Genomic DNA, 57,671 nt, shown 5'->3' with positions numbered 1-57,671 from the left:
GGGCACAGGACAAACCAACAAAGGGCAACGCAAACTAGCAACAGAGAGTGCTAATCCAGTCATACGTGAGAGTGCTAGCTACGTAGAGCAATTCCACCTAATCGAGAATTTGGGCGAGCAGCGCTTTAGTTTTAGCCTAGACAACGAACGCTACTTCAACCAAATCACCCCATACGAAGATGAGCACGGGCTCACGTGGTTTATTGGGGTGTCGATCCCTGAAAGCAATCTGCTCGGTGAATTGCCAGAAAATCAAAGAAACAGTTGGTTGCTTGGGCTAGCACTGAGCTGCATTGGGGTCATTGCAGGATTAATTGCCTTTAATCGCGCAACCCAACCCATCACCTCGACAGCGGATGCGGCAAAACGCCTTGCTAAGGGCGATTGGGACGCGAGCATGCCAAAAACAGGGCATATATATGAAACCAGCATGTTGGTCGAGTCATTCAATGAAATGACCAACAACTTAAAGGCTTCGTTTCATGCATTACAGTCTCAACTTACCTATGACTCATTAACCAAGCTATACAGCCGTGAAGGCTTTATTGACGCTGCCAAGAAACACCCCGACAACGAAAAAGGCACACTGTATTTGATTGGTATTGATCGCTTCCGAGACATCAATGACAGCCTAGGTCATTACAATGGCGACCAGCTACTTATCATTGCGGCCGCTCGTTTAAGAGGCACACTGCCATCCGAATACCTACTAGCTCGCACTGGTGGTGATGAGTTTGCCATCTACGCGCCAAACGTAACGCAAAGCGATGATGTTCAGCTGCTGACTAACCGCTTACTTCAAACCTTCGCTTCCCCATTTTCAATGGAATCGGAAAGCGTGGTGATTAAGGTATCGATGGGGATAGTGAATGTCTCTAATCTTCACGACATTACACTCCTGCTACGCAGCAGCAGCATTGCATTGAGCAATGCGAAACAAGACAAAACCAGTGTCTGTATTTATAGCCTTGAAATGGGCAAAGCATCGAGACATCGCACCAAGATGTTAGCGCGGATGAACCGAGCGATTGAGCTTCAACAGTTCGAACCGTTTTATCAGCCTATTATTGATCTGGAATCTGGCTCGACCATAGGAGCAGAAGCTTTAGCTCGCTGGATAACGGATGAAGGGGTGATCTCGCCACTCGAGTTCATTCCTCTCGCGGAAGAGAGCGGGCTCATTGATGATATCGGCAAGCAAATTCTACATAAGTCGTGTCGAGATACTGCCATCGCGATTGAATCAGGAAAGTGGAGCAAGGACTTCTCTATTCACGTTAACCTGTCGGTCGATCAACTGAGTGAAAGTGGCTTTGTGGAACAAGTAAAAGGCACGTTGCGAGACACAAATCTGCCAGCAAGCAACCTGACACTAGAGATCACCGAATCACGCATCGTCGACAACGACCCGACCATCATCGATAACATGCTGACTCTAAAAGCACTAGGGATATCAATTGCGATTGATGACTTTGGTACCGGCTATTCGTCACTGGCTTATTTACACAAACTGCCATTTGATTGCTTAAAGATCGATCGCAGCTTTGTCAGCAAACTTGATAAAGAGAACCTAGATAGCTCCATCGTCGCGGCCATCGTTAACATCACTAAGGGCTTCAAAGTAAGCTTGGTGGCAGAGGGCGTTGAAACACAGCAACAGGCTGAACTTCTCAAGCAGCTGCAGTGCCCGCTTGCTCAAGGCTTCTTATACAGTCGCCCAGTTCCGTTTGACCAATGGCCTACCGACCTCATCAACTCCAAGCAAAGTGCCAAGGTCAAACAAAATACCACTGAGAGTCTCACCTAAACCAGGCAGAAATCGAATGAGTCAGATACAAAAATGCCAGCATGATGCTGGCATTTTTTATTGTTCTATTCTCTATCGAGCGATTAGATAACGCGAGAGAATTGCTGCTGGCGAGCCTTTGCACGTAAGTATTTATCAAAACACATACAGATGTTACGGATCAGCAAACGGCCACGCAAAGTCACGCGGATTTCTTTGTCATCCACTTCAACCAACTCATCATTGATGAAGGTTTGCAGTAGCCCTAAGTCTTCTTTGAAGTAACCATTAAAGTCTACAGAAAACTCAGACTCGATCATGGTTTTATCAAGCTTAAAGTTACAGATAAGCTGTTTAATGACCTCACGACGCACTAGGTCATCACTGTCTAGAGCAACACCTTTCCAAAGTGCATGACGCAGGTCATTCACCTGAGCGTAGTACTTCTTCAGCTCTTTCTGATTTTGTGCGTAAGCATCACCAACCATAGAAATCGCAGAAACACCGAAACCAATTAAGTCAGCTTCACCTTGGGTGGTGTAGCCTTGGAAGTTACGATGCAGAATACCTTCACGCTGTGCTACGGCTAGCTCATCTTCAGGTAGTGCGAAGTGATCCATACCAATGAACTGGTAACCCGCTCCCGTTAGCGTCTCGATGGTATCTTGCAAGATAGCCATTTTCTCTTTCGCTTCAGGTAGATCTTCGTCTTTAATCTTACGCTGCGCCGCAAACAGCTGAGGCATGTGTGCGTAGTTAAATACCGATAAACGGCCCGGCTTCATTTCTAACACTTGCTTCAATGTTTCAGCGAACAAAGCTTGAGTCTGCTTTGGTAGGCCGTAGATCAAATCCAGGTTAGTTGAACGGAAGCCTAGCTCTTTCGCTCGTTTAACCATCGCAATGATGAAATCTTCATCTTGCTCACGGTTAACCAGTTTCTGCACTTCTTTATTGAAGTCTTGCACGCCAATGCTCAGGCGGTTGAAGCCTTCGTTACGCAGGTGGTCAAGTACGTCTAGCTCAATCTCACGCGGGTCAACTTCAATACTGATTTCAGCGTCAGCGGTGAAGTTAAACTCTTCACGCAAAATACTCATCAAACGAGTGATTTGTGTTTTGGTCAAGAACGTTGGCGTACCACCACCGAAGTGCAATTGCGTCACTTCACGGCCATTCAATAAAGAGGCGCGTTGGCGGATTTCATGTTCAATCACATCAAGGTACTCATCCGCTTTATGCGAGTGACGAGTAATGACTTTATTACAACCACAGTAGTAACAAAGCTTGTGGCAGAACGGGATATGCACGTAAAGAGAGAGTGGACGCTCAAGATATTGAGTACACGCCATGTCGTAATCAGCGACGGTAAACGCTTCATGAAACTCCAACGCAGTTGGGTATGAGGTGTAACGAGGTCCCGAATAGTTGTACTTGTTTAAGATCTCTTGATCCCAAACGATTTGCTGATTCGTTGTTACTGGCTTGCTCGACATAGCGGTATTTCCAATTTAGATCCGCGAGAACCTAAGGTCTCTCAAATCATTTTACATACATTAAAATATAGACGGGTTATTTTGCCACACGACCTGTAAGGTCGTTCCAAGACAAAATCAATTTTTTAGACAAAAACTCAGAACTGCTAGCTTGATCACTAACAAAGCGTCGGGATTAACGAGACGCAAAAGGTAAGAAGGCTCATTTAACATTGTCTATTAAAAGATAAGGCGACTTAAAAACAAGATGCATTTAAGATGAAAAGTCTTAAATGCATAGGTATTAAAAGCAGCGCGTCTAAAAACGGAATGTTAAACAAGCCTCTATATTTAAAAGTCTTAGTGACTAGATCATCTGAATGTTGATTTGGTTGTTGAGAGGCTTAACCTTCTCCTGCAACCTTTTCAAATCTTCAATGACCGCATCATTCAAGCGAGTCTCTGCCTTATGGCGCGTGAGATTCTGCTGCATGCGCTCTTTCTTCGTCAGTTCCTGTCTTGCCTCTCCGCGAGCCATATCTTTTACGATATGGTACAGCTCAGAAAGAGCAGGATACTCAGAATCAAAATCGACACACTCATCACCCTGAACATTATCCATAATGATACACACTCGGATACTGATCTCAGGTAAGTCACATTGCCCTTGAATGCCCGCTAAGCACAAAGTATTTACGTTTTCGTAAATCGTCGCGTTGCGTTTTTCAATGGCTAGTGCTTGATGCTGCTTTTGCAACTCCGTCTGCTTCTTCACTTGAAGTAGAAGGTAACCTGCGTAAGAGCCCAAGCCGAGAATGATAATTCCACCAGCAATTGCTAATAAGGTTACGTTCACTGGCTATTAACCTTTAAAGCTGTCTAAATCGAAATCTTCGAATTGAGATAGCAAGTCTTCGTCAGAGCTCGCTTTCTTCTTAGAGGCAACCGGTGCTTCTTCGAAGATCTCTTCTTCATCGTCTTCTGGCTCTAGTAGACCTAAGCGGCCCATTAGGTGTTCGATACGATCAAGTTTCTCATCAACAAACTTCTGTAGACCAGCACCTAGGTTTTCACCATTTTCGATACGATCTAGGAGTGTGTTCAGTTGAGCGTCATTCTCAAGCATCTCTAACTCTTGTTCGTTAGATAGCTTGCGCTCTTGTTTAGTCGGCTTCTTCGCTGGTTCAACGATCAGCGGAATTTTTTTCTTGCTGCCTAAACGTGGATCACGAGCTTGTGCAGCTTTACGCTGTTTTGCTTCGCTACCATCTGAGTGACGGCTGCCAGACTTAAGGCCTTTACGCTTTTTAACACGCTTACGTTCACGACCTTCAACATCAGATTCACTACGGTTACGAGTAACCATAGGCTCCGGAGCGCCAAGTGCTCCCGGCTTTCTTGATTTCTTACTACGACCCATTACTGCACTTTCCTCAGTAAAATTACATCATTTCCAAAAAATTCTAGTTCGAGCTTATCCCGCTCTGCCAAAAACTGGAATGTTTGACGACTAAAGAAGACGACATGTGTCGGGTCATTCTTGTAATGCCAACCAGCAAACGCGTCTACGTCTATTACTAGTTTAGTCATAAGACCAATCCAGCCCTTGGGTTTAACTAAATTCAACCATTGCTGCCACACTTTGTCTGGGTGATAAAGATGCTCTATCACCTCCGTGGCAGTCATAAAGTCATACGTTTTTTCCAACACAGAGGGTTCTGGGTGGTAATAGATATCGTACAACTCCATGGTGTGTCCGGCTTCTTCTAACATAATAGATAGCGTAGGGCCTGGGCCACAACCAAAATCCAACCCGTGTGAGTTAGATGAAATTTTGTCTGTTAGTGGATCCGCGATGCGAGATAAAAAGCGGCGATAGCCTGCATCACTAGGATCGTTCTCATGGAGATCATAGTGTGCTTTTTCTTCTTTTGCTTCTAACCTTTGTTCAGGTTTAACAAATACCAGTTCACATTGCTGACACTGCAGATAGGCTCTGCGTTTGTCTTCAAAATAGTGATTCACGCCTTGGTGATGGCATAAGGGACAAGTATACATAGCACATCCTTAAACAGGGATGCGAAACATACCAGAAACTGAGTTTATAGTGGAGAGGTATTGGGTGTTTTTTCATCAAATCAATAAAAAAAGCGATAGGAAAACCTATCGCTCTCTAAATCTGCCTATATCGGCCAAAATTTGCATACTCAACTTGGTACACAAATCTCCATTTGTTATTGGTGCTTTCCATGCCAAATTTGTTTGTTGTTCATCGTCCTGATGAGTTTTGGCTATCCTTTTCTAACACCTTGTTGCTGGGCTGTCCTAGCCTGATCCATTTCTGTCTATACCGTTAGACTAGATGATCATCCATATCTAAGTCAGCTCCTAGCTGATGGCGGTTACTTTACCGTGTTACAAAAAGACTACAAGAGTGCGACTTCACACTTTTGTACACAAATCGATCACACATTGATAAATCAGACATAAACACAAAACGCATTAATAAAACCAATACAAAAGAAAACGCCCCGACCATTACTGATCGGGGCGTCTCTTCAATCTCGCTCGAACGTACATTCCTTTACTCTGGCTAAGAGCAAGAAACCGACAAATTAGTGTAAACCACCAACGTACTTCGATAAGGTATCAATATCAGCGTCTGTTAACTTTTTAGCTACATCACGCATCATCGCATTCATGTCGTTATTACGGTCACCATCGCGGAATTTTTCAAGTTGAGCCTTGATGTAATCTGCGTGCTGACCTGAAATCTTAGGGAAACCAGAAAGTTCGGTACCATTACCACGAGGGCCATGACAAGCAATACACGCCGTTACGCCGCGTTCTGCGTTACCCGCTGTGTAAAGAACCTTACCTTCATCTACTACATTTTCAGGAGTAGAGTTACTAGAGATAGGTAGAGAGGCGTAGTATGCCGCTAGGTCAGCCATATCTTCTTCAGATAAAGGCATCGCCATTGCACCCATTACAGGTTCGTAACGACCTTGCTTACCACCACTTGTCATACCTAGCTTAAGCTCTTTTAACTGCTTCTCTAGATACTTCTCATGTTGACCAGCCAGCTTAGGGTACTGAGTGATCAGGCTGTTGCCGTCAGCACCGTGGCAGGCAACACATGTTTGTGATTTGGCTTTACCAGCTTCAATACTACCTTGAGCCCATACTGAGCAGCTGGCTAAAAGACTCAAAATTAGCGCTAATTTCTTCATGACATTCCATTATAATTATCAAGCTTCCAGTACCACTCTATGTTGCCACTCATGGTACAATAGGCGACCTTATGCCGAGCACGGTTATTTTACACAAATTCACAAAAAAGTAATCAATCGACTACACAAAGTCGAGATGGAGTTAACAGTGAGCGTAAAAATTCATTATCAAAACACGCATTTCATTACCAGTGCACCTGATATTCGTCATTTACCAGAAGACGAAGGGATCGAAATTGCGTTTGCAGGACGCTCCAATGCTGGTAAATCTAGCGCGCTAAATCGCGTTACAAACCAAAAAAGCTTGGCGAAAACCAGTAAAACACCCGGTCGAACTCAGCTAATCAACCTATTTAAGGTAACGGACGGTTGTCATATCGTCGATTTACCTGGATATGGCTTTGCTCAAGTACCACTTGAGATGAAGAAAAAATGGCAGAAGTCGCTAGGTGAATACCTACAACGACGTGAAAGCCTGAAAGGTTTAGTGGTATTGATGGATATCCGTCACCCAATGAAAGACCTTGACCAACAAATGATCTACTGGGCTATCGATAGCCGCATCCCAGTACAGGTTTTGTTAACAAAAGCAGACAAACTGAAAAGTGGTGCGCGTAAAGCACAGCTACTGAAAATCCGTAACGATGCAAAATCTTTCGGTGGTGATGTTGCGGTTGATGTCTTCTCTTCAATGAAGGGCATCGGCGTTGACCAACTGCGTGCCAAGATGGATGAGTGGTTTGCGCCTGCGCTTCTTGCTGATCAAATCATTGATGAGTTAGCAGACGAAGAGCACAACGACTCAGAGTAGTTCCTCTACTTATCGCTATAGGTTAGAGCACTTACAACACGTGATTTAGCCTTATCAATGCCCCTCCTTATATAGGTGGGGTATTTTTTTGCCCAAAAATGAGTGAGTTAAGCCTAAGTTTTTAGTGTTAAAAATCGGATTTAGCCACTAAAACCAATAGAAGTGAACCATACTAAAAGACACATCTAAATAATCAGAACAATGAGAAAGGAATACTCATGTGGAAAACACCATTGGCCATCATTGCACTTATGTTGGTCTCACTGACAGGGTTTGCCTCTGAAGCAGAACAAGAACAAGCCCCACTGATCAATGTCGATATGACCTTAGACCTCGATGGCATGGAAAAGTACGCCCAAGATGCGAGTGAGTCTCTTGAGGTGATATCGCAATCTTTGCAGGCGATAGTCAACAACCCCAACCTAAGCGACGACCAGCAACAAGCCCTCAATCAAACCGTTGAAAGTATCAATAAGCTTGCGAGCTCCACCAAGACATCACTCAATCAACGGCCACAAGCCTTAGACCAATCTCGACTCGCCTTTAAACAAACCAGTCAAATGCTGTTGGATGACATTCAGACCAAGATCATCATTGCGCTGGCGGCCGTTATCGCCGTCATTATTATCGCTTTGACCGCTATCTATCTGCTTATCCTGAAACCCATGCAGCAAACCTTGGTAAAAGCGACCAACAATATCTCTTCGATGGCACAATCCATCCAGATCACCGCCGAAGCACTGAAATACAGCACCGAGAAACAACAGAAAATCATGGATTACATTGAGCATTCACCGACTCAATACACTGATAAATAAGGCGTGATCCATCAATCCTTTATCGATAACTTGTAAAATAAAAGTTATTTCAAGTGATAAAACAATCGACTTAGAGACGGATTTAAATTACCAAAAGCTGATCGAATTTCAGATCTAAGGCAGATCAGGGGTTTATCACTGTGCTTGAGAAAGTGTAATAAAAGGCACTAAAAATGAGAGGTTTTACGGGGGAATGATAGGTTGGAAATATTTTTCTTTCGCACAAGAAAAAACGCCCCAGTCAAATACTGACTGGGGCGGCTGAATCAGCCTAATCCAATAACGTGAAACAAAAGGTCTGAAAGATAGAACATCTTACCTCTGTACCCTACGAGATTTAATGTACAACAATTGCTCAGAAATGAAAACAACTTTTGTAGTTTTTTTTCATGAATGTTTTATTAAAACACCTAAATTCTTATTACGACTTAACTTTATTTGAGATAAAAAAAAGCCAGTGTTTGTGCACTGGCTCATACTAATTTGCTTAATAAGGTCAAAAACTGATTAGTGGGCTTGATCCCAGTTATCACCGTGGCCAGCTTCCGCCACAAGCGGCACTTCTAGTTCTGCCGCGGATTCCATCAATTGTTGTACTTTACTTTCAATTTCGGCTAAAGCTGACTCTTCCACTTCAAACACCAATTCATCGTGTACTTGCATCAATAGCTTCACACGACCATCGCCTTCGGCTTGAATCCACTCATCGACTAACAACATCGCTTTCTTGATGATATCTGCCGCTGTACCTTGCATTGGCGCGTTGATCGCTGCGCGTTCAGCCGCTTTACGACGCATACCATTACGAGATTGAATTTCAGGAAGGTGCAAACGACGGCCGTAAATGGTTTCAACGAAGCCTTGCTCTGAAGCCGCGCTGCGTGTGTCTTCCATGTACTGCATTACGCCAGGGTAACGTTCAAAGTAAGTGTCCATGTAGTGCTGTGCTTCCCCACGAGGAATACCCAGTTGCTTAGCCAAACCAAAAGCACTCATACCGTAGATAAGACCGAAGTTAACGGCTTTAGCACGACGACGCTGCTCAGTCGTTACCTGCTCAATATCAACACCAATGATCTCAGCAGCCGTTGCCGCGTGAATATCTTTGCCTTGTTGGAATGCTTCCAGAAGCGCTTTATCACCCGACAGGTGCGCCATGATACGCAATTCAATTTGAGAGTAATCGACCGCTAGAATCTTCCAGCCATGTTGTGCAACGAATGCTTGGCGGATACGACGACCTTCTTCATTACGAATTGGGATGTTCTGTAGGTTTGGATCTGTTGAAGACAAACGACCCGTTGCTGTCACCGCTTGGTGATAAGACGTATGAACACGACCCGTTTCAGCGTTGATCATCTTCGGCAGTTTATCTGTGTAGGTAGACTTGAGTTTCGCAAGACCACGATACTCAATGATCAGCTTAGGTAGCGGGTAATCAAGAGCCAGTTCTTGCAGCACTTCTTCGTTGGTTGAAGGTGCACCTGATGGCGTTTTCTTAATAACTGGCAAACCCATTTTCTCAAACAAGATCGCTTGCAGCTGTTTTGGCGAGTTCATGTTGAACTCTTGCTCTGCAATCTCATAGGCTTTCTGTTCTAACTCATCCAGACGAACCGCAATCTCTTGCGATTGAGCGCCCAGCAGCATGTCATCGATGAATACACCAGTACGCTCAATGCGAGACATTACAGGGATCAGGGGTACTTCGATTTCTTCATAGATGGCTTTTAGCTTTTCATCTTGCTCAATATTTTCCATCAAACGGTTATGAAGACGTAAAGTCACGTCAGCATCTTCTGCCGCGTATGGAGACGCCTCACCCAGCTCAATCTGGTTGAAAGTAAGCTGCTTCTTACCTTTACCTGCGATTTGCTCAAATGAGATGCAGCTGTGCTGAAGGAAACGCAGCGCTAGGCTGTCCATATCATGCTTGCCACCTACGCTATTGAAAACGTAAGACGCCAACATGGTGTCGTGTTTGATGCCTTTCATCTCGATACCGTAGCGCGCTAGCACACTCATATCGAACTTAAGGTTCTGACCTACTTTCGCTTGTGCATCATCTTCAAGAATCGGCTTAAGCTGTTCAAGTACCCAATCGCGATCCAGCTGCTGAGGTGCATCTAGGTAATCATGGGCAACCGGCACGTACGCGGCAACGCCTTCTTCAGTCGCGAATGACAGGCCAACGAGGTTCGCCACCATGTAATCTAGGCTGTCGGTTTCAGTATCGAAAGCAAATACTTCAGCCGCTTTCAGTTTCTCTAGCCAAACATTGAATGACGCTTCATCGAGGATGGTTTCGTAGTTGCTGCGATCAATGGTCACGGCAGAGGTGTTCATTTCTACGGTAGAAGTGGTTGATGCCGTATTGCTGCGCACTGCGCCCGACTTTTCATCCGCCTCAACCACACCACTGCCACCTTCAAGTAGCTCGTTCAACCAAGATTTGAAGACCAGTTGACCGTATAGCTTAATCAGCTCATCCGTATTTGGTTGTGCTTTTACAAGCGACTCAGGTGTCTCTTCTAACTCGACGTCCAGTTTGATCGTTGCAAGCTCGTAAGACATCTCAGCGTTGTCTTTATTATCAATCAGCTTCTTAGCCATGGTCTTTGAACCACGGAAGCCAAGAGCGGCAATATCATCTAGGTTTTGGTACAACTTCTCGATGCTACCAATGCCTTGTAGTAGAGCAGTTGCTGTTTTGTCACCAACACCTGGAACGCCAGGAATGTTATCCACTTTATCGCCCATCAGTGCAAGGTAGTCGATAATCAGCTCAGGTGGGATGCCAAACTTCTCTATCACGCCTTCGCGATCCATAACCACGTTGGTCATGGTGTTGATCAAAGTAACGTTGTCATCAACCAGCTGCGCCATATCTTTATCGCCAGTACTGATCAAAACCGGCATGCCCGCTTTAGATGCTTGAGAAGCTAGCGTACCAATCACATCATCCGCTTCAACGCCTGGGATCGAGATAAGTGGTAGACCCATTGCGCGAATCACGTTGTGCAAAGGTTCGATCTGACAACGTAGATCATCCGGCATAGGTGGACGATTAGCCTTGTACTCTGGGTACATGTCATCACGGAACGTCTTTCCTTTTGCATCAAAAATAACCGCAATACGATCAGAAGCAAATTGACGCATCATGCTGCGCAGCATGTTAACTACACCGTAAACCGCGTTAGTCGGGATATCACCATTGCTCATGGTGCCAGGGTAAGCATGAAACGCGCGATATAGGTAAGAAGAGCCATCGATCAGAATCAATGGATTATCAGGAATACGAGCCATAATGTTTGTGTATCCAGTAAGTACAGAAATTATCTGTTAAGAATGCCACGTCTGTTGGTTGGATTCCACGTTGTCGATCTGTATCCGTTCACTCGGTTGTGTTCGTTATAATCGATTTGTTGTTATTTTTTGTTCTTAGACGCAAGCGTTCTGTGGATAACTCTGTTTATATTATTTATCCACCCTGTTGAGAACTACGGTGAACAACTCAAAAAACACCAATAAACAACTGAAAATAAAGAATAATTTTACAGATCGAACAGATGATCAACGATCTTTTCTCGATCTTGCGTTGTGGAAAAGAATGCTGATGGCGTTTTATTCATAAAAATACGTGCCACTGAATATGCATCTTGTTGAAATGGTAGGTATAAAAAAAAGCGACACCCGAAGATGTCGCCTAGCAAAAACCGGTAAAGCCATTCAAATTGAATACCACAGCTTTACCTAAAAGCTATAAATTACACTGGAAGCAATGTGAGCAATGTCGTGTCAAAAAGAACTTAGTACAAGTTCGCGAGAATTCTGTTGGGTAACCAAGTAGATACTTGAGTACTTAACATCCTTGTGAACATTTCCTCATTCCCTAAGACGAAGTTAATAATAATGATTCTCATTTAATAGTCAACAATTAAATGATAATAAATCTCATTTGATTTATAAACCGTTAACAGCAGTGCTTAAATTTGCTTCAAAAAATGGATTCTATGGTCATTAATGTCTTCTTTTTCTTCAAATCTTTCGATTAGGTAACCGTTTCTCAATAACAGGCGCAACATTGCAGGGAACTGGTTACGAGACTTAACCTTTAACTGTCTGTAGCCCTGCTCTTTCGCCCACTGTTCCTGAACGTCTAATTGCGCCTGTGCAACGCCTTTGTTCCTCGCGAGCGGTGACACGCCACCAAACCAGCTGTAAAAAGTATCTTGATCCAATTCATAGCCGATCTTAAAGCCAAGCAACACGCCAGCTTCTTCAGCCACTAAGATAAGGCTCTTTTTCCCTGCCAGCCGCTCTGACAGAGAAGCGACACTCTCTTTTTTAGCGAACTCAGAGATCTGCTCGATCACAGACACCACTTCTTCTAAAGAACCTTCACGTACGACAACTGACATCTTATTCATCCTTATAAACGAAAGGGCTGGCACAATGGCCAACCCTTTACTGATCACTTAAGTGAGATCTACACGGTTACTTTTCTTTTAAATGCTCAGCAGCTTGTGCGTTATCTTCAGCAAGCCACTCTGCGACATCTTTAGCGAAGTAAGTAAGAATGCCATCAGCGCCAGCACGCTTAAAGCACAACAGTGATTCCATGACGGTTTCGCGCTCTTTCAGCCAGCCGTTTTGAATCGCCGCTTTGTGCATCGCGTATTCACCAGATACTTGGTAAGCAAACGTAGGCGCTTGCAGTTCGTGCTTAACACGACGAACAATATCAAGGTAAGGCATGCCTGGTTTCACCATCACCATGTCCGCACCTTCATTAAGATCCATCGCGACTTCATGAATCGCTTCATCGCTGTTGGCTGGATCCATCTGGTAGTTCTTCTTGTTACCACCTTTCAGGTTCGAAGCACTGCCAACTGCATCACGGAATGGGCCGTAGTAGCACGATGCATATTTTGCAGAGTACGCCATAATCTGAGTATGAATATGGCCCGCTTCTTCTAACGCTTCACGGATCTTACCAATGCGACCATCCATCATATCCGATGGGGCAACTACGTCAGCACCCGCTTCAGCGTGTGATAATGCTTGCTTGATCAAGACTTCAGTCGTCTCGTCATTCATCACGTAACCATCTTCATCGATGATGCCGTCTTGGCCGTGAGTGGTGAACGGGTCTAGTGCTACGTCAGTAATAACGCCAATGTTTGGCACATGCTCTTTTAGTAAACGTACAGCGCGCTGCACCAAACCTTCTGAGTTATGAGCTTCAGCTGCGCATAAACTTTTAGCATCTTGGTTCACGACTGGAAATAGAGCAATCGCAGGAACACCCAGCTTTGACAGGTAATCTGCTTCCTCAAGCATGTAGTCGATCGACAAGCGTTCAACACCTGGCATTGACTCGACAGGCTCGCGGCGGTCTTTACCCATCAGGATAAACATTGGGTAGATTAGATCATCCACAGACAATTGATTTTCTGCCATTAGGCGACGGCTAAAGTCGTGCTTACGCATACGGCGCATACGGCGACCTGGGAATTGACCTTGAATTGAAACAGACACTAGATTCTCCTTGCCTAGTCTAAGCACCGAAATACTTAGATATGAAAAGTGCTAAATACAGGCAAAAGCATATCACTGATGGCTCAGGACGCTAGCAGTAAAATATGAAACCCACTCAAAAATAGGGATAAATGGCAAAAAATGACCTTCTCCTCACACTGCCGTATACTCATGACAACTCAGTAAAGACCGCTTTCAGGACAAAACAATGATCGACACCCATGCTCATATTTACGCTAGTGAATTCGATGAAGACCGCGAACAAGTTGTGCAGCGCGCACTGGCTCAAGGGATTGATACCATTCTATTGCCGAACATCGATTTAGAATCTATCGAACCAATGTTAGCAACAGAAGCGCAGTTTCCTGATGTGTGCCGTTCAATGATGGGCTTACACCCTTGTTATGTGGATGCGAATATCGAGCAAACCCTCAAAACCATTCGAGCTTGGTTTGATAAGCATGACTTTATCGCCGTGGGTGAGATTGGTATCGACTTGTACTGGGATAAAACCTTCAAGGCTGAACAAGAGATGGCGTTTGTGACTCAACTGCAGTGGGCAAAAGAGCTTGATCTACCTGTGGTGATCCACACTCGTGATTCCATTGAAGAGACACTTGCCCTACTTCGTAAAGAACAAGATGGCAGCTTACGCGGGGTATTCCACTGCTTTGGTAGCAGCTTAGAGGAAGCTCAAGCGATCAACGAGCTAGGCTTTCATTTAGGTTTAGGCGGCGTTTCGACCTTTAAGAACTCTGGGATGGACAAGGTGATCCCACATCTCGATATGGATTACGTCATTCTAGAGACAGATTGCCCATACTTGGCACCAACACCGAATCGCGGTAAACGCAATGAACCAGCCTACACAGAATTAGTAGCAAAACGCATCGCCGAATTACGCGGAATTACCCTTGAAGAAGTCGAAAACATAACCACCAAAAATGCTAAGGCATTGTTTAATTTATGACAAATCTATTAATAAGTAATTATTACGGATTTTTCCTGAATTTATTTGAGAAAGCTAAGTGACATGTATAGTATCAACCACCTGCATATAGAGGTAGTTGATTATGTGTGACCATTCACAACACTTACAACGTCAACATCGAACCCTATGGCATAAAATTTTGGGCATCAAAGAGCTCTATATATGTCAGAACTGTGGCTATCAGTTAAAGATTCGATAAACAGACATAATAAAAAAGCGGCCCTAGGCCGCTTTTTTATTATGTGATTTTTACTGAAGCATTCCGAATCAAGATTCAGCTTCTTCCTCTTCATCCGCATCTGGCTTACGCGTATAAAAGCGTGCGAAAAACAGACCAATCTCAAACAGAATACACATTGGAATCGCCAACAGTGTTTGCGAGATCATATCTGGTGGTGTCAGCATCATACCGATGATGAAAGCACCCACCACAATGTAAGGACGCTTTTCAGACAGAGATTGAGGCGTTGTTGCCCCCGTCCAACACAACAAGATAATCGCAACAGGCACTTCAAAGGCAATGCCAAAAGCAAAGAACAGCGCGAGTACAAAATCAAGATAGCTTGAGATGTCGGTTGCGAACTCTACTCCTCCTAATGATATGGCCGTAAAAAAGCCAAATACCAACGGGAATACAATAAAGTAAGCGAACGCCACACCACAGTAAAACAGCAATGAACTTGAAGCCAATAGCGGCATGATCAAGCGTTTTTCATGCTTGTATAAACCCGGAGCAACAAAAGCCCACACCTGATACAAAATAAACGGAACCGCGAGGAATATAGACGCGATCAAGGTTAATTTCAGCGGTGTGAAAAATGGCGATGCAACATCGGTTGCGATCATCGTCGCCCCTTCCGGTAGACGATCTACCAAAGGTGCTGATACGAATTCATAAATATCATTAGCAAAATAAATTAGCCCGACAAATATCACTAGCACCGCGACAATCGCACGTAGTAGGCGATTACGTAGTTCTAGAAGGTGGCTAATTAAAGGCTGTGTCTGCTCAGTCGAAGACATGTCAAACCTCTTAAACAGGAAGATCGAAAAGGAGCCGCGCGTGTATCTATCCAGTTGAATTGGTATCCACTTGAATAGTTATTTACTTGAATAGATATCTATTTAAACATCTAGCGAATCAAGTATCCGGCGACTCCTCCTTGCGAGACTATTCGGCTTTCTTATCTGACGGTGCTGAAGCTTCACTGTTGACCTGAATGGTTTCAGATTCCACAGTTTCCATGACACTAGGTTTAGTCTCACTTGGCTTATCAGACTCAGGCTTAGCATACGGACGTTGAACCTCAGCAGCGGCCTGCTTGAGTTCATCGACTGACGCTTTAAGGTCTGGAGATAAATCTTCCATACCCATTTTTTCCGCCTTGCGTAGGTTTTCTTGCAGCTCTTGCACCTTAAGCTCATGAGAAAGTTCATCTTTCACACTGTTTGCCATGCTTTTCGCTTGTCCAACAAACTTGGAAATACTGCGAATCGCCACGGGCAAACGCTCAGGCCCTAAAACCACTAACCCAACGACAGATATTAATACCAGTTCCCAAAAACCGATATCAAACACGATTTACGCCTGCTCTTTGTCTTTCTTTGTTTCAGCAGTTGTTTCAGCGTGAGCTTCTGTCTTCTGCTGTTCAATATTCTTTGGTTCGAAGTCTGCATCTTTCTTATCTGCAGGCTTGTCTTCATCGCTCATCGCTTTTTTGAAGCCTTTAACCGCTGAACCTAAGTCACCACCCATACCGCGCAGTTTCTTTGTTCCGAATAGCAAAATTACAATTACAGCAATGATTAGAAGTTGCCAAATACTGATACCACCCATTGTCATTGTCCTCGGGTCTGTCTACACATAAAAATATTAAGAGAGTCTACTGTCTAACGACGGTAAGCTCGCCAACTAAGCAACCAAAATGTGACACCTGCGATGCCACAGCCCATAGATAGCTGCTCATAAGGGCTTGAAACTAATATTGCGGAGCATACGACTAAAGTGGCTCCAACGCCAAACAAAAACTTTCCAGTTGCTTGCTGACGCTTACTATCTCGGTAACCTTGATAAAGCTGATCCATTCTGTGGTTCATCGCTTTACCTTGGCGCAAGCTGTCATAAAGTAGCTCTGGCAGCTCTGGCAGTTTTTCTGCCCAGAATGGCGCACGCTCTTTTACTGCGTTGATCACAGCTTGCGGCCCCACCTGATTCATCATCCAGGTTTCAAGGAAAGGCTTCGCCGTTGCCCACAAATCAAGTTGCGGATACAGCTGACGGCCTAGGCCTTCGACATACAACAAGGTCTTTTGCAGAAGCACCAACTGAGGTTGAACCTCCATGTTGAAACGTCTTGCTGTATTAAATAAGTTTAGCAACACATGGCCAAATGAGATCTCGCCAAGTGGTTTTGCAAAGATTGGCTCACACACCATACGGATCGCGAACTCAAAATCATTGACGTTAGTGTCGTGTGGCACCCACCCCGAATCAACGTGTAGCTCAGCAACTTTACGGTAATCTCGATTGAAGAAAGCCAACAAGTTCTCTGCTAAATAGCGCTTATCTTCGCTATTGAGCGTACCAACAATGCCACAATCCAAACCAATCCACTGAGGGTTATCTGGATTCTCTGGGTTAACAAATACGTTGCCCGGGTGCATGTCTGCATGGAAAAAGCTATCTCGGAATACTTGGGTGAAGAATACCGTCACACCGCGTTCCGCGAGCAATTTCATGTTGGTGCCGTTGGCTTCTAGCGTCTCAATATCGGAGACTTGAATACCATAGATTCGCTCTGACACCATCAGGGTTTCGCTGCTTAGATCAGGGATAACCTCTGGAACATACAGCTCTTCACTGCCTTCAAAATTACGTCGCAGTTGAATGGCATTGGCCGCCTCACGGCGCAGGTCGAGTTCATCAAGTAACGTTTTCTCGTACTCATGAACCACTTCAACCGGTTTCAAACGACGTGCTTCAGGAAGCGACTTAGCGACTATACGCGCCATTCGGTGCATCAGTTTTAGATCTGCGTCAATCACCGGGCGAATATCAGGTCGAATGACCTTCAGAACAATCTCACGACCGCTCTCTTTAAGCTTTGCGGTATGCACCTGAGCGATAGAAGCAGAAGCCAGTGGCTCGATATCAAAGTCGGTAAACCAGTTGTCTAAACTGCCACCCAACGCCTTTTCCATATCTTGCTTCGCCAGTTGACCATCAAACGGCGCAACTTGGTCTTGCAACAACGCCAACTGATCGGCGATATGAGGAGGGAACAGATCACGACGTGTCGACATCATCTGTCCAAACTTGATCCACACTGGACCAAGTTCTTGCAGCGCAAGGCGCAAGCGATGACCCAACTCTTTATCTTGATGCTTGTTCTTAAGCCAAAACAGTGACTTTCGCGCCAACAAAGGAGCTTTAGTCAGTTGGTGTTCCGGCATCAACTCATCAAGGCCGTATTCCAACTGTACCTTGATAATATGATAAAGACGTTTCAGTTCTGCTGGGGTCATGCTTTCTCCAACAGAGCGTTCAACTTAGCTTCAAGACGAGCAGCAGAGCTTTTTACGTCATCAACTTGGTCGCAAAAATGCGCGACTTCTAACGGTGCAGGTGCGATCTTCCACTCTTCAGTCAGAACTTGAGCAACATGATTTTGATGCTTAGTTGCCTGTTTTGCTACAAAGCCACCGACGTTTTTAACGCCTTGCACCAAGGTATGCGCAACCACATCACCCGTTACGCGCGATAACCACTCTTCCAAATCAGGCTTGCAGTCTGTCATCAGTTGAGCGAATTTCTGAGCCAGTTGAATATCACCTTCTAAGATCAGCTTATCTTGCTTGATCAGCTTGGTGATGTTCGATTGCTCACGCAGTTCAGGTAACACCGATAGGTTCAAAGATAGGTAGCAGTCAGGCTGCCCTTCGTATTCTGACAACACATCAATCTGTTGGCTGAAAACGAAAGTGAGTGTTTTATTCAACTCTTTCAAATTGACTTGAATGATCTGCCCCTTTAAACGAGACAAACGACGAACCAGTGCTGGATCATCGTTCACGAAAGTATTTAAAGAGGTTTCAATAACCGCGGTTACCAATGGATCAAATGGCATGACTGTCCTTACCTTTGAAAACGGATAAGCCTTAACCTATCCGTTCTATCTTTATTCTTATTGTTTAGCACGCTCAGCGAGCCTGCTACCAAGCTCGACTAGAACTTGTAACCGCGGTGCAGCGCAACAATGCCGCCCGTTAGGTTGAAGTATTTTGTATTTTCAAAGCCCGCTTCTTGCATCATGCCTTCCAAAGTCTCTTGATTTGGGTGCATACGAATAGATTCTGCAAGGTAACGGTAGCTGTCTGCATCGTTAGCAATCAACTCACCCATTTTTGGCAACAGGTGGAAAGAGTATGCGTCGTAAACCTTTGATAGTGGCTCAAGCACTGGCTTAGAAAACTCAAGAACCAACAGACGGCCACCCGGCTTAAGTACGCGGTACATAGAACGCAGCGCTTGGTCTTTATCGGTTACGTTACGCAGACAGAAGCTGATCGTAATGCAATCGAAGTAGTTATCTGGGAATGGCAACTCTTCAGCGTTCGCTTGTACGTAGTGTACGTTGCCAACAATGCCGCTATCACGCAGCTTATCACGGCCAACATTCAGCATTGAGTTGTTGATATCAGCAAGAACCACGTGGCCTTTTTCACCAACGATACGCGAGAATTTCGCAGTAAGGTCGCCAGTACCACCACCAAGATCTAGGATACGCTGACCAGGGCGAACGCCACTGCAATCAATCGTGAATCGCTTCCACAAGCGGTGAACACCACCCGACATTAAGTCATTCATGATGTCGTATTTAGCGGCTACAGAGTGAAATACCTCTGCTACTTTCGCGACTTTTTCGTCTTTCGCGACTGTTTCGAAACCAAAGTGTGTGGTTTCTGACTCTACTGCTGAATTTGTCTGCACGCTTGTGTCCATAATGCTGTTATCTACCATGGTAAGTTCTCATCGACAGCACGCTCCGTGTTTAGAGGCGCTGCGGCCGATTAGTTTACTTTATCCTCAGCGGGTTGTCTTTCTACTAAGGAGGCATTTTCTGAAAAAGCCTCATTTTGCGCCATTTCGGCCAAACCAATCGAGATCGGTTTCTTCACTTCAACACCCAATTGCTTGAAGCTTTCGGCCTGACGAATCACGTTGCCTCGCCCTGTGACTAGCTTATTCATCGCCCCTTGATAACTTTGGTTTGCTCTATCAAGTGAGCTGCCAAGGCCTTCCATATCATCAACAAACAGGCGCAGCTTGTCGTAAAGCTTGCTCGCACGTTCTGCGATAACCTGTGCGTTCTGGTTCTGTCTGTCGTTACGCCACAGGTTATCAATGGTACGCAGTGCCACCAGCAAAGTGGTTGGGCTGACCAAGATGATATTTTGCTCCATCGCGTCTTTCACCAAGCTAGGATCCGCCTGAATCGCCACTTGGAATGCTGGTTCAACCGGGATAAACATCAACACGTAATCCAGACTCTGTATGCCTTTGAGCTGATGATAATCTTTCTGGCTCAAGCCTTTGATGTGCGCTCGCAGTGACACCAAGTGATCGCGCAATGCAGCATCGCGTTGCTGATCGGTTTCGGCATTGAAATAGCGTTCAAATGCCACCAGCGCCATTTTTGAATCGACCACCACTTGCTTGTCTTGTGGCAGATGCACAATCACATCCGGTTGATAACGCTTGCCCGCATCGTTTTGCAGGTTCACTTGCGTTTGGTATTCGTGGCCTTCGCGCAGTCCTGATTCAGCAAGCACGCGAGCCAGCACCACCTCGCCCCAGTTACCTTGTTGTTTGTTGTCACCCTTTAGCGCTTGAGTCAGGTTCACCGCTTCACGCGTCATACTCTCATTAAGACGCTGCAGGTTTTTAAGCTCATGCACCAAAGTATGACGCTCTTTGGCTTCTTGGCTGAAGCTGTCGTTCACTTGTTTCTTAAAGCCTTCCAACTGCTCTCTTAGTGGAGACAACAAACCTTCTAGGCTCTGCTTATTCTGCTGATCGACCTTGGCGGTTTTGGTTTCAAACAGTTGGTTCGCTAACAATTCAAACTGCTGCTTAAGTCGTGATTCAGCTTGCTCTAGCAACTGCAGCTTTTCGCTATTGGCGAGGTTTTCTTGGTCATGCCTTGCTTCTTGCTCGCGCAGCTCGGCTTCTAATTCAGACTTATGATCTTTAAGCACATTGATCTCATCAGCGTACTGCTGGCGCTCTTGCTTTACCGCCTCAAAGTAGCGCAGTTTTTCCATTGCAGCCATCACCTTACCGTGCGCCTGCTTGAGCTCGAATGCCGCTTTGTCTCGGTCATCATCTAACTCATCGAGCTCTTGTTGCGCCTCTGCGAGTGATGCTTTGAGCTGAGCTTGCTGAGATTCATGCAACAAACGATCGGACTCTAGCTGCTGCTCGAGCAATCGCTGCTGAAAAGAGAGCTTCTGTTTAACGACACCGCCGCTGACGAGCGCGCCAGAAATTGCAGCAATAAGCGTTGCCTGATGTTCGATAATCCATTGCATGATAATGATTTAGCCTAATTTGAAATAACTCATTAAATGGTATTTTGATACTGGATAAATGTCCAGTTTGCCGTATTAAAATTCGACAGATAGACTAGGCGCTCCGTATTCTGTCCCATCAAATTAGAATGAGTTGCCATGAACGAACGTCGTGCCTTGGGCTTTGGCCTTTCCGCAGTACTGCTGTGGTCAACGGTCGCTACTGCTTTTAAGCTGACCCTTGCTGAGTTTTCACCGATTCAAATGCTGACCATTGCCAGTATTGTGTCGTCGATTGCGCTGATCGCAGTCTGCGCCTTTCAAGGTAAGCTCTCTCAGCTGAGTACAACGTTCCTTTCAAACCCTTGGTATTACCTACTGCTCGGCTTGGTCAATCCACTGGCCTACTACCTGATTCTATTCAAAGCATACGACCTATTGCCAGCATCTCAAGCGCAGGCCATCAACTACAGTTGGGCAATTACGCTAACCTTGATGGCGGCGGTTTTTCTGGGGCAAAAGATTCGTAAGCAAGATTGGATTGCGTGTACCTTCAGTTATGCGGGTGTGGTGGTCATTGCCACCAAAGGCGATGTGCTAGGAATGCAGTTCGATAGTCCACTTGGTGTGGCTCTGGCGCTACTTTCAACCTTGCTTTGGGCGGGATACTGGATTCTAAACACCAAAAACAAGGCTGACCCTGTGATTGGCGTATTGCTTGGTTTCTTAGTGGCATTGCCCTTCGCGATCGGTTTAACCATTTACGAAGGCGAGAGCTTTAGCCAAATCACAGCAAAAGGTTGGATGGCTGTGACTTACGTAGGCCTGTTTGAGATGGGCATTACCTTTGTCTTATGGCTATCAGCACTGAAGCTGACCAACAACACAGCGCGTATCAGCAATCTGATTTTTGCGTCACCGTTTATCTCGTTGATGCTACTTTCCACTATTATCGGCGAAGATATTCACCCAGCGACCCTGTTTGGCTTGGTACTGATCATTGCTGGCTTAGTGATTCAACAGATCAAGTTTTCAAAAAACAAACCGGCGTAAATAAGAGCTAAAAGATTCAATTGAGCACGAAAAGCTATCGATAAAGTCGAATCTAGAGCTAGAGCACAATGTTAGATACAAAAATGGCGAGTCGTATGACTCGCCATTTTTATATAATTTAAAATCTAGTGAGTAAGCTAAAAGCTTAAACCCACTGACCCGCTGCAAAGCCAGAACTCCAACACCATTGGAAGTTATAACCACCAAGCCAGCCCGTTACATCCATCACTTCACCAACGAAATAGAGGCCAGACACGCTCTTACATTCCATGGTTTTTGAAGATAGGTGATTGGTGTCCACGCCACCTAGAGTTACTTCGGCAGTACGGTAACCTTCCGTGCCGTTTGGTGCAATTTTCCAGTTCTCTAGATGCTCTACAATGTCATTCAGCTGCTTTTCGTTGAACTGCTTAAGCGGCTTGTCTTCCAACTCTTTACGATCAATCAACACTTCCACAAAACGCTTTGGTAATGCTTTCGCTAAGGTGTTTTTCAGGCTCTGATTTGGGTGCTTCTCGCGAGAGTTAGCCAGCAACTCAGCCACATCCACTTCTGGTACTAGATTAATCGAAACCGATTGACCCGCTTTCCAGAAAGAAGAAATTTGCAGTACTGAAGGACCCGATAGGCCGCGGTGAGTAAACAGCAACGCTTCTTTGAATAAGGTGCCGTCTTGCGCGGTGATCTCGGCAGGAATCGCGATTCCTGAAAGCTCAGCAAAGGCTTCTTTGTCTTCTTTATGCAGAGTAAATGGCACCAAACCCGCAGTAGTCGGCATCACAGACAAACCAAACTGCTCGGCAATCTTATAGCCAAATGGCGTCGCGCCTAGTTTCGGCATCGATAAACCGCCCGTCGCCACGACAAGTGAGTCACACTCAACTTCGTCGGTATTAAGGTGCATCTTAAAGCCAGCGTCTGTTTTTTCGATGGAGTGAACATCACAACGGTAGCGCTGTTCAACTTTCGCTTGCTTACACTCTTCAAGCAACATGCTCACGATGTCTTTTGCTGTGTGGTCATTCACACAGAACAACTGGCCGTGATCACGCTCTTCGAACTCAATACCGTACTTGCTCACCATCGAGATAAAATCCCAGTTGGTGTATTGAGATAAAGCTGACTTCACGAAGTGAGGGTTGTTACACAGGAAGTTGTTGGCTGAAACATCATAGTTAGTGAAGTTACAACGACCGCCACCTGAGATTAAAATTTTTCTGCCTGGTTTCTTTGCATGATCAACCACCAGCACTCGTCGGCCGCGTTTACCCGCTTCCGCAGCACACATTAAGCCCGCGGCGCCCGCACCAATTACGATTACATCAAACTTTTCACTCATTGGGGTTCTGCTTTCTTCACTTTTGCACCTCGAGTACGCCCTGTTCTCGAAATGCCATCAATAAAAAAGGATGTGCATAAACAGCACATCCTTACTAATTGCTCGCTATTCTAGCGGCAATTTTAAACTTTGCAATTGATGTTCAATTGTACAATTTGCAGAAAGCAGCAAAACCACTACTTGGCTTAGCGAACCAACAACCGAAGCTTTACACCAAAACCTAAACTCTACTTCACACGTACTAAATAACTTAGACGATGAAAGAAGACAGCAACGTTACACCCAGCAGAGCGGAAGAAAGTATAAACAACTGTCTTACGCGATCACACTTCGACATAAACACTTCGTCGTGATGATGGTGGTACTCTTTGCTTTTGATGTAACTAAACAAGCGAACCTGCTTGGTCATATTGCCATGAGTTGTGAAGAATCCACCTCCGTCTACTTGTTGATAAAGTAGAGGATGTGCTTCTCGCATTATATAAATGAGTGTTCTTAGCGCAGTAAAATATCGCGCCCAGTTCACGCAAGTCACAACCATTAGTGCAAATAGAATAGTGTCGCCGCTGATCATCCTTTCCTCCCTACATCTTCATAAGAAAACTCAAAAGAAAAAGATAATCAGTGTCTTTCCCGTACTACCTAAACGGCAGGAGCTTCCATAATTGAAGATGAACCATCTTTTGCCAATTGCGCTAGGTCTTTATCAATAAAGAACAGTGCTTTACCGTCTTCACCAACAAGCTCTAGCTTATCCAATACACCTTTAAACAACTTCTCTTCTTCGTGTTGCTCTGCAACGTACCATTGCAGGAAGTTAAAGGTTGAGTAATCTTGTGTGCTGAAAGCAACGTGAGCCAGTTTGTTGATCTTTTGAGTAATCATTTGCTCATGTTCATAAGTTTCACGGAACACAGCACCAAGGCTATCAAATTCATGTTTTGGCGCTTCAATCGCACCTAGAATTGGCATAGCACCTGTTTCACTTACGTAAGTGAAAAGACGCTGCATATGTTCCATTTCTTCTACTGCATGAACACGCAGAAACTCTGCTGCACCTTCAAATCCTTTGTCTTCACACCAAGCACTCATTTGTAAGTATAGATTGGATGAGAAAAATTCTAGGTTAATTTGATCATTCAGTTGCTCAACCATAGTTTTTGACAGCATTTAAGACTCCTAATTACATCCTCAATTTTCTCTACTATATCACTATTTAATGAATATCTCGCAGGCCATTAGTTAACCAATATTTCGAGCTGTCATTACGCAAGACAGTGGATATGAGATCACTTCAGCAAAAAAAACCATCGCATAGTGCTAATCTTAAATCAGACAATGAATAAAAGAGGTAGCGATATGAGTTACAAACATATTTTGGTCGCGGTCGATTTATCAGAAGACAGCAAATTAATTGTGGATAAAGCGGTAGCATTGGCTAAGCCATTGGAAGCCAAAGTCTCTTTTATCCATATCGATATTAACTACGCAGAGCTGTATACCGGCCTGATTGATATCAACATGGCCGAAACCCAGCACAACGCGATGGAAGCGTCTCGTATTCAGCTGCAAAATTTTGCGGAGCACGCCCAATACCCGATCACCCATACCCTAGTAGGCAGTGGTGATTTGAGTCATGAGCTGTGTGACACCATCAACGAGTTCAATGTTGATCTCGTGGTTTGCGGTCACCATCAAGACTTTTGGAGCAAGCTGCTCTCTTCAACACGCCAACTGATCAACGCCTCTCCGGTTGATATGCTGGTCGTGCCTCTAAGAGATTCAGAAGACTAATGATTTAAGGTTAGGTAACATACAGCTCATATCTTATTAACGAAGTTTTACTATGAGCTATTTAGCTGGTGTTACCCTCCTATGGGCCTTCTCCTTTAGCCTGATCGGCGTTTACCTTGCGGGTCAGGTTGATTCTTGGTTCTCTGTTTTAATGCGTGTTGCCCTTGCTGGCGTCGTATTTCTTCCTTTCCTAAAGTTTCGCGGCGTATCGCGTAAGCTGATCGCTAAATTGATGGCAATTGGTGGTATCCAGCTTGGCCTGATGTACTGCTTCTACTATCAGTCTTTCTTACTGCTATCCGTTCCTGAAGTCCTTTTGTTTACTGTCTTTACCCCAATTTACGTCACGCTTATTTATGACTTTCTCAAAGGGCAATTCTCTCCGTGGTACCTAGTGACAGCGGCAATTGCGGTATTGGGCGCGGTATTCATTAAGTTCGCAGGTATTAACGAAAACTTTTTAGTCGGCTTCCTCGTCGTGCAAGGCGCGAACCTGTGCTTTGCTATTGGTCAGGTGGGCTACAAGGTGGTGATGGAGAAGGAATCGACCGAGTTGCCTCAGCGAACCGTATTTGGTTACTTCTACTTAGGGGCGCTATGTGTCGCGTCAGTGGCTTTCATGCTACTAGGCAACCCAGAGAAACTGCCCACCACCACACTTCAATGGGGAATCCTGATCTACCTTGGCTTGATTGCGTCGGGGCTGGGTTACTTTATGTGGAATAAAGGCGCGTGCATGGTGAATGCTGGCGCGCTGGCAGTGATGAACAATGCCTTGGTTCCTGCTGGTCTGGTGGTGAATATCCTGATTTGGAACAGAGATGTCGATTTGGTTCGCTTGTCTATTGGTGGCGCCGTTATCTTATTCTCTTTATTCGTCAATGAGACGTGGGTGAAGAAGCGCGTAGCAAGATCCGCAAGCAACGCTTAGCTGATTTGAACGAGCTACATGAGTCAGCTCGGATAACCCCAAAAAGCAAAAGAGCGACCTAAGGTCGCTCTTTTTAAATCATCGCTGTAGCAATAAACCATTCAAATCAACTTCAGTGGATTTGATTGTGGCTCACTACCTGAGTCTTGGTTTCAGTGAAGGCAACATCATCAAGTTGTAGGTTGATTCGTTCCAATTCACTTTCCAGCTTCTGACTTTTCTTAAACAGCTTTTGCTGCTTCTTAATCATCTTCGCCAGTTTCTTATTGTACTTCTCTTGTTTCTTAGCCGCTTTCTTCGCTTGTTTGAGTTCAGCTTTCTCATCACCGCTCGCCTTCGCCATCAGTTTTTTCAGCTTGGCTTTTTTCTGTGCGGCTTCTTTTTTGGCAAGCTCAGGGGCCATATCAGCGGCGGCTGGATCGAACATTTGTACGCTCGGTTCAATTGCCTCGTTGATTTCCGCAAGCGACAGTTCTGGTGCAGGTAATGTTTCCGCTAGCAGGCCGCATGCGACTTTCTCTTCAACGGGTTTGTTTTGACAACCAAGAGGTGGAATTGCGGTGGGTTTGCATAGATTCGCTTGATCCGCCGAAGAACGCGCGCAAGAACGACACACGAACTTAGGTTCAGTCACCAAGCTGTGGATCTCGCCCAAGTGTTCGGTGATATCTCGACGGTTTAACTTACAAAAGCGTTTAGCCATGCTTCAACTCCAGCTAAGAATAATAATGATTCTTAGTTAGATATACATCTGTAACGCGACTATCGCAAGTGTTAAATGGCAATTTATCGTATTTATGACGGGAAATTTTCTTAGCGTGTATCTAAGTTATTGATGCTTCAATTAAGTCATTGATGCTTTCACATAGACGTCAAAACGGTTCTTTTTGGTTTCGATCGCCATGCTCGGTTTTTGCTCGTCTAACCAAGCTGCGTAATCCGGTCTTTTAACCACAACTCGCTTCGATGCCAACTTCATCGCTGGCTCAAATAGGCCATCAGCATCCAGATCGGCACCCACCAAAGATTGGAATACACGCATCTCTTTTTTGACCAGAGCCGATTTCTTTTTGTTCTCAGGGTGCGGGTACATTGGATCAAGATACACCACATCTGGCTGCTCGAAGTTAGGATCATTACTAAGCTTATCTAGCGCATCATGGCTTGAAGCGTGAATCAACTTCATACGCTCGCTTACCCAACCGCCGATGTCTGGGTCTTGCTGGGCACGTTGTAAGCCATCATCCAGCAAAGCTGCTACTACAGGGTGACGCTCTACCATTTGCACCTTACAACCTAGAGAAGCCAACACAAACGCATCGCGCCCTAAGCCTGCAGTACCATCAAGAATAGTTGGCGTTGCGCCTTTGTTTAAACCAGCTGCTTTGGCAATCGCCTGACCTTTACCACCGCCAAACTTACGTCGGTGACCAACAGCGCCTCCCACTAAATCAACAAAGATAGCGCCAAGCTTAGGCTCATCGACTTTACGTAGCTCAAGTCGCTCACTAGTCAGTACCAAAGCAAAATCACTGCTTTCATCATGAGATAAGTTCCAGCGGGTCGCTAAGTCATTCAAATGATCGATTTGGGTAGCATCTTCGCAAATCAGTTGTAGTTGCAAGGTCGTCTCCAACAGACAGTAGTATTCAAAACAAAAGAGGCAACCAGTTTACCTGATTGCCTCAACAATACATATTAGCGGTGAAAAGTATTCCCAGCTAAAGTCGGCTTACCTAAACCAATGGCTCTGTCTCTCGCTCTTGTCTTAACTCTTCAACAAGCTCTGCGAGTGGCTTAGGTCGCCCTATGATGTAGCCCTGCGCGTAGTTCACACCCAGTTCGATAAGCTTGTCGATAATCTGGGTATTTTCAACGAACTCAGCCACGGTGTGCTTGCCCATCTGCTTGGCAAGATCATTGATCGAGCGAACCATCACATGGTCCATCTCATTCACATCAATATCACGTACAAACAAGCCATCGATCTTCACAATATCGACAGGCAGCTTTTTCAGATAGCCAAATGACGATAGCCCTGAGCCAAAATCATCCAATGCAATCATGCAGCCAAGCTCTTTGATTCGAGTGAAGAACTTGATCGCCTGCTTCATGTTACTCATGGCCGCTGTTTCGGTGATCTCTAAACAAATCTTATGACACGGTATCGATGAATCGCTCAGGCTATCTATCAAAAATTCGACAAACTCACGGTTACCCATCGAGTGACCGGAAAGATTGATTGAACACATCCCCAGTTCCTCAATAACCTCAGGGCGTTGCTCCAACCAACCCAAGGTTTGACTGACGACTTGGCGGTCAATCAAATGCGCGATGTTATAACGCTCTGAGGCTGGCATGAAGATCCCCGGGGAGATGTATTCCCCTTGGATGTTCTTGATGCGGACCAAGATTTCAAAGTGCATTTTATCGCTGTCTTCATCTAGGCCAAGAATTCGCTGCGCAAACAACTCTAAGCGATCGTTAGCCAAGGCCTCATGCACTAGGTTAACGCACTCCATCTCAAGATGGCGACGACGCAGGTCTTCATCATCTTGATGGTAAAGATGATAGCGATTGCGACCTTCTTCTTTAGCGGCATGACAAGCTGCATCCGCCTGAGCGTGCACCATCTGTGGTGAAGCTGCTGTATGGTCGATCAATCGAATACCGATAGAGCACGTCAGGTTGAGTCGAATATCATCCCACAAGAATGGATTCTCACTCATCATCGAGATAATACTGCGACACACATTCACCGCATCTCGTTCAGTACAGTCTTTCATCAGCACAGCAAACTCATCACCACCCATTCGCGCTAACACCGCATTGTAAGGCAGTACGTCTTCTAGCAGTTTGGCGCTAAACAAGATCGCAGCATCACCCGCTTCATGTCCTGCGGTATCGTTCAGCACTTTCAGCTGATCCAAATCTAGGAACAACATTGCGTGAGTTCGCATGTGGCTCTCAACCTCTTTCAGCGCCTTTTGCAGCTCTTGCTCAAAGTGGTTGCGGTTAAAGGTGTCAGTCAGTAGGTCATAGCGAGCCTGATACTCTAGCTTTTCAGAAAGCTCGTGCGTTTCGGTGATGTCTTCACCCACAATCAACAGCTGATCAGACTCCACCAACGGGCGGATATTTTCACGAATCCAGCTCTTGCTGCCGTCGGCATGGCGATATTCGATATCACGACGCCACACACCACGAATCTTATGCTGAGGTTGCAGCAAGATATGACGAGGAATCATCGCGTTCTCATCAACATAGAATTCTCTAGGGCGATGGCCCAACAACTGATCGAGAGGGTATCCCAAAAGCTCTTCGGCAAACTGGTTCACTTGTTGAATGCGATTATTGCCATCGAGCGTAATCATCATCACCGGCTGTTTGTCGTAATACAGCTTCAAGTTTGCTTCACGTTGGAACAGCTTATTCTCAGCAAGCTTACGTGAGGTCACGTCGCGCGCCTCAAAGAGAAACTGAATGTCTTCGTCTTCACTGCCCGGCATCGGCTTCAATGAAATATCCAACACCATCGCACCGCGATCTCGACACCACACCTCGGCTTCAAATCGTAAGGCTGGGTGCTCACTTTTTGCGATGAAATATTCGGCTAGCACTTCTCGCGCAGAACTTTCCCAATGTTGGTGTTGTTGCAGCGGCGTTCCCAGTTTATAGCCTTGATTATAAAGCAGCTCATGTAACTTGCTGTTACTCGACAGCAGCACGCCACCCTTATCAATGATGCCCATAAATTGCAGGCTCTGATCAAATATCGACTCCAACAGTCGTTGGCTTTGGCGACTTGCACGTTCGCTCTTCTTCAGACGGTTAAGGTAATACACCAACACCGCGATAACACACGACATGCTCAAGAACATTAAACCGATGGTGCGAATTTCATCGCGATAGCGCATTAAGAATGACTTCGGCTTATTGAGGAAGGTTACTGAGGCTTCATTCTCTGCACCCAAATCCCAACGTGAGATCTGTTGGTAATCGAGTTTGATTTCTGGCGCGCCAGCAACCACCAATGGCAATGGAGCCTTAGGATTGTTCAGCACGCTCAACAGCACGCGCCCCGTGTCTCGACCTTGCGTTTCTCCACTGTGGATCACGCCACCAATCGCACCAAACCCAAGTCCTAAATCATGCACAATATACAATGGCATCTGAGTTTTTTTGTTGAGCTGACGCCAGTCTTCTTTGCTGCTGACCCGACCATTGATGTCGCGGTAGTAGGCCCAGAACAACAAGCTTTTAGTTAGATCAGCGCGTTGCGCGAACGTCATCAGTTCTTGATAAGAATCAGGCGTATATTGCTCCACCATCCCAGAAAACTCAGGGCGTTTTTGTAGAAATAAATCCACTTGAGCGCGAATAGCTTCACCCGTTACCGAGTGATCGGTAACCACGTAAACTTTTTTAACCGTCGATTGAAGTCGATTGATCAGCTCAATATTGCTCGCCATATCAATATCTTCAGTGATACCGGTTGCGTGCAAGCCTTCAATCATTTGCGGAGAAAAATTGTTGATGCCACCAAAAATAACGGGCGTGCCATTGAGTTCGGGCGCTAAGCGTTTCATCAGATTGAGGGCGTTATTATCACTGACGACTACAGCGGCAAACTCTTCATGCGACAGCTTAGTGCGGTATAGCTGATAAATTCGCTCTAAGTATTCAGCGTTTTGAGTTCGCTTGGTATCGAGATAAACAACCCGGTAAGATAACCCATCGCGATCGAGCTCATCAGATAGTCCTTTATGGAAATCATCTGTCCAGAAAAAGCCTTGATGATAAGAGTGAATAACCAACACATCTTTTGCCTGAGCTGAAGCAAAAACACTCCAACACATCACAATAAAAAATAACGAAAATCGCACTGAATTCACCCTAACCCTTTAGTTACTGCTAATATTATCACCCTTGGCTATGATGTGTACTCAAGCCGGTATGTTTTTCATTCAACCTAAGGATTATGCATGTCCACAACCACAGCTCGTCTAGATGATCTAGACCGTGCCATTCTCAAAACCTTGATGGAAGATGCACGAACTCCTTACGCTGAAATGGCAAAGCAGTTCGATGTCAGCCCTGCGACGATTCACGTTCGCATCGAAAAGATGAGATCGGCAGACATTATCGAGCGAACGGAAGTTGTGGTAAACACCAAAAAACTGGGTTACGACGTGTGTTGCTTTATTGGCATCAACCTTAATGCTGCCAAAGATTACCACTCGGCGATCGCTAAGCTGAATGCCTTAGACGAAGTGGTTGAGGCGTACTACACCACTGGTGCTTACAATATCTTTGTAAAGCTGATGTGTAAGTCGATAGAAGAGCTGCAGTTTGTATTGATCGATAAGCTGCAAGCGATCGATGAAGTTCAGTCGACAGAGACACTGATTTCATTGCAGAACCCTATCAACCGCAATGTGAATCCATAACATTGATTCGCCTTGCTTGGCATAACGCACAGACAAAAAAAGAGCCTCTAACTAGAGGCTCTTTTCGCAATAAACTAGATAGTTACCGTGATTATGCGTTGATTCCCGCGTGGCGCAGCATTGCGTCGATTTGTGGCTCACGACCACGGAAGCGTTTGAACAGCTCCATTGGCTCTTCACTGCCACCCATTTCAAGGATGTTGTTCAGGAAGCGATTGCCCGTTTCAGTGTTGAAGATACCCTCTTCTTCAAATGCCGAAAACGCATCAGCTGAAAGCACTTCTGCCCATAGGTAGCTGTAGTAACCTGCGCTGTAACCACCAGCGAAGATATGACCAAAGCTGTGTGAGAAACGGTTCCAATCAAGGCTTGGCAGTACCGACACCTTAGATTTCACGTCCGCTAGCGTTTCTAGTACGCGAGCACCCACTTCTGGGTCGTATTCTGTGTGCAGTGTAAAGTCAAACAGGCCAAGCTCTAACTGACGCAGAATAAACATCGCAGATTGGAAGTTCTTCGCTGCCAGCATCTTCTCTAGCATCTCTTTTGGTAATGCTTCACCCGTTTCGAAGTGACCAGAGATAAACGACAGCGCTTCTTCTTCCCAACACCAGTTCTCTAGGAACTGACTTGGTAGCTCAACCGCATCCCAAGGCACGCCGTTGATACCCGCAACTGCGCCCGCTTCAACTTGCGTTAGCATGTGGTGGATACCGTGACCAAACTCGTGGAACAGTGTCACTACTTCATCGTGAGTAAATAGCGCAGGCTTATCACCAACTGGCTTGTTGAAGTTACACGTTAGGTAAGCGACAGGTGTTTGTAGCTCGCCAGATTCAGTAATACGACGACCACGACAGTCATCCATCCAAGCACCGCCACGTTTGTGCTCACGTGCGTATAGGTCTAGGTAGAAGCTACCGCGCAGTGCTCCTGTCGCATCAAAGATATCAAAGAAGCGCACTGACTCATGCCATGTGTCGACGCCTTCACGCTCTGTTACCGACATACCAAACACACGATTCAGTACCTCAAACAGGCCTGAAACCACATTAGATTCTGGGAAGTAAGGACGAAGTTCTTCATCAGAGATCTCGAACAGGTTCTGCTTCTGCTTTTCGCTGTAGTAAGCGATATCCCAAAGATTTAGTTCAGAAACTCCAAACTCTTTTTCAGCAAACTGACGCAGTTCTTCAACTTCGCGTTCACCTTGCGGTTTTGCTTTTACTGCTAGGTCGTTTAGGAAACCAAGTACTTGGTCTGGCGTTTCAGCCATTTTGGTCGACAGTGATTTTTCGCTGTAAGTACTGAAACCAAGCATGCGCGCGATCTCGTGGCGCAGCTTAAGTTGCTCGGTGATGATCTCAGTGTTGTCCCACTTACCTGCGTTTGGACCGCGATCTGAAGCGCGCGTTACGTACGCTTCATAAAGCTCTTTACGCAGTTCTTGGTTATCACAGTAGGTCATCACAGGTAGGTATGATGGGATATCTAAAGTCAGTAGGTAGCCTTCTTGCTCTTTAGACTCAGCCGCCGCTTGAGCTGCCGCCAGTGCTGATTCAGGCATACCTGCCAGCTCAGCTACGTCTGTGATCTGCTTGCTCCAACCCATGGTTGCATCAAGCACGTTATTTGAGAATTGAGAGCCTAACTCAGACTGGCGCTTGCTGATCTCGCCGTAACGATGCTGTTCATCTGCAGGTAAGCCAATGCCCGACAGTTCAAAGTCACGCAGTGCGTCTGTAATGGTTTTTTGTTGAGCTCGGTTTAATGCCGAGAATGCTTCACTCGCCTTGATCGCTTTGTATGCCTCAAACAAGCCTTTGTGTTGGCCAACCCAAGTACCGTACTCAGACAATACTGGTAGGCAGCTCTCATACGCTTCACGCAGTTCGTCGCTGTTCACAACAGAGTTCATGTGGCTTACTGGTGACCAAATACGGCCTAAACGATCATCCACTTCTTCAATCGGAGCAACTAAGTTGTCCCAGCTTGGTGAAGTATTACCTTCAAGTACTTGTTCTATCTTGTTGCGACACGCTTCAATCACTTGCTCAACCGCTGGCTTAACATGCTCAGGTTTGATTTGTGAAAACGGAGGTAAGTCCGTGAAGGTTAATAGCGGATTAGACATATAAACATTCCTTTGGCGTTAGAGACTTTCGTCTTTTTTGTAATGAGGTCGTCTTACAGTCATCAGGCTAAGCAGCGCCCTAAAAAATCACCTGCGAATAGTTATTAAATAGTGCCCAATAAGGCAAATTTCAATAGTAGAACCAATAACTAACCACATATTGCGAACGACTGTTCCTGAATTGTTCGAGAATTTATGGTCCATTGAGGGTTATAATAGTCTGATTAACCCCACCTACACTAACCACACTCTAATTCGAGAGTGTTACGAGAGTTTAATTTGTTAAGTTATCGCCACAGCTTCCACGCAGGTAACCATGCCGACGTAGTAAAGCATATCGTACAGAGCCTTATTCTTAATTCTTTGAAACAAAAGGATAAGCCTTTTGTTTATCATGACACTCACTCTGGTGTAGGTCGCTACGACTTAACGCATGAATGGTCTGAAAAAACCGGTGAATACAAGCAAGGTATTGCTCGTGTGTGGGAGCAAACAGACCTTCCTGAAGACATTCAAAGCTACCTTGAGTCTATTTCCATTCTCAATAATGGCGAGAAACTGCGTTACTACCCGGGCTCTCCACGTGTTGCACGTGCACACCTGCGTGACCAAGACCGCATGGTACTGACTGAGCTTCACCCAGCCGATCACCCGCTGCTTGAGCAAGAGTTCCACCGTGATCGTCAGGTATCTATCTACAAAGAAGATGGTTTTAAGCGCTTAAAGGGCAGCCTGCCACCAAAAGAACGTCGTGGTTTGGTGCTAATCGATCCGCCTTATGAGTTAGCAAGAGAGTACCGCGATGTGGTGACGGCGATTGCTCAAAGCCATAAGCGCTGGGCTACAGGTATCTACGCAATTTGGTACCCGGTAGTAAACCGTTGTGACATCGAAGATATGATCGAAGGTCTTGAAGGCTTAGGCATCAACAAGATTCTACAAATCGAACTTGGCGTATCACCAGACACCAACGAGCGCGGCATGACAGCATCAGGCATGATTGTTATTAACCCGCCTTGGAAGCTAGAAAGCCAAATGAACGAGATTCTTCCATTCTTGAAGGAAGCAATTGCACCGGCAACCGGTCACTTCAAAGTAGAGTGGATCGTACCCGAGTAATCTCGAATCCACATCATAGACAGAAGAATCTTCAACAGACTGTGATGTGGACGAATAAATTTTAAACAGGGAGATTGAGTTCAACCGATCTGCCCTCAATATAATAATTAGACAATTTAAGAATCTATAGGACGTAGGTATCCAGTGCTCTCACTGTGACTACAACCTTCAATAAATGGAGAAAGTAATGGCGACTCATTTTGATTACATCTGTATCGGTGGCGGTTCAGGCGGCATCGCATCGGCTAACCGCGCAGCTATGCACGGTGCAAAAGTTGCACTTATCGAAGCTCAAGACCTTGGTGGTACTTGTGTAAACGTTGGTTGTGTTCCTAAAAAGGTAATGTGGCACGGCGCTCAAGTCGCTGAAGCAATCAACCTATACTCTGAGGACTACGGCTTCGACGTTGAAGTAAAAAGCTTTAACTGGAGCAAGCTGATTGAAAACCGCCAAGCGTACATTGGTCGTATCCACCAATCTTACGACCGCGTACTAGGTAACAACAAAGTAAACGTAATCAAAGGCTTTGCTAAGTTCGTTGATGAAAAGACAGTTGAAGTGAACGGTGAACACTACACAGCAGATCACATCCTGATCGCGGTAGGTGGTCGTCCAACAATTCCAAACATCCCAGGTGCAGAATACGGCATCGACTCAAATGGCTTCTTCGACCTAATGGAGCAACCAAAACGCGTTGCGGTTATCGGTGCTGGCTACATCGCAGTTGAGATCGCAGGTGTACTAAGCGCACTAGGCACAGAAACACACTTGTTCTGTCGTAAAGAATCTCCACTACGTAGCTTCGATCCAATGATCATCGAAACGCTAGTAGAAGTAATGGAAGCAGAAGGTCCAACACTTCACACGCACTCAGTGCCTAAAGAAGTTGTGAAAGAAGCGGATGGCACACTGACTCTACACCTAGAGAACGGCAACACTCAAAACGTTGACCACCTAATCTGGGCTATCGGTCGCCACCCAGCAACTGACGCTATCAACCTAGCATCAACTGGCGTTGCAACTAACGACCGTGGCTACATCAAAGTAGACGAGTTCCAAGCAACTAATGTTCCTGGCATCTACTGTGTTGGCGACATCATGGAAGGCGGTATCGAGCTAACTCCTGTTGCTGTTAAAGCAGGTCGTCAGCTTTCTGAGCGTCTATTCAACGGTCAAACTAACGCGAAAATGGACTACAACCTAGTTCCTACTGTTGTATTCAGCCACCCACCTATCGGCACGATTGGTCTAACGACTCAAGAAGCTGAAGAGAAGTACGGCAAAGACAACATCAAGGTTTACACATCTGGCTTCACTGCGATGTACACAGCAGTAACCAAGCACCGTCAACCTTGTAAGATGAAGCTAGTATGTGCTGGCGAAGAAGAGACTGTCGTTGGCCTACACGGCATCGGTTTCACGGTTGATGAGATGATTCAAGGCTTCGGCGTTGCAATGAAGATGGGCGCAACCAAAGCAGACTTCGACTCTGTTGTGGCGATTCACCCAACGGGCAGCGAAGAGTTTGTTACCATGAGATAATCAACGTCTTAGTTGAGCACTCTTTAGAAGCAGGCCTTGTGCCTGCTTTTTTTATGTCCACTCTTGAACCTTACCCCTCAACTCCACGTAACACAGATACTGACCTATCTAGAACAGCAACGGAGTTTGTGATGAATCTACTAATTGAATCATTTGAAGGCGGGATCTACTTGGCTTACCAAATTATTGGCGAGCAAAAGCAGTTAATCAAAGACGACCAACAGCACCCAATGAAGTTTTTAAGTGTTAACCAAGCGCGCGACCACTTTAGCGATCGAGGCGTAGCATCGGCAATGTTGGTTCACAACAGTGCCTACGACGAGATGTGTGGTGAGCATTGTGGTAATACCCAACCATTCGAGATTGATTTGAAATGGAGTTGAATCAAATTCAAATCAATCGTGATAAAAATAGAAAGGCTTGTACTAGTGCAAGCCTTTTTCTTTTGGGTCATATTTCTTATCGAGCTGTGCGTTTTTGTCTTCGCTTGATATTTTGCTCTTTCACAACAAAGTCGAACAATGGTGCGAACAAGTTAGCAAACAAGATAGCGAGCATAATGCCCTCTGGATAAGCAGGATTGAGCACTCGGATGCCGACCGTCATCACGCCGATCAAAATCCCATAGGCCCATTTACTCTGATTGGTAAACGCGGCAGATACTGGGTCTGTCGCCATGAAGAAGGTACCAAACGCTACACCACCCAACACAAAGTGCCAGTAAAACGGCATCGAAAACATCGAGTTAGTATCCGACCCTATCCAGTTCAGTAAACTCGACGTCACGACAAGGCCGACAATCACACCGGCGACAATGCGCCAAGACGCTATCTTCATCACAATCAAAATCAATCCCGTCAGCATGATCAGCAGTGACGACACCTCACCCATCGAACCTGGAATATTACCGATAAAGGCATCCATCCAGGTGATCGCCTCGCCAGTCATGTTATTGATGAGTGACGTGCTGCCGCCTTCATACCATTGACTCAGCGGTGTCGCGCCTGAATAGCCGTCAGCGGCAACCCACACAAGCCCACCCGACATGTTGGCTGGATAGGCGAAATAGAGAAACGCGCGGCCTGCTAGTGCTGGGTTCAAGAAGTTTCGTCCTGTACCACCGAACAGCTCTTTGGCGACAACGATACCAAAGGTGATACCTAAAGCGGCTTGCCAAAGCGGGATGGTTGGCGGAAGAATGAGTGCGAATAGTACCGAGCTAACAAAGAAACCTTCATTCACCTCATGTTTTCGTACAACGGCAAATAAAACCTCCCAGAAGCCACCTACCACAAACACCGTGGCATAAACGGGTAGGAAATAGAGTGCACCAAGCAACATCTGACTTTCCCAGCCACTTGCCACCAATGACTGCGCATCACCAAATGCCCACGACAGACGCCAGCTGCTTTCAATAACCGAGGCAAGTTCATTTAATTGATAACTGGATGTGAGTGCGAGAACGCTTTGGTGTCCGACGTTATACATTCCCCAGAACATTGCCGGGAAGGTCGCCAACCACACCAAAATCATAATGCGCTTTAGGTCAATGCTGTCACGAACATGGGTTATGCCGCGGTTTACGTTTCCGGGTGTATAGAATATTGTCGCGAAAGCTTCATACACTGGGTAGAGCTTTTCGTACTTACCACCGGCTTCAAAGCGTGGAGCCACGTCTTCTAATCGTTTCTTTAAACTCATAATCTCAATCACCTTATTGCTTGAGTTATGGTTTTCTACGCATCAGCCGCGCTATTTGAACAATTTTTAACGATTTTTAATCAAATTCGTCTTGAAGAACGAGTGTCTAAAAGTCGAACCGATGTTGAAAAAGAGAGGCGTATAAACAACAAAGCCCCAGCAATGGCTGAGGCTTATTTGGTTTGGTAACGGTCGTCGTTACTTAACGCACATCACATTAAGCAATGAAGAACCTTTCAACTGGTTGACGTTACCGTTGGTAAACAGACCTTTCTTATCTGCGCCCCAATAAGGGAGATGCATTGGCCAGTTCTGTTTTTCCATAACCTTTGAGCTCAAGATGCTTTGCCATTGCTTCTCACTCATCAGCTTCATGTTGACCTGATTACACACCAATTCAGCGCTATCGTAATCTAGGCGGCTCCAAGGCTTACCTTGCTCCATGTAGAACTGTTGTTGATGATCTAGAAGGTAAGGAATAGCATATTGGCTACCCGCAATGTCTGCTTTCACGCGAATCTCGATCTCTAGATCATTGTCTGAACTCGCGTTACCGCTTGGTAGCGTCTGAATTGCTGCAGCGCTCGCTACCGCCGCCACTTGCTTAGTAGCCACAGGTTTCGGTGCAGGCTTAGCTTCTACTTTTGCAGGAGCCTTGTGCGTCACCGCTTTTGGCTCTGCTGGTTTTGCCACAATAGGCTGTGATGAGGTTTTCGACTTATCGACCATGCGAATAAAGGCTTCACCGTAACCAGAAACCTTACGCACCTGAGCTAGGTCTTTTCTCGCATCAGAGAAGGTAGAATAAGGTCCGATTAAGCAACGGTAGTCTCCGCCTTCCGGCTTCATCCAAACGTTGGTCGAGATCTTCTCATACAGAGGCTTTGCTCGGCTCAGTGACAAAGGCTTGTTCAGCAGGCCACATTGAACCCAAAACAGTTCGTTATCTGAATGACGTTTTGGTGCTTTACTGCCCCACACGCCCTTACCGATCGGACATGATTGCTCTAGCTGTGGTAATTGGTTGGTGCTTGCCTGAGTTGCATCACATAGAACCGACTCTGCATTCACTTGGCTCGATACCAAAAGAGATGCAGCGATAAGTCCCATACGATAATTTCTCGTCACAGCACGACATACAGCATTCATTGTCAATTTCATAACCACCACTTAAACCCTTGCGGGCTAATTATTACCGAATCTATGTCGATAAAACATGAATTCCATTTTAACTATTATTGACACTGTCAATAATACTAAGTTCCAGATCCATTAAGCAAAAAAAGAGCCGTAATTGCTTACGGCTCTTAATTTAGTGACTTTTTTTACTAAAAATCAAACCGGGCTATCACCCTTTATAAATTTTCGGGTTAAACACGTCACGTAACCAGTCGCCTAATAGGTTAATAACGAGAACCAATGTTACCAAAAGCACACCTGGGAATGCTGTGATCCACCATGCTCCTGAGAAAATGTAGTTAAAACCAGTACTGATCAGGGCACCGAGTGATGGTTGGTCTACCGGAAGACCTAAACCTAGGAAAGAAAGTGCCGCTTCTGACATGATGGCATTTGCCACCTGTACCGTAGAGATAACCAAAATTGGTGATAAACAGTTAGGCAGAATATGGCGGAACATGATGCGAGGCGCTCTAAAGCCCATCACACGTGCCGCTTCTACGTACTCTTTCTTCTTCTCTGCCAATACCGATGCACGAATCGTACGAGCATATTGCGGCCATTCAGCAATACCGATGATCACCACCAGCATAACAACGGCATATTGCGCGTAGAAGTCACTGCCGAAACTCGCCTTAAAGATGGCCGAGACAATGATCGCAACCATCATGGTTGAGAACGAAAGCTGAACATCGGCAAAACGCATCAGGAAGCTATCAATACGACCACCAAAGTAACCCGCAGACAGACCAATGATGATACCGAGTGTCAGCTGAAGACCTACCGCTAGGAAACCGATCGTCAGTGACAGACGCGAGCCATAAAGCATCGTAGATAAGATGTCACGACCTTGCTCATCAGTACCTAGTAAGAAGCGTTCTTCGCCGTCTTCCATCCAAGATGGTGGCAACTCAGAATCCATGATGTCGATAGACGTCACGTCATACGGGTCTGTTGGCGCTAGAATAGGTGCCGCTAATGCCATAACAAGGAAAGCTGCAAAGATAGCGAAGCTCACCATTGCCACTTTGTCACGTAAGAAGTAGTACAGAATGTCTGACTGCTTGAATCGCTCCCAACGAGATGGAGCTGTTGTTGTTTGTTCCATGATTATGCTCCTTTCCCTGTGATGTTCACTGTTGGGTTAATGATGCCGTATAGCAGGTCAACAATGGTGTTAGTTACTACGAAGATCAGGCCAACGAAGATAACGTATGCGGTAATCAGTGGTGTATCCACTCGGTTAATCGCTTCAAGGAATAGGAAGCCGGTACCCGGCCACTGGAATACAGTTTCAGTAAGAATGGTGTAAGCCACCATCGTACCGATTTGAACACCGCCTACCGTTAGTACTGGCAGCATTGTGTTTTTCAAAGCGTGTTGGTAGTAAATCTTGTTCAGCGCTAGGCCTTTTGCTTTACCAAACTTGATATATTCAGAGCTAAGAACCTCGAGCATTTCAGAGCGTACTAGACGAATGAATAGCGGCAGCATGATAGATGCCAGAGCAATACTCGGCAGCACTAAGTGCGCAAGGCCATCTAGCGTTAAGAAGCCAGACTCCCAACCAAACCAGTTTGCGGTATCACCACGTCCGAATGACGGCAGCCAACCGAGCTCAATAGAGAACACGTACATCAGCATGATTGCGGTTAAGAAAACAGGTACCGAGATACCGATACTACTGCCCGCCATCACCAATTTAGTGAAGAAGCTTTTTGGGTGTATTGCAGAATAAACGCCAAGTGGAATCGACAGACAAACAATGATCAGAGAAGCGCCGAACACAAGCTCAAGCGTTGCTACGAGTTTATCTAAGATTACGTCCACAGCTGGGCGTTTAAAGAAATATGAAGTACCAAGATCACCTTGTAGAGCTGCGCCCACAAAGCGAGTGTATTTTGTAATGAAGGGATCATTTAAGCCGAGTTCATCACGCAGCGCTTGACGCTCCGATTCTGAAACAGATTGACCGACTAACTCACGCAACGGGTCGCCCAGGTTATCCTGAATGGCAAACGCCACCAAACTGATCACAAACATCACTATCAGTGCCTGAAACAGGCGCTTGACCAGAAACGTAACCATTCCTTGCCCCTTATCTATCCATGACTATCTAATCGAAATCCGCGACTAGATAACAAAATTCAGTCTTAAAAAAGGTATTTAGCCAGACTGAAGGAAGACCAAATACCGAAACTTAAATCTATTTCTTAATAATTTGAGAGCCTGAAAAGCTTCAGGCTCTCGATTCTAGCAAGCTAGATTATTTTACAACTAGGTCGCCGAAGTAAGGCATAACCATTGGGTTTACTACGTCTGCTGCACCTACGTTAGACTTCGCGCCCCACGCTTCACTTTGCCAGTGTAGCGGTACGAATGCTGCGTCGTTGTAAAGTGTTGCTTCAACGCCTTTCAGCATTTCAGCACGCTTAACTGGGTCAGTTTCAGTGTTAGAAGCTTCTACGATCGCATCCATTTCTGGGTTTGAGTAGCCAGAACAGTTGTATTGACCACGGCCAGTCTCTTCGTTACGAGTCATAGTTAGGAACTCGTTGAAGTTAGCTGAATCTTCTGTATCTGAGTGCCAGCCGATCATCATCATGTCTGCTGAACATAGGTCAAACTCAGGCCAGTACTGTGCTTTAGGCATAGTTTTAAGATCAACTTTGATACCAATCTTAGACAGCATTGCCGCAGACGCTTGCGCTACTTTCGCATCGTTCACGTAACGGTTGTTTGGAGCCATCATAGTTAGCGTAAAGCCATCTTCGTAGCCCGCTTCTTTCATCAGCTCTTTCGCTTTTTTCAGATCGTAACGAGGAACTAGGTCTTCGTTGTGACCCGCGTAGCCTGTTGGGCTTTGCTGACCAGCTGCTGTTGCGAAGCCTTTCATGATCTTCTTAACGATACCTTCGTTGTTGATTGCGTGAACAATCGCCTGACGAACGCGAACATCTTTAAGTGCTTCGTTGCTGTTTTGGTTCATTTGGAACGTGATGATACGAGTACCAGGTAGCGTCACTAGATCGATGTTCTTAGCGTTTTTAACACGCTTGTGATCGTTTGGTGCTACTGGGTGAATCATATCAACGTCGCCAGAAAGAAGTGCTGCAACACGTGTCGCGTCTTCTTTGATTGGCACAAGTGTTAGCTTGTCTACGTTGCCTTCAGTTTCTGTGTCCCAGTAATCGTTGAAACGCTCGAACGTTACTTTAACGCCTTGCTCACGCTGCGTTACGATAAATGGACCAGTACCTGAAACGTTAGTCGAAGCAAACGAGTTACCGTGCTTAACTAGCTCAGACTTGTCTTTACCTTCCGCTGTTTGGCCAGAGTAGAACTTGCTGTCCATTGGGAAGATGTAAGTTGCTGTTTGTAGTACTAGTGGGTAAGCCGCTTTTGATACTAGCTCAACTGTGTAGTCATCCACTTTTACCATTTTTTCGTATGGCGTGAAGATAGACTTAAAGTCTGGAGAAGCTTGTAGACGTTCAAAAGTCCACACAACATCATCAGCAGTCAGTTCGTTACCAGAGTGGAATTTCACACCTTTACGTAGGTTGAAGCGGAAAGTCGTTTCATCAACACGCTCCCAGCTAGATGCTAGGCGGCCTTCAAAATCCATCTCTTGAGTGAAACGTACTAGAGGGTCAAACACCATGTGAGACATTTGCAGTGTGCCACCAGACAGCTGCTCGTGCGGGTCAAGTGATACTGGGTCAGCTGCGTAGCCAACGGTAATATCTGCTGCTGCTGCACTAAAGCTTAGGCCAGCTGCCATTAAAGCTACTGCTAATTTGCTTTTCATGGTTTTCATTGCATAACTCCTTCATGCGGGAATCCAGATCCCTAGTTGTTGTATTTGCGTCTGTTTATTGTTGTTAGCAAGCTAAACTCCAGCCTGCTGATTTTTATACCGCGGCTTGTGCCACTGCTTTTTCTTCTCTTAAGCCTGTAAATTCAGGCATTAAAGAAATCAGTTGTTTGCTGTATTCATGCTGAGGTGATTGGAACAGCTGCTCCGTTGGCGCAACCTCCAATAATGTCCCCATCTGCATCACACCAACACGGTCACACATTTGGCGAATAACCGGTAGATCGTGACTGATGAACAGCATGGTTAGGTTTAGCTCGTCTTGTAAGTCTTTTAGTAGGTTAAGAATCTGAGCCTGTACCGACACGTCCAGTGCCGATGTTGGTTCATCACAAATCAAAAGACGTGGGCGAGTCGCCAAAGCGCGAGCGATAGAAATACGCTGACGTTGACCACCTGAGAATTCGTGTGGGTACTTCACCCCAGCCATTTTGCCTAAACCCACGTGCTCTAGCAGGTCGTTCACGATCTGACGAGTTTCATTTTCGTTGCGAGTAAGCTTATGGAATCGGATAGGTTCAGCAATGATGTCGAATATCTTCATTCGAGGGTTCATTGATGTGTAAGGGTTTTGGAAAACCATCTGCATTTGACGACGCATAGGGCGACGTTCTTTTTCAGATTTCAGACCAGTAAGATCAACGCCTTCAAACGTTACCTTGCCTGAGTTTGGTGCGTACAAGCCAGCAATCACACGAGCAATCGTTGATTTACCTGAACCTGATTCACCTACTAAACCAAACGTCTCACCTTCATGCACTTCAAAGCTCACGTTGTTTGATGCTTGAACGTACTCACGACGGCTCTCAAAGAAAGAATCTTTGGTAGTAAAGCGTAAGTTTACGTTCTCAACGTTCAACAGAGGGCCAGTGTAATCACGGTGATCTTGGCTTTGACCTAACCAGTGGTTCTTCACATCCAATGGTTCCATCTCTTGTGCTTCTTCGATGTAGCTAACAAGAGGGAAACGATCGAGTTTGCGATCCGAACGAGGAACCGCAGAGATAAGACTGTGTGTATATGGGTGCTCAGGAGTACCCAGAACTTTCGCTGTTGGGCCAAACTCAACTAAGTCACCACGATACATAACGGCTACGCGGTCGGTAACGTTAGATACCACGCCCATGTCGTGCGTGACCAACATGCAACCTACGTTCTTCTTAATACATAGGTCGCGAATCAAACCCAAGATCTGGTCTTGGATAGAAACATCCAGTGCTGTTGTTGGTTCATCTGCGATGATTAGGTCAGGTTCACCTGCCAATGCGATCGCGATAACCACACGCTGACGCATACCGCCAGAGAATTGGTGAGGGTACTGCTTTAAACGGTTTTCTGGTTGTGGGATACCCACTTGGTTCATCAAGTCTAATGAGCGCTGGTAGGCTTCTTGATCCGAAACCTTCATGTTGGCATGAATCGTCTCTTTTAACTGCTGTTCTACTGTGAATAGAGGGTTAAGAGAAGTCATTGGGTCTTGGAAGATAAAACCAATCTTTGAGCCGCGAACAGAACGCATCTGTTCAGGAGATAAACCAGAGACTTTTTCGCCATCCAGAAATACCTCGCCGCTAGCAATGCGGCCAGGAGGGCTCAGCAAATCGATCACAGCATTACCTACTGTTGATTTACCTGCACCAGACTCGCCTACAACACCAACAATCTCACCACGTTCAATGTTGAACGAAAGTGATTTAACTGCGGCGTGAACTCCATGACGAGATGGGTATTCGATACGAAGATTTTTTACTTCTAAAAGTGACATTACCAGACCTCTACTGCTTTGGCAGCTTTCTGCCCTGTCTGCAAAATTGAATCCATTCTTACCAGAATATTGTTCTGATATTTTATACGGTTGACAATTTGGCAAATAATTCACAGAAAAGCAACAAAAATAGGATAAAAAGTCGATATTAAACGCTTAGCAAGCAAAAGTGCCACATAACTATTCACCAAAAGAGCATATAGTAAGAAAAATCAACATTATATTATCGGCAAGAAATACTCACAAACTCCTTACCACTACTTACTTGTAGAGTTAAAGCCGTGCTTCAAAGCAGATCTCACTACCAGTCACTAAAAACAAATAATTATTCCAAAAAACAATTAACACTATAGAAACAAGCGCTAATTTTGTTAATTTGAACAAATAAAACAACCAGATAAACGTTAATTAGCCATACATTTAACCATCTGTATTATTTTGGTAAATACAAAACAGACAAACGAAAGGCCTAATAAATCAGAGGAGTTTTTGAACGACCAAATGCGTACAAAGCTGTCAAATTCAGGCCTTAGTGAGCAAATTTAGGGTCAGGTTTCACTTTTCATAAAAGTCTTTAGACCAAACCCATTAATATGTCGAATTATTGAGCACTCCATTTATATAAAATTAGATATAGAACTGTACATTTGATAAAGAAAGCAACTCTGTAGCAGCACCATTATCAAGCAGATCGTTAGGAATCTGTCTTATATAAGAAGGGGAGATAGATGTAAGAAGCCCCGTCATTTCTGACGCGGACGGCTAGTTGAGGCTTCTTAAGTGATCAGTGAAGAGACATTCTTTGAACATCAGGCGAACCCCACTCTGTTCAAGTTATCTAAGTTTCAGATGTAAAAAAGCCCTAGTCTTTCGACTAGGGCTTCTTAAGGTGGTCGGTGAAGAGGGATTCGAACCCCCGACCCTCTGGTCCCAAACCAGATGCGCTACCAAGCTGCGCTATTCACCGAGACGTTTCGTTTGATTTCTCAAACTGGGAACTTCAAAGAAGCTACCAAAATTAATGGGGTGGCTAACGAGATTCGAACTCGCGACCACCGGAATCACAATCCAGGGCTCTACCAACTGAGCTATAGCCACCACTAATTTTTTATATAACCGCTTAAAAGCGATTATTGAAATAGTGGTCGGTGAAGAGGGATTCGAACCCCCGACCCTCTGGTCCCAAACCAGATGCGCTACCAAGCTGCGCTATTCACCGACTAGTTTTGTATCGACTCTTGGGAATAATGAATCAACACTGGAAGCCGAAGCTACCGATATTTTGTAAAGAAAGAATGGGGTGGCTAACGAGATTCGAACTCGCGACCACCGGAATCACAATCCAGGGCTCTACCAACTGAGCTATAGCCACCATTATTTCTTTTTGCCAATTTCTCACTTACCGAAGTAAGAGACCGGATGGCGCGCCTGAAAGGATTCGAACCTTCGGCCTTTGGCTCCGGAGGCCAACGCTCTATCCAGCTGAGCTACAGGCGCATGCCCTGTCGGCGGAGTGGAATAATACGTATATCACCCAATGCCGTCTAGTACTTTTTTAACTTTTTTTTCTGTTTGGTCTCTTTTTCGACAGTTAATATGTGATAAACCCCTTATTTGAGTACTACAACCCGCCACAGCTTATAAGTTGTTGTTTATTGCAACAACTTATCGGGATATAATCACCCATTATTTACATTGGTTTAACAGTTGCTCTTTGCTGGTTAAAGCCAAAACACCCTTCCAACACTATAAATTGGTAAGCATGTACTTACCTTGGGAATGTAAAGTGAGTTTAATGGATATGTCTCGTCGAATTTTAAGCGTTGTCATCGCAGTTTTAACCTTTTCAACTGGCGCAATGGCTGCAGGCCTAAGCGAAGCGGAGCACGATGCAATTGCTGAACGCATCAAGCCAGTTGGCCAAGTTTACCTAGTCGGCAGCGAGCCAGTAGCCGCAGAACCAACAGGCCCTCGTGATGGCGCAGCAGTTTACGGTACCTTTTGTATCGCTTGTCACGCATCTGGCGTAAGTGGCGCACCTAAAACAGGTGATGCTGGTGACTGGGGTCCTCGCATTGCTCAAGGTCGCGACATTCTAGCTGACCACGCAATCAACGGCTTCAATGCGATGCCAGCGAAAGGTTCATGTATGGATTGTTCAGACGACGAAATCAAAGATGCTATCGAGCACATGATTGCCGGTCTGTAATTAAAAATGCCAGATTCAGAAAAGGTGACCTCATGGTCACCTTTTTTATTGGCTTCTATATAGTGCGATTAAAGTAGGGCATTACTTCTTGTTGAACATCGCTCGAATATTCGCAATGTGCGCCTGCCCTTTTTCCATTCTTTCTTCAGCGGATTGAGGCTTCTTAACGCTTTCCCACTCCACATCATCGTGCGGCAGCTCATCGAGGAAGCGGCTTTGTGTTGGCTTTATTAATTCACCATATTGACGACGTTCACGACACTTAGTAAAAGTCAGCTCTTTCTGCGCTCGAGTAATCCCCACATACATAAGACGACGTTCTTCTTCTACGTTGCCTTCATCGACACTGGTTTGGTGCGGCAAGATGCCCTCTTCTGCACCCATCAGGAATACATATGGGAACTCTAGACCTTTCGATGCATGCAATGTCATTAATTGGACTTGATCTGCATCGTCATCATCCTCACCACGCTCCATCATATCGCGCAGCGTTAAACGTTGAACCACCTCGCGCAGGGTTTTCTCTTCTTTATCGTAGTTGTCACCCTCAAGATCGGCCACAATCCAGCTATACAGATCAGAGACGTTCTTCATTCGCATTTCAGCGGCTTTCGGGCTCGCTGAGGTTTCGTACAACCAATCTTCGTAGTTGATGTCACGAACCAAAGAACGAACGGCTTCAACCGTATTACCACGCTCGGCATTGTCTGAGATACGAACAATCCAGTCACCGAAGCGGCGCAAATTTTCTAAACCACGCCCCGTCAGTGTCTGCTCTAAGCCCATCTCAAAGCTGGCTTCAAACAAGCTCTTGCCACGCATATTGGCGTAGCTGCCTAACTTCTCAAGCGTCACCGGACCAATCTCTCGGCGCGGTGTGTTTACAATACGTAGGAAGGCGTTGTCATCATCAGGGTTCACCAACACACGCAGGTAAGCCATGATGTCTTTAATCTCGGCTCTCGCGAAGAAAGAGGTACCGCCAGAGATCTTGTAAGGCACGCGGTTCTGCATCAGCGCTTTTTCAATTAAGCGCGATTGGTGGTTACCACGGTAAAGCACCGCGTAATCTTTGTACTCAGTACGGTTCAAAAACTTGTGGGCGATGATCTCGCCGGTAATACGCTCTGCTTCATGCTCTTCATTCTTAGCATTCAGTACCTTGAGCTTTTCACCGTCTGGGATCTCTGAGAACAGTGACTTTTCATAAACGTGTGGGTTGTTGGCGATCAAGATGTTCGCCGCACGTAAGATTCGACTGGTTGAACGATAGTTTTGCTCGAGTTTGATCAAACGAAGATTCGGATAGTCCTCACCCAGCAACACCAAGTTTTGCGGTTTTGCACCACGCCATGAATAGATAGATTGGTCATCGTCACCTACTACTGTCAAGCGACCACGCTCTCCCACCAGTAAACGAACCAACTCATATTGGCTGGTGTTGGTATCTTGGTATTCATCGACCAGTAAATAGCGGATACGCGACTGCCAGCGCTCACGCACCTCTTGATTGGTTTTCAGTAGTAATACAGGCATCGCGATCAGATCATCAAAATCGAGTGCGTTGTATGCCTTCATCTGTTTCTGGTACATCTCAAAACAGAATGCAAACAACTGCTCTTGTTCGCCTTGAGCACGTGCTTTCGCCTGATCTGGCGTCAGCATGTCATTTTTCCAATTCGAAATGGTGCTCATTAAAGCGCGTAGCAAATCCTTATCACCATCGATCTGTCTCTCTGTTAACTCTTTTAACAAAGCTAACTGGTCTTGGTCATCAAACAGAGAGAAACCCGCTTTCAAACCCAGCGCTTTGTATTCACGGCGAATGATGGTTAAGCCCATGGTATGAAAAGTCGAAACAATCAGCCCTTTCGATTCGCCCTTACCTAGAGTTTGCCCAACACGCTCTTTCATCTCGCGTGCCGCTTTATTAGTAAAGGTCACCGCCGCAATATTACGCGCCTTATAGCCACATTCCTGAACCAGATAAGCAATTTTATTGGTGATAACACGTGTTTTACCGGATCCAGCGCCCGCTAATACTAAGCAGGGGCCCGAAACATATTTCACGGCTTCATCTTGTCTTGGGTTCAGTTTCATTTGATTCTCAGTTTGGTCTAGAGGGGCGAATTCAATTGCGCGCCTATAATAATGCTGCAACAGCACGAATGCTACGTTCTCTTATACAAGATTTTTACGCTGATTATGTAAAACTTTGTTGCACATGTGTGTGGTTATTAGGCTATAATGAATGAACGTTCATTCATTGGTGGTTGAAATATGACAACTCATGCACCTCGGGATAAACGCCAGCAAATACTTTCTGCAGCTGAAAAGCTAATTGCAGAGGTCGGTTTCCAAGGCCTTTCAATGCAAAAATTAGCCAAAGAAGCGGGAGTGGCTGCAGGCACTATCTATCGCTACTTCGATGATAAAGAGCATTTGATAGAAGATGTTCGAATGCTCGTGACTCAAAGAGTAGCTGATGCTGTTCAACAAGGGGTTAATGATTCGGATCCAATTAAACAACGCTACCGTACTATGTGGTTGAACATATGGAACTTAGCAGGAACGAATTTAGCCGCAATAAAAAATCGGGTTCAGTATGACTCTCTACCCATCACAAATAGCCTAAACTTCAGGGAACTAGAACGTAAAATGTTTGCCCAAGTTGAGCTGCTATTTAATGAGGGGAAAGAACAAGGATTGTTTAAACCACTTAACAATGAAGTATTAGGTGGATTGAGCTTGGCGGCTAGTGTTTCTCTAGCACGCAAGCATTCTTTAGGATTTTACCAACTTGATGAGGCAGAACTAGAATCTGCAATCGAAGCCAGTTGGGACGCAATAATTAAACACTAGATCGGAGTTTTGACCATAATGAAAAAGTGGACTTTCTTCATGTTACTCATCGCTGTACTACTTTTCGGCAGCGTTATTGGGTTTAACATGTTCAAACAACAAAAAATTGCTGAGTATATGGCCAACCGCCCTGAACCAGAGTTTCCAGTAACGGTAACTGAAGTTCAGCCGATCGACTGGGTTCCAGTGATTGAAGCTATCGGCTTCATCGAACCTAACCAAGGTGTGACACTAGCGAACGAAACCAGCGGTGTTATCGATCAAATTTCTTTCGAATCAGGTACTGAGGTTAAAAATGACCAACAACTGATCCGCCTTGATTCTGATGTAGAGAAAGCCAATCTAAAAAGCTCTGAGGCACGCTTACCGGCTGCTGAAGCTAAATACAAGCGCTACCAAGGGCTATTCAAGAAAGGCTCTATCTCTAAGGAAGCCTTCGATGAAGCAGAAGCTAATTTCTTATCGTTAGCGGCTGATATTGAAAGCCTTAAAGCATCGATTGCCCGTCGCGAGATCCGCGCTCCGTTTGACGGCACTGTCGGTATTCGTAATGTGTATCTAGGCCAATACCTACAATCTGGCACTGACATCGTTCGCCTAGAAGACACCAGTGTTATGCGCCTACGCTTCACTATTTCTCAAAATGACATCTCTCGTATTGAGGTTGGTCAGGCGATCGACATCTTCGTTGATGCATACCCAGAAAAACCGTTTAAAGGTTCTATTAGTGCCATTGAGCCTGCGGTTAGCATCCAAAGTGGTCTTATCCAAGTACAAGCCGATATCCCAAACAACGATGGTAAGTTACGTAGCGGTATGTTTGCGCGCGCTAACATCATTCTACCTAAACTAGCAAACCAAGTGACACTGCCTCAGACGGCCATCACTTTCACACTTTACGGTGACAATGTTTATATTTTACGTGAAGAAGATGGTGTGCAGCGTGTGAAACAACAAGTGGTGAAAGTAGGTGAACGTACAGAAAGTATTGCTCACATACTGGAAGGCGTAGAGCCTGGCGATGTTGTCGTGACAACGGGTCAAGTTCGTTTAAGTAACAATGCTAAAGTTCGAGTTGTAGAAAGTGATGCAACGACGCCGCCAGCTGAAACACCAATGCTGTAATTGGAGGAATCATGCGCTTTACTGATGTTTTTATTAAACGTCCAGTTCTGGCTATTTCAATCAGCTTTTTGATCGCATTGCTTGGCTTCCAAGCAATCTTCAAAATGCAGGTTCGTGAATACCCAGACATGACAAATACGATCGTGACGGTCACGACGAGCTATTACGGTGCCAGTGCCGATCTGATCCAAGGCTTTATAACTCAGCCATTAGAACAAGCGATCGCTCAAGCCGATAATATTGATTATATGACGTCGCAGTCCGTACTCGGTAGCTCGACTATTACGGTCAATATGAAGCTCAATACCGACCCGAATGCCGCGCTGTCTGACATACTGGCCAAGACTAACTCGGTACGTTCTCAGCTTCCTAAAGAAGCCGAAGACCCAACCGTAACTATGTCTACCGGTTCAACAACGGCGGTACTCTACATTGGTTTTACGAGTGATGAACTCTCTGCAAGCCAAATTACCGACTACCTTGAGCGAGTGGTTAACCCACAACTGTTTACCGTTAATGGCGTATCAAAGGTCGACTTGTACGGCGGGATCAAATACGCATTACGTGTATGGCTTGATCCTTCCAAAATGGCAGCATTAAACCTGACAGCCACTGACGTGATGACGGTGCTTAATGCAAACAACTACCAATCAGCAACTGGCCAAGCAATTGGTGAGTTTATGCTGTACAACGGCAGTGCCAATACCCAAGTAACCAATACCGATGAATTAGAAAGGTTGGTGGTCAAAACCAGTCAAAATGGCGGTTCTATTGTTCGCTTAGGTGATATTGCTAAGGTTTCACTAGAAAAAAGCCACGATGTGGTTCGCGCAAGTGCTAATGGCAAACAAACGGTTGTAACCGCCATCAATGCAGCGCCAAGTGCTAACCCGATCAACATTGCTGCTGATGTTATGCAGCTGTATCCTGAGTTGGAGCGAAACCTACCAAGCAATATCAGCATGAATATCATGTATGACTCAACCATTGCGATTAATGAATCCATTCAAGAGGTTATACACACGATTGTTGAAGCCGCGCTGATTGTATTAGTGGTTATCACGCTATTCTTAGGCTCATTGCGTGCGGTTATCATTCCTATCGTAACCATCCCTTTATCGCTGGTTGGTGTTGCGATGGTGATGCAAGTCATGGGTTTCTCATGGAACTTAATGACGCTACTGGCGATGGTATTAGCAATCGGTCTAGTGGTTGATGATGCAATCGTAGTACTGGAAAACGTCGATCGACACGTCAAATTGGGGGAATCTCCTTTCAGGGCTGCCATCATTGGTACCCGTGAAATTGCAGTACCGGTTATTGCAATGACACTGACATTGGGCGCGGTTTATGCCCCTATCGCAATGATGGGTGGTATCACAGGCTCGCTGTTTAAAGAGTTCGCATTAACCCTCGCTGGCGCGGTATTTGTTTCTGGAATCATCGCTTTAACACTGTCTCCAATGATGTGTTCAAAGCTGCTAAAAGAAAATGCACAGCCGAGTAAGTTTGAACTGAAGGTACACAGCGTACTTGATCGTATGACAGGCCGTTACTCTAAGATGCTGCATGCGATCATGGATCATCGTCCGGTTATCATTGGCTTTGCGGTCATTGTATTTTTAAGCTTGCCGATGCTGTTTAAATTCATCCCAAGTGAACTTGCCCCTGCAGAAGATAAAGGGGTGGTGATGATGATTGGTACTGGTCAATCAACGGCTAACCTAGACTACCTAAGTAACACGATGGATGACGTGAGCGGTATCTTGGTGACCCAGCCTGAAATCCAATACGCTCAATCCTTCACTGGTGTACCAAACTCAAACCAAGCATTTGGTATTGCCTCAATGGTGCCATGGAGTGAGCGCACGGCTAGCCAATCTGAGGTAACGAACCGTATCAGTGGATTGCTACAAGATATCCCAGGCATGGCAGTAACCGCGTTCCAAATGCCAGAGTTGCCGGGTGCCGGTTCTGGTCTACCACTCCAGTTTGTGATTACCACACCAAGCAGCTTTGAGAGCTTATTCGCTATCGCAACCGATATTTTAACGGATGTGAAAGATAGCCCTCTCTTTGTCTACTCTGACCTTGATTTGAACTACGATTCAGCAACGATGAAGATTCAAATTGATAAAGATATGGCGGGCGCTTATGGGGTAACGATGCAAGATATCGGTGTCACCCTAAGCACCATGATGTCGGATGGTTACGTTAACCGTATTGACCTCAACGGTCGTTCTTATGAAGTGATCCCTCAGGTTGAGCGTAAGTTCCGCTTAAACCCAGAGTCAATGAATCATTACTACGTTCGAGCCAGCAATGGAGATGCTGTTCCTCTCGGTAGCTTGGTAACAATTGATGTGGTGGCAGAGCCTCGCTCTCTTCCTCACTTCAACCAGTTGAACTCAGCGACGGTCGGTGCGGTTCCTATGCCGGGCGCGGCGATGGGTGATGCGGTAAACTGGTTTGAAAACATTGCCCAAACCAAATTACCTGCAGGCTATAACCATGACTACATGGGTGAGTCGCGTCAGTTTGTAACAGAAGGCAGCGCACTGTATGTGACGTTCGGTTTAGCACTGGCGATCATCTTCTTGGTTCTGGCGATTCAATTTGAGTCGTTAAAAGATCCATTGGTTATCATGGTGTCGGTGCCACTCGCAATATGTGGTGCATTGATTGCGCTCGCTTGGGGCGCAGCGACGATGAACATCTACTCGCAAGTGGGGTTGATTACCTTGGTTGGTCTGATTACCAAGCACGGTATCTTGATCTGTGAGGTAGCAAAAGAAGAGCAGCTACATAATAAATTATCACGCAAAGAGGCGGTTATGGAGGCGGCAAGGGTACGTCTACGTCCAATCCTAATGACAACAGCGGCGATGATTGCAGGCCTGATCCCATTGATGTACGCCACGGGTGCAGGTGCAGCTCAGCGCTTTAGTATCGGTATTGTTATCGTTGCTGGTCTGGCGATTGGTACGCTGTTTACGCTGTTTGTTCTGCCGGTGATTTATAGCTACTTAGCCGAAAAACATAAACCAATTCCAGTTTTCCTCGAAGATAAAGATCTCGAGAAGCTGGCCCGTGTTGATGAAGCAAAAGCGGCGCACAGAGAATTAGCTAACAATAAGTAATTTCCCTGTCGTATTAACAATAAAAAGGCTACTTCGGTGGCCTTTTTTTGTACGCCATAGGCGACATCTTTGATGTGATTAAATAGAATAGTGATAAATATTCAGGAGTTTTAATTGATATGTTTGATCCAAAAAAACTAGAGCAAATTGCTAAGCAGATCCACGATTCTATGCCTCAACCAGTAAAAGAGCTTGGTTCAGACGTAGATCAAAAAGTTCGTCAGGTTATCCAAGGCCAACTGAACAAGCTAGACGTTGTAAGCCGTGAAGAATTTGATGTTCAAACACAAGTACTACTGCGCACTCGCCAAAAGCTGACTGAAATGGAACAAAAGCTAACGGACTTAGAAGCAAAGATTGCCGACAAGTAAGCGTAAAGCAAGAAAACTGAAAGGGTTGGTGTGAAAGCACCAACCCTTTTGTATTTCTGAAGATCAATCAAGAACTGAAAGTCGACAAAGACTGATCAAACAATGTTCATTTGATTGATTTTTAAGACTTTGTTACTAAAAGCAAAAAGGCTTGGTCAACGGCGACCAAGCCTTTTCATTAGATGTTGTGTTGCTTATTTATAACTCCAACCTGTAAGGAGTTAGTGATACTGCTTCGCTTTTTCTGCAAATTTATCAATATCTAAGCGACTAATTAACCGCCTACAGCGATGCGCTTCATGTCGCTCATGTAGCTACGTAGCTCTTCACCAATGTACTCTACAGGGTGGTTACGGATAGCTTCGTTTACTTCAATTAGCTTAGCGTTATCAACTTGGTTAGATGTTTCACCTAGACCGCGGCCGATTACGTCAGTTGCTACTGAAGGCATGAACTTCTCACGTAGTAACGGTGTTGCTACGTTAGCGAATAGGTAGTTACCGTACTCAGCAGTATCTGAGATTACAACGTTCATTTCGTAAAGACGCTTACGAGCAACTGTGTTTGCGATTAGTGGAAGCTCATGTAGAGATTCGTAGTAAGCAGACTCATCGATGATACCAGATGCAGTCATAGCTTCGAATGCTAGCTCAACACCGGCACGAACCATAGCAACCATTAGGATACCGTTGTCGAAGTACTCTTGCTCTGAGATTTCTACGTCAGAAGCTGGGTAGTTTTCGAATGCAGTTTCGCCTGTCTCTTCACGCCAGCCTAGTAGGTTCACGTCATCGTTCGCCCAGTCAGCCATCATTGTGCTAGAGAAGTGACCAGAGATGATGTCATCCATGTGCTTGTTGTAAAGCGGACGCATTAGGTCTTTAAGCTCTTCAGAAAGCTCAAACGCTTTAACTTTAGCCGGGTTAGATAGGCGATCCATCATGTGAGTTACGCCACCAAACTTAAGTGCTTCAGTAATCGTTTCCCAACCGTATTGTAGAAGCTTGCCTGCGTAGCCAGGTTCGATGCCATCAGCAATCATCTTCTCGTAAGATACGATAGAACCCGCTTGTAGCATGCCACAAAGGATAGTTTGCTCACCCATCAGGTCAGATTTAACTTCTGCTACGAAAGAAGACTCTAGGCAACCTGCACGGTGACCACCAGTACCTGCAGCCCAAGCTTTAGCGATATCCCAACCTTCGCCTTTAGGGTCGTTTTCTGGGTGAACAGCGATAAGTGTTGGTACACCGAAGCCACGTTTGTACTCTTCGCGAACTTCAGAGCCTGGACACTTAGGTGCAACCATTACTACAGTAAGGTCAGCACGTAATTGCATGCCTTCTTCCACAACGTTGAAGCCGTGAGAGTAACCAAGAGCAGCGCCTTGCTTCATTAGAGGCATTACTGTTTCAACAACGTTTGTGTGTTGCTTATCAGGAGTAAGGTTGATTACTAGGTCTGCTTGAGGGATTAGCGTTTCGTAGCTACCCACAACAAAGCCGTTTTCATCAGCATTTTTGAATGATTGACGCTTTTCATCAATTGCCGCTTGGCGTAGAGCGTAAGATACGTCTAGACCAGAATCACGCATATTTAGACCTTGGTTTAGGCCTTGAGCACCACAACCAACAATTACGATTTTCTTACCTTCAAGGTATTCAGCTTCTGTCGCGAATTCTTCACGATCCATAAAGCGGCAACGACCTAATTGGTCTAGTTGTTCACGAAGGTTTAATGTATTGAAATAGTTAGCCATTCTAGGGCACTCCTTTAAAAATAAGTCCGTAAGGTCGATATCTCTCTATCGAATGACTTCATACTAAAACAGACACTCCGTTGCTGAAAGTGATATATTCACAATTAGTTATTGCAATAAATGCAACATGGAAACGATCGCAGAACATGAACATAAAATCTCTACAATTATTTATACATTTATGCGACAGCAAGAGTTTCAGCAAAACCGCTGCTGCTATGCACGTCAGTCCTTCAGCGCTGAGCCGTCAGATACAAAAGCTTGAAGAGGAAACAGGACAAGAACTGCTAATCAGAGACAACCGCAGTGTTGATCTTACCCCAGCAGGAAAACACCTATTGCCTGTAGCATTGAGCATCGTGGGAGAGTGGCAGCAATATAACCTTCACCTGAAGGGCGGAGAGCAAGAACTTAAAGGTGAGATCCGTATATTTTGTTCAGTAACGGCTAGCTACAGTCACCTACCTGAACTCATAACCGAATTTAGGGCTATTCATCCGTATATTGAATTTAAGCTCTCTACTGGTGATCCAGCTCAATCCATCGACAAGATCTTAAACGATGAAGCGGATATCGCGATTTCAGCAAAGCCAGACATCCTTCCTTCAAGGTTAGAATTCGAAACCATCAGCGATATTCCACTGTCAGTCATCATTCCATCTGGTGTGAGTAGCTTTAGCCAACAACTGCAATCCGATAAGCCAAACTGGAATGAAGTGCCCTTTATCATCCCAGAAGCAGGAACAGCGCGTGAACGAGCCAATGCATGGTTTAAAAAGATGAAGATAAAACCCAACATATACGCGCAAGTTTCTGGCCATGAGGCGATTGTAAGTATGGTGGCACTAGGATGTGGAGTTGGCATCGCACCTGATGTGGTCATAAACAACAGTCCAGTAAGAGATAAAGTCGACCGCTTAAAAATAGAGCCAATCAAGCCGTTTGAATTAGGAGTGTGCTGTAAGCGATCGCAGTTAGAAAATCCGTTAATTAGAGCATTTTGGCAGATCGCTGAAGGTAAATACCTTCAAGACTAGTTATCTATAAGTGATAACAAGCAAGTGTGGAGTCACAGATAATACCAATTAAAGTAAA

At 45.4% G+C, this 57,671-nt stretch carries 47 protein-coding genes and 5 tRNA genes (1 of these 52 running past the window's edge); 17 read left to right on the top strand and 35 right to left on the bottom strand.

What is annotated here, in order from left to right; genetic code table 11:
* Positions 1 to 1,807 carry the 3' portion of a GGDEF and EAL domain-containing protein gene (locus AB4263_RS03840; RefSeq protein WP_017063058.1) on the top strand. Its footprint begins 776 nt before the window's first position, so 1,807 of the gene's 2,583 nt are visible here — the last part of the coding sequence; the start codon falls outside the window, past its left edge; it ends in the stop codon at positions 1,805 to 1,807.
* An 83-nt stretch (positions 1,808 to 1,890) separates the two neighbouring features.
* On the opposite strand, the gene hemN is transcribed toward AB4263_RS03840, so the two are convergent.
* The 5 genes from hemN to AB4263_RS03815 all read right to left on the bottom strand — a co-directional run bounded on the left by hemN (position 1,891) and on the right by AB4263_RS03815 (position 6,494).
* Entirely contained in the window at positions 1,891 to 3,282 is a 1,392-nt protein-coding gene (hemN, locus tag AB4263_RS03835) for an oxygen-independent coproporphyrinogen III oxidase (protein WP_372097559.1), read from the bottom strand.
* A 346-nt stretch (positions 3,283 to 3,628) separates the two neighbouring features.
* Positions 3,629 to 4,117 carry a DUF2489 domain-containing protein gene (locus tag AB4263_RS03830; RefSeq protein ID WP_372097557.1) on the bottom strand — a complete coding sequence of 163 codons (489 nt, stop codon included), beginning with the start codon at positions 4,115 to 4,117 and terminating at the stop codon, positions 3,629 to 3,631.
* 6 nt (positions 4,118 to 4,123) lie between these two features.
* A complete protein-coding gene (gene yihI, locus AB4263_RS03825; protein WP_017060163.1) occupies positions 4,124 to 4,681 on the bottom strand; it encodes a Der GTPase-activating protein YihI in 558 nt (185 codons plus the stop codon).
* The gene (locus AB4263_RS03820; protein ID WP_010433503.1) at positions 4,681 to 5,319 is read right to left on the bottom strand and encodes a class I SAM-dependent methyltransferase; all 639 of its coding nucleotides are present in this window, start codon (positions 5,317 to 5,319) and stop codon (positions 4,681 to 4,683) included. Before AB4263_RS03820 ends, yihI begins: the two co-directional genes overlap by 1 nt.
* A 557-nt stretch (positions 5,320 to 5,876) precedes the next feature.
* Positions 5,877 to 6,494 carry a cytochrome c gene (locus tag AB4263_RS03815; RefSeq protein WP_012602993.1) on the bottom strand — a complete coding sequence of 206 codons (618 nt, stop codon included), beginning with the start codon at positions 6,492 to 6,494 and terminating at the stop codon, positions 5,877 to 5,879.
* A 148-nt stretch (positions 6,495 to 6,642) separates the two neighbouring features.
* Between AB4263_RS03815 and yihA the strand changes: the two genes are divergently transcribed.
* Together yihA and AB4263_RS03805 are read left to right on the top strand one after the other, a co-directional pair.
* Complete coding sequence (gene yihA, locus AB4263_RS03810) at positions 6,643 to 7,305, top strand: ribosome biogenesis GTP-binding protein YihA/YsxC (RefSeq protein WP_372051193.1); 663 nt, start codon at positions 6,643 to 6,645, stop codon at positions 7,303 to 7,305.
* A 218-nt stretch (positions 7,306 to 7,523) separates the two neighbouring features.
* Entirely contained in the window at positions 7,524 to 8,123 is a 600-nt protein-coding gene (locus AB4263_RS03805; RefSeq protein ID WP_372097555.1) for a GTP-binding protein, read from the top strand.
* A 507-nt stretch (positions 8,124 to 8,630) separates the two neighbouring features.
* On the opposite strand, the gene polA is transcribed toward AB4263_RS03805, so the two are convergent.
* The 3 genes from polA to hemB form a co-directional block, all read right to left on the bottom strand.
* The gene (gene polA, locus AB4263_RS03800) at positions 8,631 to 11,429 is read right to left on the bottom strand and encodes a DNA polymerase I (protein ID WP_372097553.1); all 2,799 of its coding nucleotides are present in this window, start codon (positions 11,427 to 11,429) and stop codon (positions 8,631 to 8,633) included.
* A gap of 680 nt (positions 11,430 to 12,109) precedes the next feature.
* Positions 12,110 to 12,544 (bottom strand): GNAT family N-acetyltransferase, encoded by a 435-nt coding sequence (locus tag AB4263_RS03795; RefSeq protein WP_372097551.1) that lies wholly within the window; start codon positions 12,542 to 12,544, stop codon positions 12,110 to 12,112.
* Between the two features lie 76 nt (positions 12,545 to 12,620).
* Complete coding sequence (gene hemB, locus AB4263_RS03790) at positions 12,621 to 13,664, bottom strand: porphobilinogen synthase (protein WP_017060158.1); 1,044 nt, start codon at positions 13,662 to 13,664, stop codon at positions 12,621 to 12,623.
* A gap of 208 nt (positions 13,665 to 13,872) precedes the next feature.
* On the opposite strand from hemB, the gene AB4263_RS03785 reads away from it, so the two are divergent.
* Positions 13,873 to 14,634 (top strand): TatD family hydrolase, encoded by a 762-nt coding sequence (locus tag AB4263_RS03785; RefSeq protein WP_017063053.1) that lies wholly within the window; start codon positions 13,873 to 13,875, stop codon positions 14,632 to 14,634.
* A gap of 288 nt (positions 14,635 to 14,922) precedes the next feature.
* Here AB4263_RS03785 and tatC read toward each other — a convergent pair whose 3' ends face one another.
* The 7 genes from tatC to rmuC form a co-directional block, all read right to left on the bottom strand.
* A complete protein-coding gene (gene tatC, locus AB4263_RS03780; protein ID WP_017060156.1) occupies positions 14,923 to 15,678 on the bottom strand; it encodes a twin-arginine translocase subunit TatC in 756 nt (251 codons plus the stop codon).
* Between the two features lie 148 nt (positions 15,679 to 15,826).
* Positions 15,827 to 16,234, bottom strand: a complete 408-nt coding sequence (tatB, locus tag AB4263_RS03775) for a Sec-independent protein translocase protein TatB (RefSeq protein WP_017060155.1) — start codon at positions 16,232 to 16,234, stop codon at positions 15,827 to 15,829.
* Positions 16,235 to 16,237: 3 nt separating this feature from the next.
* Positions 16,238 to 16,492, bottom strand: a complete 255-nt coding sequence (gene tatA / locus AB4263_RS03770; protein WP_017060154.1) for a Sec-independent protein translocase subunit TatA — start codon at positions 16,490 to 16,492, stop codon at positions 16,238 to 16,240.
* A gap of 53 nt (positions 16,493 to 16,545) precedes the next feature.
* The gene (ubiB, locus tag AB4263_RS03765; RefSeq protein ID WP_017065813.1) at positions 16,546 to 18,180 is read right to left on the bottom strand and encodes a ubiquinone biosynthesis regulatory protein kinase UbiB; all 1,635 of its coding nucleotides are present in this window, start codon (positions 18,178 to 18,180) and stop codon (positions 16,546 to 16,548) included.
* Entirely contained in the window at positions 18,177 to 18,782 is a 606-nt protein-coding gene (locus tag AB4263_RS03760; protein ID WP_017063051.1) for an SCP2 domain-containing protein, read from the bottom strand. Before AB4263_RS03760 ends, ubiB begins: the two co-directional genes overlap by 4 nt.
* A 98-nt stretch (positions 18,783 to 18,880) precedes the next feature.
* Complete coding sequence (ubiE, locus tag AB4263_RS03755) at positions 18,881 to 19,660, bottom strand: bifunctional demethylmenaquinone methyltransferase/2-methoxy-6-polyprenyl-1,4-benzoquinol methylase UbiE (protein WP_026012235.1); 780 nt, start codon at positions 19,658 to 19,660, stop codon at positions 18,881 to 18,883.
* Positions 19,661 to 19,725: 65 nt separating this feature from the next.
* A complete protein-coding gene (rmuC, locus tag AB4263_RS03750; protein WP_372097549.1) occupies positions 19,726 to 21,246 on the bottom strand; it encodes a DNA recombination protein RmuC in 1,521 nt (506 codons plus the stop codon).
* A gap of 138 nt (positions 21,247 to 21,384) precedes the next feature.
* Here rmuC and AB4263_RS03745 point away from each other — a divergent pair, with 138 nt between their 5' ends.
* Positions 21,385 to 22,278 carry a DMT family transporter gene (locus AB4263_RS03745; RefSeq protein WP_372097548.1) on the top strand — a complete coding sequence of 298 codons (894 nt, stop codon included), beginning with the start codon at positions 21,385 to 21,387 and terminating at the stop codon, positions 22,276 to 22,278.
* 145 nt (positions 22,279 to 22,423) lie between these two features.
* Here the strand turns inward: AB4263_RS03745 and AB4263_RS03740 are convergent, their stop codons facing one another.
* From AB4263_RS03740 to ftnA, 3 genes are all read right to left on the bottom strand, one after another.
* Positions 22,424 to 23,617: an NAD(P)/FAD-dependent oxidoreductase gene (locus AB4263_RS03740; protein WP_372097546.1), complete on the bottom strand. Its 1,194-nt coding sequence runs from the start codon at positions 23,615 to 23,617 to the stop codon at positions 22,424 to 22,426.
* A 250-nt stretch (positions 23,618 to 23,867) separates the two neighbouring features.
* Positions 23,868 to 24,191, bottom strand: a complete 324-nt coding sequence (gene uspB / locus AB4263_RS03735; RefSeq protein ID WP_004735557.1) for a universal stress protein UspB — start codon at positions 24,189 to 24,191, stop codon at positions 23,868 to 23,870.
* 68 nt (positions 24,192 to 24,259) lie between these two features.
* Entirely contained in the window at positions 24,260 to 24,787 is a 528-nt protein-coding gene (gene ftnA / locus AB4263_RS03730; protein WP_004735556.1) for a non-heme ferritin, read from the bottom strand.
* 189 nt (positions 24,788 to 24,976) lie between these two features.
* Between ftnA and uspA the strand changes: the two genes are divergently transcribed.
* Both uspA and AB4263_RS03720 read left to right on the top strand, forming a co-directional pair.
* On the top strand, positions 24,977 to 25,411 hold the full coding sequence (gene uspA / locus AB4263_RS03725; protein ID WP_017060149.1) for a universal stress protein UspA: 435 nt from the start codon (positions 24,977 to 24,979) through the stop codon (positions 25,409 to 25,411).
* A gap of 52 nt (positions 25,412 to 25,463) precedes the next feature.
* Complete coding sequence (locus AB4263_RS03720) at positions 25,464 to 26,342, top strand: carboxylate/amino acid/amine transporter (protein WP_017060148.1); 879 nt, start codon at positions 25,464 to 25,466, stop codon at positions 26,340 to 26,342.
* A gap of 112 nt (positions 26,343 to 26,454) precedes the next feature.
* Here the strand turns inward: AB4263_RS03720 and AB4263_RS03715 are convergent, their stop codons facing one another.
* The 3 genes from AB4263_RS03715 to AB4263_RS03705 form a co-directional block, all read right to left on the bottom strand.
* Positions 26,455 to 27,045 carry a hypothetical protein gene (locus AB4263_RS03715; RefSeq protein ID WP_017060147.1) on the bottom strand — a complete coding sequence of 197 codons (591 nt, stop codon included), beginning with the start codon at positions 27,043 to 27,045 and terminating at the stop codon, positions 26,455 to 26,457.
* Between the two features lie 141 nt (positions 27,046 to 27,186).
* Positions 27,187 to 27,966: a class I SAM-dependent methyltransferase gene (locus AB4263_RS03710; protein ID WP_372074893.1), complete on the bottom strand. Its 780-nt coding sequence runs from the start codon at positions 27,964 to 27,966 to the stop codon at positions 27,187 to 27,189.
* A gap of 112 nt (positions 27,967 to 28,078) precedes the next feature.
* Entirely contained in the window at positions 28,079 to 31,201 is a 3,123-nt protein-coding gene (locus AB4263_RS03705) for an EAL domain-containing protein (protein WP_372051201.1), read from the bottom strand.
* Between the two features lie 126 nt (positions 31,202 to 31,327).
* Here AB4263_RS03705 and asnC point away from each other — a divergent pair, with 126 nt between their 5' ends.
* A complete protein-coding gene (gene asnC / locus AB4263_RS03700) occupies positions 31,328 to 31,792 on the top strand; it encodes a transcriptional regulator AsnC (protein ID WP_008218581.1) in 465 nt (154 codons plus the stop codon).
* Between the two features lie 91 nt (positions 31,793 to 31,883).
* Here the strand turns inward: asnC and prlC are convergent, their stop codons facing one another.
* Positions 31,884 to 33,926, bottom strand: coding sequence for an oligopeptidase A (gene prlC / locus AB4263_RS03695; protein ID WP_260809607.1), 2,043 nt, complete (start codon positions 33,924 to 33,926; stop codon positions 31,884 to 31,886).
* Between the two features lie 279 nt (positions 33,927 to 34,205).
* On the opposite strand from prlC, the gene AB4263_RS03690 reads away from it, so the two are divergent.
* From AB4263_RS03690 to AB4263_RS03680, 3 genes are all read left to right on the top strand, one after another.
* Entirely contained in the window at positions 34,206 to 35,045 is an 840-nt protein-coding gene (locus AB4263_RS03690) for a 23S rRNA (adenine(2030)-N(6))-methyltransferase RlmJ (protein WP_372097544.1), read from the top strand.
* A 187-nt stretch (positions 35,046 to 35,232) separates the two neighbouring features.
* Positions 35,233 to 36,588 carry a glutathione-disulfide reductase gene (gene gorA, locus AB4263_RS03685; RefSeq protein WP_372097542.1) on the top strand — a complete coding sequence of 452 codons (1,356 nt, stop codon included), beginning with the start codon at positions 35,233 to 35,235 and terminating at the stop codon, positions 36,586 to 36,588.
* A gap of 131 nt (positions 36,589 to 36,719) precedes the next feature.
* Positions 36,720 to 36,971 carry a DUF6482 family protein gene (locus AB4263_RS03680; protein ID WP_010433424.1) on the top strand — a complete coding sequence of 84 codons (252 nt, stop codon included), beginning with the start codon at positions 36,720 to 36,722 and terminating at the stop codon, positions 36,969 to 36,971.
* A 76-nt stretch (positions 36,972 to 37,047) separates the two neighbouring features.
* Here the strand turns inward: AB4263_RS03680 and AB4263_RS03675 are convergent, their stop codons facing one another.
* The 11 genes from AB4263_RS03675 to AB4263_RS03625 all read right to left on the bottom strand — a co-directional run bounded on the left by AB4263_RS03675 (position 37,048) and on the right by AB4263_RS03625 (position 46,607).
* Positions 37,048 to 38,289: an NADH:ubiquinone reductase (Na(+)-transporting) subunit B gene (locus AB4263_RS03675; RefSeq protein WP_372097540.1), complete on the bottom strand. Its 1,242-nt coding sequence runs from the start codon at positions 38,287 to 38,289 to the stop codon at positions 37,048 to 37,050.
* A 198-nt stretch (positions 38,290 to 38,487) separates the two neighbouring features.
* A complete protein-coding gene (locus tag AB4263_RS03670) occupies positions 38,488 to 39,450 on the bottom strand; it encodes an SPOR domain-containing protein (protein WP_029235875.1) in 963 nt (320 codons plus the stop codon).
* 187 nt (positions 39,451 to 39,637) lie between these two features.
* A complete protein-coding gene (locus AB4263_RS03665; protein ID WP_017060135.1) occupies positions 39,638 to 40,576 on the bottom strand; it encodes an ABC transporter permease in 939 nt (312 codons plus the stop codon).
* A gap of 2 nt (positions 40,577 to 40,578) precedes the next feature.
* Positions 40,579 to 41,556: an ABC transporter permease gene (locus tag AB4263_RS03660; protein WP_048612413.1), complete on the bottom strand. Its 978-nt coding sequence runs from the start codon at positions 41,554 to 41,556 to the stop codon at positions 40,579 to 40,581.
* 178 nt (positions 41,557 to 41,734) lie between these two features.
* Positions 41,735 to 43,288 carry an ABC transporter substrate-binding protein gene (locus AB4263_RS03655; protein WP_017060133.1) on the bottom strand — a complete coding sequence of 518 codons (1,554 nt, stop codon included), beginning with the start codon at positions 43,286 to 43,288 and terminating at the stop codon, positions 41,735 to 41,737.
* A gap of 94 nt (positions 43,289 to 43,382) precedes the next feature.
* Entirely contained in the window at positions 43,383 to 45,110 is a 1,728-nt protein-coding gene (locus AB4263_RS03650; protein WP_017060132.1) for an ABC transporter ATP-binding protein, read from the bottom strand.
* 890 nt (positions 45,111 to 46,000) lie between these two features.
* Positions 46,001 to 46,077 (bottom strand) — tRNA-Pro (locus AB4263_RS03645).
* A 55-nt stretch (positions 46,078 to 46,132) separates the two neighbouring features.
* Positions 46,133 to 46,208: transfer RNA gene (locus AB4263_RS03640), tRNA-His, on the bottom strand.
* Positions 46,209 to 46,252: 44 nt separating this feature from the next.
* Positions 46,253 to 46,329, bottom strand: a tRNA-Pro gene (locus AB4263_RS03635).
* A gap of 77 nt (positions 46,330 to 46,406) precedes the next feature.
* Positions 46,407 to 46,482 (bottom strand) — tRNA-His (locus tag AB4263_RS03630).
* A gap of 48 nt (positions 46,483 to 46,530) precedes the next feature.
* Positions 46,531 to 46,607, bottom strand: a tRNA-Arg gene (locus tag AB4263_RS03625).
* A 298-nt stretch (positions 46,608 to 46,905) separates the two neighbouring features.
* Between AB4263_RS03625 and AB4263_RS03620 the strand changes: the two genes are divergently transcribed.
* Positions 46,906 to 47,319 carry a cytochrome c5 family protein gene (locus AB4263_RS03620; RefSeq protein WP_017063036.1) on the top strand — a complete coding sequence of 138 codons (414 nt, stop codon included), beginning with the start codon at positions 46,906 to 46,908 and terminating at the stop codon, positions 47,317 to 47,319.
* Positions 47,320 to 47,400: 81 nt separating this feature from the next.
* Here AB4263_RS03620 and rep read toward each other — a convergent pair whose 3' ends face one another.
* Positions 47,401 to 49,419, bottom strand: coding sequence for a DNA helicase Rep (gene rep / locus AB4263_RS03615; RefSeq protein WP_017061960.1), 2,019 nt, complete (start codon positions 49,417 to 49,419; stop codon positions 47,401 to 47,403).
* Between the two features lie 180 nt (positions 49,420 to 49,599).
* Between rep and AB4263_RS03610 the strand changes: the two genes are divergently transcribed.
* The 4 genes from AB4263_RS03610 to ubiK all read left to right on the top strand — a co-directional run bounded on the left by AB4263_RS03610 (position 49,600) and on the right by ubiK (position 54,817).
* On the top strand, positions 49,600 to 50,181 hold the full coding sequence (locus AB4263_RS03610) for a TetR/AcrR family transcriptional regulator (RefSeq protein WP_017061961.1): 582 nt from the start codon (positions 49,600 to 49,602) through the stop codon (positions 50,179 to 50,181).
* A gap of 18 nt (positions 50,182 to 50,199) precedes the next feature.
* Positions 50,200 to 51,306, top strand: a complete 1,107-nt coding sequence (locus tag AB4263_RS03605) for an efflux RND transporter periplasmic adaptor subunit (protein ID WP_017069625.1) — start codon at positions 50,200 to 50,202, stop codon at positions 51,304 to 51,306.
* An 11-nt stretch (positions 51,307 to 51,317) separates the two neighbouring features.
* Positions 51,318 to 54,446: a multidrug efflux RND transporter permease subunit gene (locus AB4263_RS03600; RefSeq protein ID WP_017061963.1), complete on the top strand. Its 3,129-nt coding sequence runs from the start codon at positions 51,318 to 51,320 to the stop codon at positions 54,444 to 54,446.
* A gap of 119 nt (positions 54,447 to 54,565) precedes the next feature.
* Positions 54,566 to 54,817: a ubiquinone biosynthesis accessory factor UbiK gene (ubiK, locus tag AB4263_RS03595; RefSeq protein WP_004735787.1), complete on the top strand. Its 252-nt coding sequence runs from the start codon at positions 54,566 to 54,568 to the stop codon at positions 54,815 to 54,817.
* 274 nt (positions 54,818 to 55,091) lie between these two features.
* On the opposite strand, the gene ilvC is transcribed toward ubiK, so the two are convergent.
* Positions 55,092 to 56,576: a ketol-acid reductoisomerase gene (gene ilvC / locus AB4263_RS03590; protein WP_017061965.1), complete on the bottom strand. Its 1,485-nt coding sequence runs from the start codon at positions 56,574 to 56,576 to the stop codon at positions 55,092 to 55,094.
* 146 nt (positions 56,577 to 56,722) lie between these two features.
* On the opposite strand from ilvC, the gene ilvY reads away from it, so the two are divergent.
* On the top strand, positions 56,723 to 57,613 hold the full coding sequence (ilvY, locus tag AB4263_RS03585) for an HTH-type transcriptional activator IlvY (protein WP_372097538.1): 891 nt from the start codon (positions 56,723 to 56,725) through the stop codon (positions 57,611 to 57,613).
* Positions 57,614 to 57,671 lie beyond the last annotated feature (58 nt).

This window comes from Vibrio sp. 10N.261.55.C5 (genome assembly GCF_041470505.1).
Lineage (GTDB): Bacteria > Pseudomonadota > Gammaproteobacteria > Enterobacterales > Vibrionaceae > Vibrio > Vibrio crassostreae_C.
The sequence above is the reverse complement of the archived record's forward strand: the minus strand, read 5'-3'. Positions and strand labels throughout refer to the sequence as shown.

Excerpts from the sequence above, each read along its gene's own strand:
- asnC (WP_008218581.1), top strand. The coding sequence starts at position 31,328 with ATGTCCACAACCACAGCTCGTCTAGATGATCTAGACCGTGCCATTCTC.
- AB4263_RS03655 (WP_017060133.1), bottom strand. The coding sequence starts at position 43,288 with ATGAAAACCATGAAAAGCAAATTAGCAGTAGCTTTAATGGCAGCTGGC.
- ftnA (WP_004735556.1), bottom strand. The coding sequence starts at position 24,787 with ATGCTGTCAAAAACTATGGTTGAGCAACTGAATGATCAAATTAACCTA.
- AB4263_RS03620 (WP_017063036.1), top strand. The coding sequence starts at position 46,906 with ATGGATATGTCTCGTCGAATTTTAAGCGTTGTCATCGCAGTTTTAACC.
- AB4263_RS03815 (WP_012602993.1), bottom strand. The coding sequence starts at position 6,494 with ATGAAGAAATTAGCGCTAATTTTGAGTCTTTTAGCCAGCTGCTCAGTA.
- rep (WP_017061960.1), bottom strand. The coding sequence starts at position 49,419 with ATGAAACTGAACCCAAGACAAGATGAAGCCGTGAAATATGTTTCGGGC.
- prlC (WP_260809607.1), bottom strand. The coding sequence starts at position 33,926 with ATGTCTAATCCGCTATTAACCTTCACGGACTTACCTCCGTTTTCACAA.
- rmuC (WP_372097549.1), bottom strand. The coding sequence starts at position 21,246 with ATGCAATGGATTATCGAACATCAGGCAACGCTTATTGCTGCAATTTCT.
- AB4263_RS03740 (WP_372097546.1), bottom strand. The coding sequence starts at position 23,617 with ATGAGTGAAAAGTTTGATGTAATCGTAATTGGTGCGGGCGCCGCGGGC.
- AB4263_RS03745 (WP_372097548.1), top strand. The coding sequence starts at position 21,385 with ATGAACGAACGTCGTGCCTTGGGCTTTGGCCTTTCCGCAGTACTGCTG.
- polA (WP_372097553.1), bottom strand. The coding sequence starts at position 11,429 with ATGGCTCGTATTCCTGATAATCCATTGATTCTGATCGATGGCTCTTCT.
- AB4263_RS03805 (WP_372097555.1), top strand. The coding sequence starts at position 7,524 with ATGTGGAAAACACCATTGGCCATCATTGCACTTATGTTGGTCTCACTG.
- AB4263_RS03705 (WP_372051201.1), bottom strand. The coding sequence starts at position 31,201 with ATGTGTTGGAGTGTTTTTGCTTCAGCTCAGGCAAAAGATGTGTTGGTT.
- ubiB (WP_017065813.1), bottom strand. The coding sequence starts at position 18,180 with ATGACCCCAGCAGAACTGAAACGTCTTTATCATATTATCAAGGTACAG.
- AB4263_RS03660 (WP_048612413.1), bottom strand. The coding sequence starts at position 41,556 with ATGGTTACGTTTCTGGTCAAGCGCCTGTTTCAGGCACTGATAGTGATG.
- AB4263_RS03675 (WP_372097540.1), bottom strand. The coding sequence starts at position 38,289 with ATGAGTTTAAAGAAACGATTAGAAGACGTGGCTCCACGCTTTGAAGCC.
- tatA (WP_017060154.1), bottom strand. The coding sequence starts at position 16,492 with ATGGGTGGTATCAGTATTTGGCAACTTCTAATCATTGCTGTAATTGTA.
- AB4263_RS03795 (WP_372097551.1), bottom strand. The coding sequence starts at position 12,544 with ATGTCAGTTGTCGTACGTGAAGGTTCTTTAGAAGAAGTGGTGTCTGTG.
- gorA (WP_372097542.1), top strand. The coding sequence starts at position 35,233 with ATGGCGACTCATTTTGATTACATCTGTATCGGTGGCGGTTCAGGCGGC.
- AB4263_RS03785 (WP_017063053.1), top strand. The coding sequence starts at position 13,873 with ATGATCGACACCCATGCTCATATTTACGCTAGTGAATTCGATGAAGAC.
- tatC (WP_017060156.1), bottom strand. The coding sequence starts at position 15,678 with ATGTCTTCGACTGAGCAGACACAGCCTTTAATTAGCCACCTTCTAGAA.
- AB4263_RS03760 (WP_017063051.1), bottom strand. The coding sequence starts at position 18,782 with ATGCCATTTGATCCATTGGTAACCGCGGTTATTGAAACCTCTTTAAAT.
- ilvC (WP_017061965.1), bottom strand. The coding sequence starts at position 56,576 with ATGGCTAACTATTTCAATACATTAAACCTTCGTGAACAACTAGACCAA.
- AB4263_RS03720 (WP_017060148.1), top strand. The coding sequence starts at position 25,464 with ATGAGCTATTTAGCTGGTGTTACCCTCCTATGGGCCTTCTCCTTTAGC.
- yihI (WP_017060163.1), bottom strand. The coding sequence starts at position 4,681 with ATGGGTCGTAGTAAGAAATCAAGAAAGCCGGGAGCACTTGGCGCTCCG.
- uspA (WP_017060149.1), top strand. The coding sequence starts at position 24,977 with ATGAGTTACAAACATATTTTGGTCGCGGTCGATTTATCAGAAGACAGC.
- AB4263_RS03650 (WP_017060132.1), bottom strand. The coding sequence starts at position 45,110 with ATGTCACTTTTAGAAGTAAAAAATCTTCGTATCGAATACCCATCTCGT.
- AB4263_RS03680 (WP_010433424.1), top strand. The coding sequence starts at position 36,720 with ATGAATCTACTAATTGAATCATTTGAAGGCGGGATCTACTTGGCTTAC.
- AB4263_RS03605 (WP_017069625.1), top strand. The coding sequence starts at position 50,200 with ATGAAAAAGTGGACTTTCTTCATGTTACTCATCGCTGTACTACTTTTC.
- hemN (WP_372097559.1), bottom strand. The coding sequence starts at position 3,282 with ATGTCGAGCAAGCCAGTAACAACGAATCAGCAAATCGTTTGGGATCAA.
- AB4263_RS03600 (WP_017061963.1), top strand. The coding sequence starts at position 51,318 with ATGCGCTTTACTGATGTTTTTATTAAACGTCCAGTTCTGGCTATTTCA.
- AB4263_RS03610 (WP_017061961.1), top strand. The coding sequence starts at position 49,600 with ATGACAACTCATGCACCTCGGGATAAACGCCAGCAAATACTTTCTGCA.
- AB4263_RS03820 (WP_010433503.1), bottom strand. The coding sequence starts at position 5,319 with ATGTATACTTGTCCCTTATGCCATCACCAAGGCGTGAATCACTATTTT.
- AB4263_RS03670 (WP_029235875.1), bottom strand. The coding sequence starts at position 39,450 with ATGAAATTGACAATGAATGCTGTATGTCGTGCTGTGACGAGAAATTAT.
- AB4263_RS03715 (WP_017060147.1), bottom strand. The coding sequence starts at position 27,045 with ATGGCTAAACGCTTTTGTAAGTTAAACCGTCGAGATATCACCGAACAC.
- ubiK (WP_004735787.1), top strand. The coding sequence starts at position 54,566 with ATGTTTGATCCAAAAAAACTAGAGCAAATTGCTAAGCAGATCCACGAT.
- AB4263_RS03665 (WP_017060135.1), bottom strand. The coding sequence starts at position 40,576 with ATGGAACAAACAACAACAGCTCCATCTCGTTGGGAGCGATTCAAGCAG.
- uspB (WP_004735557.1), bottom strand. The coding sequence starts at position 24,191 with ATGATCAGCGGCGACACTATTCTATTTGCACTAATGGTTGTGACTTGC.
- ilvY (WP_372097538.1), top strand. The coding sequence starts at position 56,723 with ATGAACATAAAATCTCTACAATTATTTATACATTTATGCGACAGCAAG.